This window comes from Blastococcus sp. SYSU DS0828 (assembly GCF_054050975.1).
Genome location: NZ_JBJHAK010000009.1, coordinates 55,718 through 110,875 on the forward strand (window position 1 = coordinate 55,718; position 55,158 = coordinate 110,875).

57 protein-coding genes, 2 tRNA genes and 1 pseudogene (2 of these 60 only partly in view) are annotated in these 55,158 nt (G+C 74.7%); 20 read left to right on the forward strand and 40 right to left on the reverse strand.

All coding sequences use genetic code 11. The features are described 5' to 3' along the window. Positions 1-755, forward strand: partial view of a DUF2332 domain-containing protein gene (locus ACI79Q_RS09495; protein WP_456614600.1) — the 3' portion only. 307 nt of this gene lie to the left of the window's left edge; only the last 755 of its 1,062 coding nucleotides appear in the window; its start codon lies beyond the left edge, outside the window; it ends in the stop codon at positions 753-755. On the opposite strand, the gene smc is transcribed toward ACI79Q_RS09495, so the two are convergent. The 12 genes from smc to ACI79Q_RS09555 all read right to left on the reverse strand — a co-directional run bounded on the left by smc (position 752) and on the right by ACI79Q_RS09555 (position 13,230). Next, on the reverse strand, positions 752-4,318 hold the full coding sequence (smc, locus tag ACI79Q_RS09500; protein WP_456614601.1) for a chromosome segregation protein SMC: 3,567 nt from the start codon (positions 4,316-4,318) through the stop codon (positions 752-754). The genes ACI79Q_RS09495 and smc overlap by 4 nt on opposite strands. A 97-nt stretch (positions 4,319-4,415) precedes the next feature. After that, on the reverse strand, positions 4,416-4,607 hold the full coding sequence (locus ACI79Q_RS09505) for a hypothetical protein (RefSeq protein WP_456588816.1): 192 nt from the start codon (positions 4,605-4,607) through the stop codon (positions 4,416-4,418). 148 nt (positions 4,608-4,755) lie between these two features. Further along, positions 4,756-5,025, reverse strand: a complete 270-nt coding sequence (locus ACI79Q_RS09510) for an acylphosphatase (RefSeq protein WP_456613141.1) — start codon at positions 5,023-5,025, stop codon at positions 4,756-4,758. Next, entirely contained in the window at positions 5,022-5,900 is an 879-nt protein-coding gene (gene mutM, locus ACI79Q_RS09515) for a bifunctional DNA-formamidopyrimidine glycosylase/DNA-(apurinic or apyrimidinic site) lyase (RefSeq protein ID WP_456588818.1), read from the reverse strand. The genes ACI79Q_RS09510 and mutM overlap by 4 nt, the downstream gene beginning before the upstream one ends. Before the next feature lie 4 nt (positions 5,901-5,904). After that, entirely contained in the window at positions 5,905-6,684 is a 780-nt protein-coding gene (rnc, locus tag ACI79Q_RS09520; protein WP_456596946.1) for a ribonuclease III, read from the reverse strand. Between the two features lie 20 nt (positions 6,685-6,704). After that, the gene (gene rpmF / locus ACI79Q_RS09525; RefSeq protein WP_456561099.1) at positions 6,705-6,884 is read right to left on the reverse strand and encodes a 50S ribosomal protein L32; all 180 of its coding nucleotides are present in this window, start codon (positions 6,882-6,884) and stop codon (positions 6,705-6,707) included. Between the two features lie 2 nt (positions 6,885-6,886). Next, positions 6,887-7,522, reverse strand: a complete 636-nt coding sequence (locus tag ACI79Q_RS09530; protein WP_456588820.1) for a YceD family protein — start codon at positions 7,520-7,522, stop codon at positions 6,887-6,889. Positions 7,523-7,698: 176 nt separating this feature from the next. Further along, positions 7,699-8,376: a hypothetical protein gene (locus tag ACI79Q_RS09535; RefSeq protein WP_456588821.1), complete on the reverse strand. Its 678-nt coding sequence runs from the start codon at positions 8,374-8,376 to the stop codon at positions 7,699-7,701. Next, positions 8,373-8,858 carry a pantetheine-phosphate adenylyltransferase gene (gene coaD / locus ACI79Q_RS09540; RefSeq protein WP_456614602.1) on the reverse strand — a complete coding sequence of 162 codons (486 nt, stop codon included), beginning with the start codon at positions 8,856-8,858 and terminating at the stop codon, positions 8,373-8,375. Before coaD ends, ACI79Q_RS09535 begins: the two co-directional genes overlap by 4 nt. After that, entirely contained in the window at positions 8,855-9,409 is a 555-nt protein-coding gene (rsmD, locus tag ACI79Q_RS09545; RefSeq protein WP_456614603.1) for a 16S rRNA (guanine(966)-N(2))-methyltransferase RsmD, read from the reverse strand. Before rsmD ends, coaD begins: the two co-directional genes overlap by 4 nt. A 7-nt stretch (positions 9,410-9,416) precedes the next feature. Next, on the reverse strand, positions 9,417-11,621 hold the full coding sequence (gene recG / locus ACI79Q_RS09550; RefSeq protein ID WP_456588824.1) for an ATP-dependent DNA helicase RecG: 2,205 nt from the start codon (positions 11,619-11,621) through the stop codon (positions 9,417-9,419). Position 11,622: 1 nt separating this feature from the next. Then, positions 11,623-13,230 (reverse strand): DAK2 domain-containing protein, encoded by a 1,608-nt coding sequence (locus ACI79Q_RS09555; protein ID WP_456599873.1) that lies wholly within the window; start codon positions 13,228-13,230, stop codon positions 11,623-11,625. A gap of 182 nt (positions 13,231-13,412) precedes the next feature. Between ACI79Q_RS09555 and rpmB the strand changes: the two genes are divergently transcribed. Next, positions 13,413-13,595, forward strand: a complete 183-nt coding sequence (gene rpmB / locus ACI79Q_RS09560) for a 50S ribosomal protein L28 (RefSeq protein ID WP_454970731.1) — start codon at positions 13,413-13,415, stop codon at positions 13,593-13,595. Between the two features lie 81 nt (positions 13,596-13,676). Here the strand turns inward: rpmB and ACI79Q_RS09565 are convergent, their stop codons facing one another. Genes ACI79Q_RS09565 through ACI79Q_RS09575 form a run of 3 tightly spaced genes read right to left on the reverse strand, consistent with a single transcriptional unit; the run spans position 13,677 to position 15,845 of the window. Next, the gene (locus tag ACI79Q_RS09565; RefSeq protein ID WP_456599872.1) at positions 13,677-14,303 is read right to left on the reverse strand and encodes a cytidylate kinase-like family protein; all 627 of its coding nucleotides are present in this window, start codon (positions 14,301-14,303) and stop codon (positions 13,677-13,679) included. Then, entirely contained in the window at positions 14,291-14,821 is a 531-nt protein-coding gene (locus ACI79Q_RS09570) for a GNAT family N-acetyltransferase (protein ID WP_456614604.1), read from the reverse strand. The genes ACI79Q_RS09565 and ACI79Q_RS09570 overlap by 13 nt, the downstream gene beginning before the upstream one ends. Then, entirely contained in the window at positions 14,805-15,845 is a 1,041-nt protein-coding gene (locus tag ACI79Q_RS09575) for a thiamine-phosphate kinase (protein ID WP_456614605.1), read from the reverse strand. The genes ACI79Q_RS09570 and ACI79Q_RS09575 overlap by 17 nt, the downstream gene beginning before the upstream one ends. 92 nt (positions 15,846-15,937) lie before the next feature. On the opposite strand from ACI79Q_RS09575, the gene ACI79Q_RS09580 reads away from it, so the two are divergent. Together ACI79Q_RS09580 and ACI79Q_RS09585 are read left to right on the forward strand one after the other, a co-directional pair. Further along, entirely contained in the window at positions 15,938-16,171 is a 234-nt protein-coding gene (locus tag ACI79Q_RS09580) for an Lrp/AsnC ligand binding domain-containing protein (protein WP_224500414.1), read from the forward strand. An 11-nt stretch (positions 16,172-16,182) separates the two neighbouring features. Further along, positions 16,183-16,743, forward strand: a complete 561-nt coding sequence (locus ACI79Q_RS09585; RefSeq protein WP_456588829.1) for a DUF3515 domain-containing protein — start codon at positions 16,183-16,185, stop codon at positions 16,741-16,743. Between the two features lie 14 nt (positions 16,744-16,757). Here ACI79Q_RS09585 and ACI79Q_RS09590 read toward each other — a convergent pair whose 3' ends face one another. Continuing rightward, positions 16,758-17,435 (reverse strand): hypothetical protein, encoded by a 678-nt coding sequence (locus ACI79Q_RS09590; RefSeq protein WP_456614606.1) that lies wholly within the window; start codon positions 17,433-17,435, stop codon positions 16,758-16,760. Next, positions 17,432-18,568 (reverse strand): D-alanine--D-alanine ligase family protein, encoded by a 1,137-nt coding sequence (locus ACI79Q_RS09595; RefSeq protein ID WP_456599869.1) that lies wholly within the window; start codon positions 18,566-18,568, stop codon positions 17,432-17,434. The genes ACI79Q_RS09590 and ACI79Q_RS09595 overlap by 4 nt, the downstream gene beginning before the upstream one ends. Positions 18,569-18,666: 98 nt before the next feature. On the opposite strand from ACI79Q_RS09595, the gene ACI79Q_RS09600 reads away from it, so the two are divergent. Further along, positions 18,667-19,467 carry a CDP-alcohol phosphatidyltransferase family protein gene (locus ACI79Q_RS09600; protein WP_456614607.1) on the forward strand — a complete coding sequence of 267 codons (801 nt, stop codon included), beginning with the start codon at positions 18,667-18,669 and terminating at the stop codon, positions 19,465-19,467. On the opposite strand, the gene ACI79Q_RS09605 is transcribed toward ACI79Q_RS09600, so the two are convergent. Genes ACI79Q_RS09605 through ACI79Q_RS09615 form a run of 3 tightly spaced genes read right to left on the reverse strand, consistent with a single transcriptional unit; the run spans position 19,438 to position 22,408 of the window. Next, on the reverse strand, positions 19,438-20,571 hold the full coding sequence (locus ACI79Q_RS09605) for a cystathionine gamma-lyase (protein WP_456614608.1): 1,134 nt from the start codon (positions 20,569-20,571) through the stop codon (positions 19,438-19,440). The genes ACI79Q_RS09600 and ACI79Q_RS09605 overlap by 30 nt on opposite strands. 14 nt (positions 20,572-20,585) lie before the next feature. Then, on the reverse strand, positions 20,586-21,581 hold the full coding sequence (locus ACI79Q_RS09610) for an NAD(P)H-dependent glycerol-3-phosphate dehydrogenase (RefSeq protein ID WP_456588834.1): 996 nt from the start codon (positions 21,579-21,581) through the stop codon (positions 20,586-20,588). Further along, the gene (locus tag ACI79Q_RS09615) at positions 21,578-22,408 is read right to left on the reverse strand and encodes a lysophospholipid acyltransferase family protein (protein WP_456588835.1); all 831 of its coding nucleotides are present in this window, start codon (positions 22,406-22,408) and stop codon (positions 21,578-21,580) included. Before ACI79Q_RS09615 ends, ACI79Q_RS09610 begins: the two co-directional genes overlap by 4 nt. 113 nt (positions 22,409-22,521) lie before the next feature. Between ACI79Q_RS09615 and cofC the strand changes: the two genes are divergently transcribed. Genes cofC through ACI79Q_RS09630 form a run of 3 tightly spaced genes read left to right on the forward strand, consistent with a single transcriptional unit; the run spans position 22,522 to position 26,201 of the window. Next, positions 22,522-23,169, forward strand: a complete 648-nt coding sequence (gene cofC, locus ACI79Q_RS09620; protein WP_456588836.1) for a 2-phospho-L-lactate guanylyltransferase — start codon at positions 22,522-22,524, stop codon at positions 23,167-23,169. Between the two features lie 4 nt (positions 23,170-23,173). Then, complete coding sequence (locus tag ACI79Q_RS09625; protein ID WP_456588837.1) at positions 23,174-25,246, forward strand: RNA degradosome polyphosphate kinase; 2,073 nt, start codon at positions 23,174-23,176, stop codon at positions 25,244-25,246. Then, positions 25,230-26,201 (forward strand): NUDIX hydrolase, encoded by a 972-nt coding sequence (locus tag ACI79Q_RS09630; RefSeq protein WP_456614609.1) that lies wholly within the window; start codon positions 25,230-25,232, stop codon positions 26,199-26,201. Before ACI79Q_RS09625 ends, ACI79Q_RS09630 begins: the two co-directional genes overlap by 17 nt. On the opposite strand, the gene leuD is transcribed toward ACI79Q_RS09630, so the two are convergent. Both leuD and leuC read right to left on the reverse strand, forming a co-directional pair. Beyond that, positions 26,150-26,749 carry a 3-isopropylmalate dehydratase small subunit gene (gene leuD / locus ACI79Q_RS09635; protein ID WP_456588839.1) on the reverse strand — a complete coding sequence of 200 codons (600 nt, stop codon included), beginning with the start codon at positions 26,747-26,749 and terminating at the stop codon, positions 26,150-26,152. The genes ACI79Q_RS09630 and leuD overlap by 52 nt on opposite strands. A gap of 3 nt (positions 26,750-26,752) precedes the next feature. Further along, positions 26,753-28,159 carry a 3-isopropylmalate dehydratase large subunit gene (gene leuC / locus ACI79Q_RS09640; protein WP_456588840.1) on the reverse strand — a complete coding sequence of 469 codons (1,407 nt, stop codon included), beginning with the start codon at positions 28,157-28,159 and terminating at the stop codon, positions 26,753-26,755. Between the two features lie 112 nt (positions 28,160-28,271). Here leuC and ACI79Q_RS09645 point away from each other — a divergent pair, with 112 nt between their 5' ends. From ACI79Q_RS09645 to ACI79Q_RS09660, 4 genes are all read left to right on the forward strand, one after another. After that, positions 28,272-28,934, forward strand: coding sequence for an IclR family transcriptional regulator (locus ACI79Q_RS09645; protein WP_456588841.1), 663 nt, complete (start codon positions 28,272-28,274; stop codon positions 28,932-28,934). An 88-nt stretch (positions 28,935-29,022) separates the two neighbouring features. Next, on the forward strand, positions 29,023-29,232 hold the full coding sequence (locus ACI79Q_RS09650; RefSeq protein ID WP_456614610.1) for a hypothetical protein: 210 nt from the start codon (positions 29,023-29,025) through the stop codon (positions 29,230-29,232). Beyond that, on the forward strand, positions 29,229-29,753 hold the full coding sequence (locus ACI79Q_RS09655) for an ArsR/SmtB family transcription factor (RefSeq protein ID WP_456599865.1): 525 nt from the start codon (positions 29,229-29,231) through the stop codon (positions 29,751-29,753). Before ACI79Q_RS09650 ends, ACI79Q_RS09655 begins: the two co-directional genes overlap by 4 nt. After that, the gene (locus tag ACI79Q_RS09660; RefSeq protein ID WP_456599864.1) at positions 29,750-30,541 is read left to right on the forward strand and encodes a M23 family metallopeptidase; all 792 of its coding nucleotides are present in this window, start codon (positions 29,750-29,752) and stop codon (positions 30,539-30,541) included. The genes ACI79Q_RS09655 and ACI79Q_RS09660 overlap by 4 nt, the downstream gene beginning before the upstream one ends. A gap of 67 nt (positions 30,542-30,608) precedes the next feature. Here the strand turns inward: ACI79Q_RS09660 and ACI79Q_RS09665 are convergent. The 5 genes from ACI79Q_RS09665 to ACI79Q_RS09685 form a co-directional block, all read right to left on the reverse strand. Next, a tRNA-Glu gene (locus ACI79Q_RS09665) sits at positions 30,609-30,681 on the reverse strand. 44 nt (positions 30,682-30,725) lie between these two features. Next, positions 30,726-30,797: transfer RNA gene (locus ACI79Q_RS09670), tRNA-Gln, on the reverse strand. Between the two features lie 78 nt (positions 30,798-30,875). Further along, positions 30,876-31,772 carry a CPBP family intramembrane glutamic endopeptidase gene (locus ACI79Q_RS09675; RefSeq protein ID WP_456588845.1) on the reverse strand — a complete coding sequence of 299 codons (897 nt, stop codon included), beginning with the start codon at positions 31,770-31,772 and terminating at the stop codon, positions 30,876-30,878. Between the two features lie 338 nt (positions 31,773-32,110). Then, the gene (gene gltX, locus ACI79Q_RS09680) at positions 32,111-33,586 is read right to left on the reverse strand and encodes a glutamate--tRNA ligase (RefSeq protein ID WP_456599676.1); all 1,476 of its coding nucleotides are present in this window, start codon (positions 33,584-33,586) and stop codon (positions 32,111-32,113) included. Then, positions 33,583-34,395: a fumarylacetoacetate hydrolase family protein gene (locus tag ACI79Q_RS09685; protein WP_456588847.1), complete on the reverse strand. Its 813-nt coding sequence runs from the start codon at positions 34,393-34,395 to the stop codon at positions 33,583-33,585. The genes gltX and ACI79Q_RS09685 overlap by 4 nt, the downstream gene beginning before the upstream one ends. A gap of 42 nt (positions 34,396-34,437) precedes the next feature. Here ACI79Q_RS09685 and ACI79Q_RS09690 point away from each other — a divergent pair, with 42 nt between their 5' ends. From ACI79Q_RS09690 to ACI79Q_RS09700, 3 genes are all read left to right on the forward strand, one after another. Continuing rightward, the gene (locus ACI79Q_RS09690) at positions 34,438-34,818 is read left to right on the forward strand and encodes a VOC family protein (RefSeq protein WP_456614611.1); all 381 of its coding nucleotides are present in this window, start codon (positions 34,438-34,440) and stop codon (positions 34,816-34,818) included. A 148-nt stretch (positions 34,819-34,966) separates the two neighbouring features. Further along, positions 34,967-35,293, forward strand: coding sequence for a putative quinol monooxygenase (locus ACI79Q_RS09695; protein ID WP_456588849.1), 327 nt, complete (start codon positions 34,967-34,969; stop codon positions 35,291-35,293). An 8-nt stretch (positions 35,294-35,301) separates the two neighbouring features. After that, positions 35,302-36,024, forward strand: coding sequence for a glutamine amidotransferase (locus ACI79Q_RS09700; protein ID WP_456588850.1), 723 nt, complete (start codon positions 35,302-35,304; stop codon positions 36,022-36,024). Here ACI79Q_RS09700 and cimA read toward each other — a convergent pair. Further along, positions 36,015-37,598, reverse strand: coding sequence for a citramalate synthase (cimA, locus tag ACI79Q_RS09705; protein ID WP_456588851.1), 1,584 nt, complete (start codon positions 37,596-37,598; stop codon positions 36,015-36,017). The genes ACI79Q_RS09700 and cimA overlap by 10 nt on opposite strands. Positions 37,599-37,812: 214 nt before the next feature. Here cimA and ACI79Q_RS09710 point away from each other — a divergent pair, with 214 nt between their 5' ends. After that, positions 37,813-38,217, forward strand: a complete 405-nt coding sequence (locus tag ACI79Q_RS09710) for a hypothetical protein (protein WP_456614612.1) — start codon at positions 37,813-37,815, stop codon at positions 38,215-38,217. A 4-nt stretch (positions 38,218-38,221) separates the two neighbouring features. Here ACI79Q_RS09710 and ACI79Q_RS09715 read toward each other — a convergent pair whose 3' ends face one another. Then, a complete protein-coding gene (locus ACI79Q_RS09715; protein WP_456614613.1) occupies positions 38,222-38,719 on the reverse strand; it encodes a hypothetical protein in 498 nt (165 codons plus the stop codon). 27 nt (positions 38,720-38,746) lie between these two features. After that, positions 38,747-39,769 carry a 3-isopropylmalate dehydrogenase gene (locus ACI79Q_RS09720; RefSeq protein WP_456588854.1) on the reverse strand — a complete coding sequence of 341 codons (1,023 nt, stop codon included), beginning with the start codon at positions 39,767-39,769 and terminating at the stop codon, positions 38,747-38,749. A gap of 145 nt (positions 39,770-39,914) precedes the next feature. Here ACI79Q_RS09720 and ACI79Q_RS09725 point away from each other — a divergent pair, with 145 nt between their 5' ends. After that, on the forward strand, positions 39,915-40,736 hold the full coding sequence (locus ACI79Q_RS09725; RefSeq protein ID WP_456614614.1) for a hypothetical protein: 822 nt from the start codon (positions 39,915-39,917) through the stop codon (positions 40,734-40,736). A 120-nt stretch (positions 40,737-40,856) separates the two neighbouring features. Continuing rightward, positions 40,857-41,459, forward strand: a complete 603-nt coding sequence (locus ACI79Q_RS09730) for a hypothetical protein (RefSeq protein WP_456614615.1) — start codon at positions 40,857-40,859, stop codon at positions 41,457-41,459. Positions 41,460-41,528: 69 nt separating this feature from the next. Here the strand turns inward: ACI79Q_RS09730 and ilvC are convergent. The 5 genes and pseudogenes from ilvC to ilvD all read right to left on the reverse strand — a co-directional run. After that, positions 41,529-42,575, reverse strand: a pseudogene (ilvC, locus tag ACI79Q_RS09735) (ketol-acid reductoisomerase); the annotation flags it as partial. Positions 42,576-42,657: 82 nt separating this feature from the next. Next, positions 42,658-43,185, reverse strand: coding sequence for an acetolactate synthase small subunit (ilvN, locus tag ACI79Q_RS09740; protein WP_091933248.1), 528 nt, complete (start codon positions 43,183-43,185; stop codon positions 42,658-42,660). Between the two features lie 11 nt (positions 43,186-43,196). Beyond that, complete coding sequence (locus ACI79Q_RS09745) at positions 43,197-45,080, reverse strand: acetolactate synthase large subunit (RefSeq protein ID WP_456588857.1); 1,884 nt, start codon at positions 45,078-45,080, stop codon at positions 43,197-43,199. A 234-nt stretch (positions 45,081-45,314) separates the two neighbouring features. After that, a complete protein-coding gene (locus ACI79Q_RS09750) occupies positions 45,315-48,128 on the reverse strand; it encodes a putative bifunctional diguanylate cyclase/phosphodiesterase (protein WP_456614616.1) in 2,814 nt (937 codons plus the stop codon). Positions 48,129-48,196: 68 nt separating this feature from the next. Next, a complete protein-coding gene (ilvD, locus tag ACI79Q_RS09755; RefSeq protein WP_456614617.1) occupies positions 48,197-49,921 on the reverse strand; it encodes a dihydroxy-acid dehydratase in 1,725 nt (574 codons plus the stop codon). Positions 49,922-49,984: 63 nt separating this feature from the next. On the opposite strand from ilvD, the gene ACI79Q_RS09760 reads away from it, so the two are divergent. After that, a complete protein-coding gene (locus tag ACI79Q_RS09760; protein ID WP_456588860.1) occupies positions 49,985-50,371 on the forward strand; it encodes a PH domain-containing protein in 387 nt (128 codons plus the stop codon). Here ACI79Q_RS09760 and ACI79Q_RS09765 read toward each other — a convergent pair. Further along, the gene (locus tag ACI79Q_RS09765; protein WP_456599668.1) at positions 50,365-51,309 is read right to left on the reverse strand and encodes a 2-hydroxyacid dehydrogenase; all 945 of its coding nucleotides are present in this window, start codon (positions 51,307-51,309) and stop codon (positions 50,365-50,367) included. The two genes, ACI79Q_RS09760 and ACI79Q_RS09765, sit on opposite strands and share 7 nt — an antisense overlap. Before the next feature lie 73 nt (positions 51,310-51,382). Between ACI79Q_RS09765 and ACI79Q_RS09770 the strand changes: the two genes are divergently transcribed. Next, positions 51,383-52,513: a PQQ-dependent sugar dehydrogenase gene (locus ACI79Q_RS09770; RefSeq protein ID WP_456588862.1), complete on the forward strand. Its 1,131-nt coding sequence runs from the start codon at positions 51,383-51,385 to the stop codon at positions 52,511-52,513. A gap of 3 nt (positions 52,514-52,516) precedes the next feature. Here ACI79Q_RS09770 and ACI79Q_RS09775 read toward each other — a convergent pair whose 3' ends face one another. The 4 genes in view from ACI79Q_RS09775 to gatA are tightly spaced (at most 10 nt apart) and all read right to left on the reverse strand, a layout consistent with a single transcriptional unit that may run on beyond the window. Continuing rightward, positions 52,517-53,053 (reverse strand): GNAT family N-acetyltransferase, encoded by a 537-nt coding sequence (locus tag ACI79Q_RS09775; protein ID WP_456599667.1) that lies wholly within the window; start codon positions 53,051-53,053, stop codon positions 52,517-52,519. A gap of 10 nt (positions 53,054-53,063) precedes the next feature. Continuing rightward, positions 53,064-54,563: an Asp-tRNA(Asn)/Glu-tRNA(Gln) amidotransferase subunit GatB gene (gatB, locus tag ACI79Q_RS09780; protein ID WP_456599666.1), complete on the reverse strand. Its 1,500-nt coding sequence runs from the start codon at positions 54,561-54,563 to the stop codon at positions 53,064-53,066. Next, positions 54,560-54,754, reverse strand: coding sequence for a hypothetical protein (locus tag ACI79Q_RS09785; protein ID WP_456588865.1), 195 nt, complete (start codon positions 54,752-54,754; stop codon positions 54,560-54,562). The genes gatB and ACI79Q_RS09785 overlap by 4 nt, the downstream gene beginning before the upstream one ends. Beyond that, positions 54,751-55,158, reverse strand: partial view of an Asp-tRNA(Asn)/Glu-tRNA(Gln) amidotransferase subunit GatA gene (gene gatA / locus ACI79Q_RS09790; protein WP_456597980.1) — the final stretch only. The gene runs 1,101 nt beyond the window's last position; only the last 408 of its 1,509 coding nucleotides appear in the window; its start codon lies off the right edge, out of view; it ends in the stop codon at positions 54,751-54,753. The genes ACI79Q_RS09785 and gatA overlap by 4 nt, the downstream gene beginning before the upstream one ends.

Below are 55,158 nucleotides of genomic sequence, written 5' to 3' on the forward strand. Positions count from 1 at the left end.
CCGACGGCACCGGCGCCTGCACCGTCCTCCATCCGGCCGTCGCCGAGGCGGCGCACCGGGTGGGCACCGAGGCGGTCGGGCTGGTCGACGTCGACTGCGCGGCGGGGCTCCGGCTCGCCGTCGACCGCGTCGGCATCACCTACGGCGGCGGCCCACCGCTGGGCGACCCGGCGTCCCCCGTGCAGCTGTCCTGCTCGGTCGTCGGCGACCGGCCCGTCCCGGCCCGGCCCCTGCCCGAGGTCGTCGCCCGGATCGGCATCGACCCCGATCCGCTGGACGTGACCGACGCGGACGACGCCCGGTGGCTGCGCGCGTGCCTGCGACCGGACGACGCGGAGCGGCGCGCCCGGCTCGACGCGGAGCTGGCGCTGGCGGCGACGGCCCCACCGGAGCTGCTGCGGGGCGACGCCGTCGAGCTGCTGCCCGAGGCCGTCGCCCGGGTGCCCGCCGACGCCCTCCCCGTCGTCGTCACGGCGTGGGCGCTATCGCGCCACCCGCCCGAGAGCCGCCTGCGCTTCCTGCACCGCCTCGACGAGGTGGCCGCGCGCCGGCCGGTCGCGTGGGTGTCGGCGGAGGGCGTCGGCGTCGCACCGGGGGTGCCGACGCTCGGCGACCGGCGCGCCTCCGGCCACAGCATCCTCGGTCTGGCGCTGCTCGACGGACCGTCGCTGCGGGTGGAGGCCGTCGGCCGCTGCTGGTCGAGGGGACGCCTGCTGGCCTGGCTGGCCGGGTCCCGGGCACTCGGGAGCCGCTAGGCCGTCTCGAGCTCCCGCAGCCGCTGGCTGATGACGCCGGTGATCCCGTCGCCGCGCATGCTCACGCCGTAGAGCGCGTCGGCGATCTCCATCGTCCGCTTCTGGTGCGTGATGATGATCAGCTGCGAGGTCGACCGCAGCTGCTCCACGAGCACGAGCAGCCGGCCCAGGTTGACGTCGTCCAGCGCCGCCTCGACCTCGTCGAGCACGTAGAACGGCGACGGCCGCGCGCGGAAGATCGCCACGAGCAGCGCGACCGCCGTCAGCGACCGCTCGCCACCCGACAGCAGCGACAGCCGCTTGACCTTCTTGCCCGGTGGCCGGGCCTCCACCTCGACGCCGGTGGTCAGCATGTTCTCCGGGTCGGTGAGCACCAGCCGGCCCGAGCCCCCCGGGAACAGGGTGGCGAAGACCTGCTCGAACTCCCGCGCCACGTCGGCGAAGGCGGCGGCGAAGACGTCGTGGATGCGGCCGTCGACCTCGCGGACGACGGTGAGCAGGTCCCGGCGGGTGGTCTTGAGGTCCTCCAGCTGCGTGGCGAGGAAGGTGTGCCGCTCCTCCAGCGCCGCGAACTCCTCCAGCGCCAGCGGGTTGACCTTGCCGAGCGTGGCGAGGTCGCGCTCGGCCCGGGCCACCCGCCGCTCCTGGACGGCGCGCTCGTAGGGCACCGGTTCGGGTGCCGGCTCCCCCGCCGCCTCCGCCTCGGCCACCTGCTGCGGCGACGGCGGCACCGGCGCGGCCGGCCCGTACTCGCCGAGCAGGGTGGGCAGGTCGACGCCGAACTCCTCGGCCGCCCGGGTCTCCAGCGTCTCGATGCGGTAGCGCTGCTCGGTCCGCGCCACCTCGTCGCGGTGCACCTCGTCGGTGAGCCGGTCGAGCTCCGCGGTGGCCGCGCGCACCCGGCTGCGGACCTCCAGCAGCTCCGCCTCGGCGCCGCTGCGCGAGGACGCCAGCGCGTCGCGCTCGGCCGCGGCGCGGGCCAGGGACCGCTCCAGCGCCGTGAGGGCGGCCTCGGCGTCGGTGCGCACGGCTGCGGCGACCGCCGCGCCGCGCTGCCGTGCCGCCCGTTCGGCCGCGGCCCGCTCGCGGGCGGCCCGCTCCTGCCGGGCCTGCCGGCGCAGGGACTCGGCCCGGCCCTGCAGGGCCCGCGCCCGCTCCTCGGCGGTGCGGACGGCGAGGCGCGCCTCCGTCTCGGCCTGCCGGGCACCGGCCACCTCGGCCCGCAGCCGGTCCCGGTCCTCGGTGGGCGGCTCCTCCTCGACGGGCGCCGCCTCCGCCGCGGCCAGCTGCTCCGCCAGCCGGGTCAGCGTCTCCAGCGCCTGCTCCAGCGCCTGCTCCGCGCGCACGCGGGCGGCCAGCGAGCGCTCGGCCTCCGATGCCGCCGACCGCGCCGCGGCACCCAGCTCGGCCAGCGCCGCCGCCTCCGCAGAGCGGGTGCGGTCGGCGGTCTGGCGGGCGGCGAGCGCCTCCTCGACGGCGGCGGACCGCGCCTGCGCCTCCTGCCTCGCGGCGGCCAGCTGCTCGGCGAGCTCGGCGGCCCGGGCCGACGCGGCGGTCAGCTCGTCGCCCGCCTCGTCGACGCGGGCCCGCAGCTCCAGGTTCGACGGCGCATCGGCCTGCCCGCCCAGCGCCCAGTCGGCGCCGAGGAGGTTCCCGGTCGCGGTGACCGCGCGCACCCGGGGGTGGGTGCGGACCAGCGCGACGGCGGCGTCCAGGTCGGCGACCAGCGCCACCCGCTCCAGTGCCCGGGCCAGCGCCGGGCGCAGCGACTCGGGGGCCTGCACGGCGTCCAGCGCCCACCGGGCCCCGGCCGGCAGCTCCGGCCAGCCGTCCCGCGGGACCGGTGGCAGGCCGCCGGTCACGAGCAGCCCGGCGCGGCCGCCGTCGGTGCGGGTGAGGTGGTCCAGCGCCGCGGCGGCCTCCGCCACCCCGGCGACGACGACGGCCTCGGCCATGCCGCCCAGGGCGGCCGCCACGGCCACCTCGTCGCCGGGGGCGACGGTGAGCTGCTCGGTGACCGGGCCGACGACACCGGGCAGGCCTGCGCCGAGCACCGCGGCGGCGCCGTCGGCGGGGGTGAGCCCGAGGGCGAGCGCGTCGCGGCGCGCCTGCCAGGACGCCCGGTCCCGCTCGGCGGCGCGCTCGGCCTCGGCCAGCTCGGTCACCCGGCGCGCCGCGGCGGCGTGCGCGGCGACGGCGTCCTCGTGCGCGGCGACCAGGGCGAGGTCGGTGTCCTCCTGCTCGGCGACCTGACCCCGCCGGTCGGCCAGCCGGTCGGCGGCGGCCTCGGCGCGGTCGGTGGCCTCGCGGGCGGCGACGGTGAGCCGCTCGATCTCCGCCTCACCGGCGTGCACGCGGGAGCGCGCCGCGGCGACCTGACCGGAGAGCCGGGCCAGGCCCTCGCGGCGGTCGGCGAGCGCGCGGGCGGCGGCGACCCAGGCCTTCTCCGCCGCGGCCAGCGCCGCCTCCAGCTCCGCCCGGCCGGCCACGACTGCCGCGAGGCGCTCGCGCTCGGCCGCCAGGCCGGCCGCCAGCTCCGTCTCGGTGGCCGCGACCCGGTCGGCCTCGGCGTCCAGCTGGTCGGGGTCGCGCCCGGTCGCGGCGGAGGGGGCGGGGGCCGAGAGGTGCCGGTGCCGCTCGGCGGCCAGCTGGGCGACGCTGCGGAACCGCTCCCCCAGCGCCGAGAGCCGGTACCAGGTGTCGGAGGCCGCCTGCAGGCGAGGCGCGCTCGCCGCCAGGCCGCTCTCCAGCTCGGCCTCGCGCCGGGAGACGACGGAGAGCTCGCGCTCGACGACGGCCCGCCGCTCGCGGGCCGCGGTCTCGTCGGCCACGTCGCGGTCGAGGGCGTCGCGCAGCTGCACCAGGTCGTCGGCGAGCAGCCGGAGGCGCGCGTCGCGGAGGTCGGCCTGGACGCCGGCGGCGCGCCGGGCCACCTCGGCCTGGCGGCCCAGGGGCTTGAGCTGGCGGCGCAGCTCGGCGGTCAGGTCGGCCAGCCGGTCGAGGTTGGCCTGCATGCCGTCGAGCTTGCGGAGCGCCTTCTCCTTGCGCTTGCGGTGCTTCAGGACGCCGGCGGCCTCCTCGATGAAGGCGCGGCGGTCCTCCGGTCGGCCGGAGAGGACGGCGTCGAGCTGCCCCTGGCCGACGATGACGTGCATCTCGCGCCCGATGCCGGAGTCGCTGAGCAGCTCCTGGACGTCGAGCAGCCGCACCTTGTCGCCGTTGATCTCGTACTCGCTCTCACCGGAGCGGTACATGCGGCGGGTGATCGACACCTCGGTGTACTCGATCGGGAGAGCGCCGTCGGAGTTGTCGATCGTGAGCGTCACCTCGGCGCGGCCCAGCGCCGGCCGCCCCGCGGTTCCGGCGAAGATGACGTCCTCCATCTTGCCGCCGCGCAGGCTCTTGGCCCCCTGCTCGCCGAGGACCCAGGAGATGGCGTCCACGACGTTGGACTTGCCCGACCCGTTGGGGCCGACGACAGCCGTGATGCCGGGCTCCAGCCGCAGCGTGGTGGCGGACGCGAAGGACTTGAAGCCCTTGAGCGTCAGGCTGGAGAGGTGCACGGGACGTGGACTCTAGCCCGGTCACCGCGCGGCCGGGTGCGGCGCGAGGCCGGTGGTGCGCCTGTGACGGATCAGTTCGCGAGCTGGGAGGTCCGAGCTACGCGAGCGCGGGCTCGGCGGTGTCGCCGGTCATCGACAGCAGCTCGTGCGCGATGGCGGCGTCCCGCTGGGCGCGCAGCTCGGCGAGCTCCTGCTCCAGCCGCTGCACCCGGGCCCGCAGGGCTGCGTTCTCCTCGACCACCCGGAGCTCCGCAGGGGTGACGACCGAACCGAACAGGGCCTTGGCCATGGCTGTGACGGCCTTTCGAGAGCGAGAGGGGATGACCGGCGCCCCGGTAGACGGTCGGCGCGGGCTGGATGTTCCCAGGGTGACACCACCATCGGCGCTGGTCAACGGCGACGGGGCAGGGCCCCGTGTCGGGGGGATGTCGGCTTCGTCACGCCGTGGTGAAGCCCGACAGCCCTTCCGGCGTCGCGAAGCGGACGTCGACGTCGGTGACCCGTCCCGGGGCGTCCGGGCCGTCGAGGGCAGCGACCACGTCGCGCACGGCCTGCTCCGGCCCCTCGGCGATGACCTCGACCCGGCCGTCGGCTCGGTTGCGCGCGACCCCGGCGAGGCCTGCGTCGCGCGCCAGGCCGCGCACGAAGGCGCGGTAGCCGACGCCCTGGACGTGGCCGGAGACCAGCGCCTCGACCCGGACGGTCATGCTCGCCGCGCTCTCGGTCGGGGCTGGCAGGTGGGGCAGCTGTAGCTCGAGCGGTTCATGAAGGACTCCCGGCGGATCGGGGTGCCGCAGCGGGGGCACGGCCGGTCCTCCTGCCCGTAGACGGCCAGGAACCGGGAGAAGTAGCCGCTCTGCCCGTTGACGTCGACGTACAGGGAGTCGAACGAGGTGCCGCCCTGGGCGAGGGCCTCCCCGAGCACGTCTCGCACCCCGTCGAGGAGGTCGGCGACCTGCGCCCGGGTGAGCCGGTCGGTGGGCCGGGCGCCGTGCAGGCGGGCCCGCCACAGCGCCTCGTCGGCGTAGATGTTGCCCACCCCGCCGATGAGCGTCTGGTCGAGCAGGGCGCGCTTGACCTCCGTGCGGCGCCGGCGCAGCGCGGCGGTGAACGCGTCGACGTCGAAGGAGGGGTCGAGCGGGTCGATCGCGATGTGCGCCAGCCGCGACGGCACCCCGCCCTGCTCGGGCACGTCCTCCACCGCCAGCCCCCCGAAGGTGCGCTGGTCGACGAAGCGCAGCTCGCGCCCCCGGTCGGTGAAGGTGAAACGGGCCCGCAGGTGGGTCTCGTCGGGGGCGGACGGCTTCTCGACGAGCAGCTGGCCGCTCATGCCGAGATGCCCGACGAGCGCCTGCCCGGTCGGCGTCCCGTCGGCCTCGGCCAACGGCAGCCACAGGTACTTCCCCCGGCGGTGGGCGGCGGTGAGGGTGCGCCCGGTGATCGCCGCCACGAAGTGGTCGGCGCCCTCCAGGTGCCGGCGGACGGCCCGCGGATGGTGCACCTCGACGGTGGCCACGGTACGCCCCGCCACCCACTGCTCCAGCCCCCGGCGCACGACCTCCACCTCGGGCAGCTCGGGCACGGGGCTACTCCTCCGAGAGTGAGCGCCAGGCGGCCTCGGCGGCCTCCTGCTCGGCGGCCTTCTTGGTGCGGCCCGCGCCGGTCCCCCGCACGATGCCGGCGAGCAGCACCTCGGCCCGGAACGTCTTGGCGTGGTCGGGACCGTCGTCGTCCACCTTGTAGACGGGCGCCCCGAGCCCCTGCGCCGCCCCGAGCTCCTGCAGGCTGGTCTTCCAGTCGAGGCCGGCGCCGCGAGTGGCCGCCTCGACCAGCAACGGGTCGAACAGCCGGTGCACGACGGCGGAGGCGGTGTCCAGCCCGCAGCCCAGGTGCACCGCGCCGATGAGCGCCTCCATCGCGTCGGCGAGGATCGAGTCCTTCTCGCGGCCGCCGGTGGTCTCCTCACCCCGGCCGAGCAGCAGGTGCGGGCCGAGCCCGCCGTCGCCCAGGCGCCGGGCGACCCGGGCCAGCGACGTCATGTTGACCACCGAGGCACGCAGCTTGGCCAGCTGCCCTTCGGGGAGGTCTGGCTGGCTGCGGTACAGCTCGTCGGTGACGACGAGCCCGAGCACCGAGTCGCCCAGGAACTCAAGGCGCTCGTTGGTCGGCAGGCCACCGTTCTCGTAGGCGAACGACCGGTGGGTCAGCGCGAGCGGCAGGAGGCCACCCGGCAGCGCGACGCCGAGCGCGTCGAACAGCCAAGTGGCGGCGCGCTCGGCGTGCTCCGCACCGCCCGGAGGCGCCGCGGGGACGCGACCGTCGACGGCATCCCCGTCAGGATGCCGAGCGGCGGCCGTCGTCCCCATGGCGGTGCGGGTGTGCGAGATCAGACCGACAGGACCTGGCGGCCGTCGTACTGCCCACAGGTCGGGCAGGCCTGGTGCGGGGGCTTGAGCTCGCCGCAGGCGCGGTTCGGGCACGGCGACAGGGTCGGCGCGCTGGCCTTCCACTGCGACCGGCGCATGCGGGTGTTGGCACGCGACATCTTCCGCTTCGGAACGGCCACGATCAGTTCTCCTCTGGGGTGGTGGATTCGCCGGGGGTGCCCGGCGAGGAAGCAGTGGTGCCGAACTTCGCCGCGAGGCCCGCCCAGCGGGCGTCGACGACCTCGTGGGCGTGATCGGCGGGGAGATCGTCCAGGCGCTGGCCGCAGTCGACGCACAAGCCGGAGCAGTCCTCGGTGCAGACCGGGGCCAGCGGGAGGCTCAGGACGACGACGTCGCGGGCGAGCGGCTCCAGGTCGAGGAAGTCGCCCTCGATCCGGCGCACCTCGTCCTCCTCGCTCGTCGCCTCCGTGGTGCTGCCCGCGTAGGCGTACAGCTCCTGGACGTCGAGGCGGAGGACGTCCTCGATCGGCTCCAGGCAGCGCGCGCAGGAGCCCGCGACCGGGACCGAGAACTCGCCGGTGACCAGCACGCCCTCCATGACCGACTCCAGACGCAGGTGCAGGTGGACGTCGGCGGCCTCGGGCACGCCGAGCAGCTCGACCCGCCAGTCACCGGGGGCCGGCGCGGTCCGATCCAGCTCCTGCATCGACCCCGCCCGCCGGCCCAGCTCCCGGAGGTCGACCTTCCAGGGGTTGGCGGCGGGACGCCGGTCCTCGTGAGGCACGGCGCCGGAGCGGTTCGGCGAAGCAGCAGGCATGTCGGTACTCGCGGTCGGGAGCGGGAGGGGTGGACGGCCGGGCGTGAAGCCGACGGCCGGACCAGGGATCGAGACTACCCGATCCCCGCCACCGACCGGGGCCAGGGACCGGAACGGCCGCCGTCCAGGGACCCGCCCCGAGCGTGCGAGGGGTGGGGAGGACGGTGGTCCTTCACCTACTCCCGGAGGGTGCTGCGAGCCTTGTCCACCGAGCGCAGCATCCGCTCCAGCGTCACCCCGAACTCGGCCAGCCTGCTGTCGACGTACTCGTCGACCTCCGCCCGCATCCGCGCGGCCTCGGCGTGCGACTGCTCGCCGAGCTCGTCGGCGCGGGTGACCGCGGAACGGTAGACCTCGGTCTCGGTGATGAGCCGCTCGTGCTCGGCGTGCGCCTCGGCGATGAGGGCGGCCCGGTGCTGCTGGCCCTCGGCGACCAGCGCCTCGGCCTCGGCCTCCGCCTCCAGCAGGATCTGCTCGGCGTCGGTCTGGGCCTGGGCCAGCAGCTCGTCGCGCTGCCGCCGGGCCGTGCCGACGATCTCGTCGCGCTGCCGCTTGGCCTGGGCGAGGAGCTGCTCGCTGTCCGCGCGGGTCCGGCCGGTGAGCCGCTCGGCCTCGGCCTGCGCCTGCTGCAGGATCTCGGTGCGCTGCTCGACGATCGCACCGGCGGCCTGCACGTCCTCGGGGAGCGACTCGCGCAGGTCGTCGAGCAGGTCGAGCACGTGGTCGCGCGGCACCATGCAGGAGCTCGACATGGGCACGCTTCGGGCGTTCTCGATGACCGTGGTCAGCTCGTCCACGGTCTCGTAGAGGCGGTAGACGACCTCGGTGGTGTGGCCGCGCCCGGGCCGGGTCACGAGCGCCCCTCCCGGGCCCGCTCGCGCAGCCGGTCGTCGACGGCCTTGGGCACCAGCCGGGAGACGTCGCCGCCGAAGGTCGCGATCTGCTTGACCAGGCTGGAGGAGAGGTGGCCGACCTGCGGGGCCGTCGGCACGAACAGCGTCTCGACGGCGGCGAGCTCCCGGTTCATCTGCGCCATCTGCAGCTCGTACTCGAAGTCGCTCACCGCGCGCAGACCCTTCACGATGACCGGGATGTCGTGCGCGCGGCAGTAGTCGACCAGGAGGCCCTGGAAGCTGTCCACCCGCACGTTGGGCAGGTCGGCGACGGCCTTCCGGAGCAGCTCCATGCGCTCCTCGACCGAGAACAGCCCCGCCTTGCCGGGGTTGACCAGCACGGCCACGACCAGTTCGTCGTAGAGCCCGGCGGCCCGGTTGATGACGTCGACGTGCCCGTTGGTGACCGGGTCGAAGGAACCTGGGCAGACGGCACGCCTCACGGACGCCGACCGTACCGGAGCACGGCCTCGCCGTAGCGTCGCTCGCGCAGACCTTCCAGGGGTGTCGGCCACTCCCACTCCTGTTCCCGGCTGGACCGCTCGACCACGACCACGCCTCCGGGGGCCAGCCACTCCCCCGCCACCAGGGCGCTGAGCACCTCGCGGACCTCCTCGGCCGGCGTGGCGTAGGGCGGGTCGGCGAGCACGACGTCGAAGGCCTGCGGGGCCGGGCCGGTGACGACGGCGGGGACCGAGCCCGCCACCACCCGCCCGCCGGGCAGGCCGACGGCGGCGAGGTTGGCCCGCAGCACGGGGAGCACCTTCGGGCCCGACTCGACGAACACCACGGTGGCCGCGCCGCGGGAGAGCGCCTCCAGGCCCAGCGCGCCGGAGCCGGCGTACAGGTCCAGCACCGCGGCCCCGTCGAGGTCGACCAGCGTGCCGAGGGAGTTGAACAGGGCGCCGCGGGCCTTGTCCCCGGTCGGGCGGACCCCCGCCGGCGGCACCTGCAGGCGCCGGCCCCCGGCGAGCCCGGCGATCAGCCTCGTCACTCCCGCCTCACGCCTTCTCCAGCCACTCGGCGCGCTCGTCGCTGGCGAGGGCTGCGACCTCGGCGGCGAGCCCGGGGTGGTCGGCCAGCCCCCGCTCGGTGGACAGCAGGGTGGTCGCCTCGGCCCGCGCCTCGGCGATGAGCTCCTCGTCCTCCAGGAGCGAGAGGAGCTTGATGCCCGACCGCCGGCCGGACTGGGCAGCGCCGAGGACGTCGCCCTCCCGCCGGGTCTCGAGGTCGAGCCGGGCCAGCTCGAAGCCGTCGGAGGTCGACGCGACCGCCGCCAGCCGCTGCCCGGTCGGCGACGCCGACGGCGCCTCGGTCACCAGCAGGCACAGCCCGGCGTGCTGTCCCCGGGCCACCCGGCCGCGCAGCTGGTGCAGCTGGCTGACGCCGAACCGGTCGGCGTCCATCACCACCATGACGGTGGCGTTCGGCACGTCGACGCCGACCTCGACGACGGTGGTGGCCACGAGCACGTCGATCTCCCCCGCGGCGAAGTCGCGCATGACGCCGTCCTTCTCCTCGGGGGTCATCCGCCCGTGCAGGACGGCGAGGCGCAGCCCGGCCAGCGGGCCGGCGCGCAGGGCGTCGGCGACGTCGAGGACGGCCAGCGGGGGCCGGCGGTCGCTGCGGCCGTCCTCGTCGGGCGGTGCGCCGTCGGCGTCCTCGGGCTCCTCGTCGGCGCCGGCCTTGTCCTCCTCGACGTCCCCGATGCGGGGGCACACCACGTAGGCCTGCCGGCCCGCGGCGACCTCCTCGCGGAGCCGCTCCCACGCCCGGTCGAGCCAGCCGGGCTTCTCCACGACCGGGACGACGGAGCTGGCGACACCCCCGCGACCGCTGGGCAGCTGCCGGAGGGTGGAGGTCTCCAGGTCCCCGTAGACGGTCATCGCCACGGTTCGCGGGATCGGCGTGGCGGTCATGACGAGCACGTGCGGGGGCCGGCTCCCCTTGGCCCGGAGGGCGTCCCGCTGCTCCACGCCGAAGCGGTGCTGCTCGTCGACGACGACCAGCCCGAGGTCGGCGAACTCGACGCCCTCCTGCAGCAGGGCGTGGGTGCCGACGACGATGCCGGCCCGCCCTTCGGCGACCTCGGCGCGGGCCTCGCGGCGGGCGGCGGCCTTGAGCGAGCCGGTGAGCAGGGTGACGCGGGTGCCGGCGGGGTCGCCGTCGAGCTCGCCGGCGCGGCCCAGCGGCCCGAGCAGGGCGCGGATGCCGCGGGCGTGCTGGGCGGCGAGCACCTCCGTCGGTGCGAGCAGCGCGGCCTGGCCGCCGGCGTCGACGACCTGGGCCATCGCCCGCAGGGCGACCACGGTCTTGCCCGACCCGACCTCCCCCTGCAGCAGCCGGTGCATGGGCTGGTCGCGGTCCAGCTCGGCGGCCAGCTCCTCGCCCACCTCCCGCTGCCCCTCGGTCAGCGCGAACGGGAGCGCCGCGTCGACGGCGTCGAGCAGGCCGCCGGGCCGGCGGGGCCGCGCGGTGCCCGGCTCCAGGGCGGCGGCCCGGCGGCGGGCGGCCAGCGTGAGCTGGAGGGTGAGCGCCTCGTCCCACTTCAGCCGGCGCTCGGCGCGCTCGACGTCCCGGCTGGTGGTGGGGCGGTGGATGTCGAGCAGGGCCGCGGGCAGGGACAGCAACCCGTGCCGGGTGCGGATCTCCTCGGGGAGCGGGTCGGTGACCAGGTCGGCGAGGTTGCCCGCGCCGCCGAGCAGCAACTTCACCGACTTCTGGATGACCCAGCTGGAGACGTCCTTGCTCGCCGGGTAGATCGGCACGAGCTCGCGCGCCCAGTCGTCGTCGTCATCGTCGCCGCTGAGCAGGTGCATGTCGGGGTGCGTGAACTGCAGCTTGCCCTGGTAGCTGCCGACCGTGCCGGCGAACATGCCCCAGACGCCGGGCGCCAGGCGGGCGTGCTTGTGGCTGAAGAAGACCAGCTTCATGGTGCTGGCGCCGTCGCCGACGGTGACCTCGGTGATCGTGCCGCGGCGCTGCCGCATGGGCCGGGTGCTCACGGTCTTCACCTGGGCGAGCACCGTCACCCGGTCGCCCGGCTGCAGGTCGTCCAGCCGGGCCATCTCCCCGCGCCGCGCGTAGCGGCGGGGGTAGTGCCGCAGCAGGTGGCGGACCGTGTGCAGGCCCAGCTGCTCGGCCATGCCGGTGGCGGTCTTGGGTCCCAGCACCCGCGCCAGCGGGGTCTCCAGGGTCACCGCCACGTCACTCGACCCCGATCTGCAGCGGGATCGAGCTGGGGCCCCCGCCGTAGCGGACCACCTCGACGGTGGGGTGCACCGTCGCGAGGTGATGGCAGACCGAGTCGCCGAGCGCCTCGTCGGGGCCGACGACCAGGGTGGCCATCTCGCCGCCCGCCGAGAGCAGCCGGTCGAGCAGGTCGCAGGCGACGGCGGCGAGCTCCGCGCCGATCACGACGACGTCCCCCTCGGCGGAGCCGAGCACGTCGCCCGGCCGGCAGCGGCCGGCGGAGGTGAGCGCCTCCTGGTCGGCGACGGTGAGCTCGGCCCAGCGGGTGGCCGCCGCGGCCTCGGCCATGGTGATGACGTCGTCACCGAACCGCTGCTGCGGATCGGCGACCGCCACCGCGGCCAGGCCCTGCACCGGGGAGCGCGTGGGCACGACGCCGACCTCCCGCCCGGCCTCCCGCGCCCGGGTGGCCGCCCGGGCGGCGAGCGCGTGCAGGCCGGCGTCGTTCGGGAGCACCACCACCTCCTGGGCGGCGGCGGCGACGATCTCCTCGTACAGGTCGTCCTCGGTGACCCCACCGGCGTCGCAGACGACGACGCGGACGCCCTCGGCGCGGAAGAGCTCGGCCAGGCCGTCGCTGTGCACCGCCGCGACGGCCGCGCGCAGGCCGGGCACCGGCGCGGCCGGGGGCACCGGCGCCAGCGGGGTGACCGTGATGCGGTGCGGCCGGCCGGCCTCGATGCCCGCCTCGATGGCGGCACCGACGTCGGAGACGTGCACGTGGACGTTCCACTCGCGGCCGGTCGGCGTGTCCACGCCGACGACGACGAGGCTGTCGCCGAGCTCGGCGAGGCGCTCGTGCAGCCGGGCGACCGCCGTCTCGTCGGCGTCGGCGAGGAGGTACTGCACCTCGCTGCCCGGGCCGGGCGGCGGCTGGTGCGGGGCGTGCTCGACGCCGTGCCGGTGGGGCCGGCGCCCGTCGCGGCGGGCCAGCGCCGGGCGGACCGGCTGCACGCCGGTGACGGTGCGCACGAGGGCGTCCAGGACGATCGACAGACCAGCTCCCCCGGCGTCGACGACGCCCGCCTCGCGCAGCGCGGCGAGCTGGCCGGGGGTCCCCTCCAGGGCGCGCCGCGCACCGTCGGCCGCGGCCAGGACGACGTCCGCCAGCGCCGCGCGCCCCTCGTCGACGGCCGCCACGGCCGCCTCCCCGGCGGCCCGGGCCACGGTGAGGAAGGTGCCCTCCTCGGGGTCGGCGACGGCCGTGTAGGCGCTCTCGGCGGCCTTGTGCAGCGCGGCGGCGAAGGCCGGGCCGTCGGCCGGTGGCTCGCCGGCGAGCTGGTCGGCCAGCCCACGCAGCAGCTGGGCGAGGATGGTGCCGGAGTTGCCGCGGGCGGACAGGACCGCGCCACGGGCCACGACCGCCCAGCCGGACTCCCCCGGGGTCGCCGCGTCCAGCGCCGCGCGGGCACCCTCGGCGGTGTGCAGGAGGTTCGTGCCGGTGTCCCCGTCGGGCACGGGGAAGACGTTGAGGTCGTCGAGCCGCCCCCGGGAGTCGGACAGCGCCTCGACCGCGGCCCGGCACCACTGACCGACCGCGGCGTCGTCCAGCGCCGTCAGCACGGGAGCAGGCTACCCACCGGTGCCGACACGGCCCGGCCTCGTGCGCGGCGGGCCCCCGTCCGGAGGGTGCCGCGACATCACCTCCGCGGAGCGGTTAGACTGCTGGACGGTCTTGATGCGGGTGCTGCCTTGCCCCGCCGTCTGTGAACGATTCTTTCTGGGAGTGATCCACCGTGGCTGCCGTGTGCGATGTGTGTGGCAAGGGCCCCGGTTTCGGTATGTCGGTGTCGCACTCGCACCGCCGCACGCCGCGCCGTTGGAACCCGAACATCCAGTCCGTGCGGGCGCTGATCGCCCCCGGCAACCGTCGCCGGATCAACGCGTGCACCTCGTGCATCCGCGCCGGCAAGGTCGCCCGCGCCTGACGCCGGGCCCCCGCGGGGGCTCGTGAACCACCACCGAGGAGCCCCGGAGGTCGTCGACCTCCGGGGCTCCTCGCGTGCGCCTCAGCGCCCGATGCCGCGTCCCCGCGCCGCGGTCACCACCAGATCCACGACGGTGCCAAGCGGGAGCTCGGTGCTGTCCACGACCAGGTGGTAGTGGCCGGCCGCGGCCGGGTCGCAGCGGTAGAAGTGCCGCACGTACGCCTCCCGCGCCCGGTCGTTCCCGGCCATCTCGCGCGCCACCTCCTCGCGGGGCCGCCCCGACCGCGCGACCGCCGCGGCCAGCCGCCGGTCCCGCGGCCCGTCGAGCCGGACGTGCAGCGCGTCGGTCCGGTCCCGCAGCACCATCGCCGCGGCGCGGCCGAGCACCACCCCGCCGCCACCCGCCGCGATCTCGGCGAGCACCCGCTCGGTCTGCTCCCGGTAGGCCCGCGCGTCGGGCAGCGGCGCCCCGGGCACGACCCCGCCCACCGGGTCGGGCATCGTCCCCAGCGAGGCGACCAACCGCCAGAGCCCGCGCACGACCGTCTCGTCGTTGGCCTCGGCCTCCTCCACCGGCACCCCCAGCCGTCCGGCCACCTGGGCGGGGATCGCCCGGTCGTGGAACGGCAGGCCCAGCTGCGCGGCCACGGCAGGCCCGACCTCCGCTCCCGCGGCGCCGTAGGGCGCCGAGATGGTCACGATGCCCACGTCGCCTCCTCCCCGCTCCCGGGGAGCGGCAGGTCCTTGCCGAGGAACACGGCCTCCGGCGAGCAGGCGTAGACCCCGTACCCCTGGACGGGGTCGTAGCCCAGCTCCCGGTACAGCGCGACCGCCTCCGGCTGCCGCTGGCCCGTGTTGAGCACCACCGACCGGTGGCCGGCTCGGGCGGCGGTGGCCTCCAGCTCCGCCATGAGCACCTGCGCGAGCCCGCGGCGGCGGAACGCGGGCGCCACGTAGACCCGCTTGATCTCCACACCGCCCGGCGGGTAGACGCGCCACGCTCCGCACCCCGCCGCCGCGCCGCCCACCTCGGCCACGAGGAAGAGCCCGGCCGGCGGCAGGAACTCGGCGGGGTCGACGACGGCCTCGTCCCGGCCGCCGTACCGGCGCACGTACTCCTGCTGGACGGCCTCGACCAGCTCCTGCGCCACGGGGTCGTCGTAGGGCACCGGCCGCATCCGGGCCACCGATCCGTCCCGCAGCACCCGCTCAGCCGAAGTGCACATGCCCCGCCCGCTCCGCTCCCAGGGCCGCCAGCAGGTCCGCGGCGGCCACCCCGTCCACCCGCACCCCCGGCCGTGGCTTGCCCGGGCGCACGACGCCGATCGCCGTCCACCCCGGCGGGAGCGCCACCTTCCGCGGGAACGTGGCCACCAGCGCGTGGTCCTCCCCACCGGTGAGCACCCACACCAGCGGGTCCACGCCCAGCGCCGACCCCACCTGCTGCAGCGGCCCCACGGGCTCCAGGCACGCCTCCGCGAGGGCGCCGCGGTCCAGGTCCATGACGACGCCGCTCGCCTCGGCCAGGTGCCCGGCGTCGGCCAGCAGCCCGTCGCTCACGTCGCACATCGCGGTGGCGCCGGCGTCGGCCGCCACCGGACCCGACACGTACGGCGGGGTCGGGCGGCGGTGCGCGTGCACGACGGCCAGCGGGCTGGTGAACCCCCGGCGCAGCACCGCGAGGCCGGCCGCCGACCACCCCAGCCGCCCGGCCAGCGCCACCACGTCGCCGGGACGGGCGCCAGAGCGCAGCACCGGCGCCCGTCCCCCGAGGTCGCCCAGCGCGGTCACCGACACGACGATGCCGGCGCTGTCGGGGGCGGACGCCACCGTGTCCCCGCCCACGACGGCGGCCCCCGAGCCCGCGCACTCCTCCGCCAGGCCGGTGGCGAGCCCCTCCAGCCAGCTGGTGGGGGTGTCCGGCGGGCAGGCCAGCCCGACCACCAGCGCCGTCGTCCGGGCGCCCATCGCGGCGACGTCGGCCAGGTTGGCCGCGGCCGCTTTGTGCCCGACGTCCTCAGCCGAGGACCAGTCCCGCCGGAAGTGCCGGCCCTCCACGAGGACGTCGGTTGTCACCACGACGCGCTGGTCGGGCGTGCGCAGCACCGCGGCGTCGTCGCCGGGGCCGACGTCGGCCGCCGGGGCGGTGCCGGACCGGGCCAGCACGCGGGAGATCACGCCGAACTCCCCGACGACCCGCACGGTGTCGGCCGGATCACCGCGCGGGACCAGGGGACGGGGTCGGCTCATCGATGCTCTCCAGTCACTGCGGTAGGTTGCCGACGAGTCCGCCAGCCGGCGGGGACGACGTCTCGGCACTGTTGCCGGAGGAAGGATCTCCCGTGGTCCACGCCTACATCCTCATCCAGACCGAAGTCGGCAAGGCCGCCCAGGTCGCCTCGACGATCAGCGAGATCAGCGGCGTCACGAAGGCCGAGGACGTCACCGGCCCGTACGACGTCATCGTGCGCGCCGAGGCGGACACCGTCGACGAGCTCGGTCGGCTGGTGGTCGCCCGGGTGCAGTCGGTCGACGGGATCACCCGGACGCTGACCTGCCCGGTCGTCAACATCTGAGCGCTCGCCCCGTGGACCCGCTGCGCCGGGCCGCGATCCTGATCACGGCGATCACGCTGCCGGTGGTGATCGCGCTCGTCGTGCTGGTCAACGTGCGCGGCGAGGAGCCGGCCTCCGCACCGGAGGGCCCGGCCGAGATCGAGGGCGCCGCCCCGGTCCGTCCCGAGGACCTCCCGGTGCTCGAGGTGGACACACCGGAGATCACCCCCGAGGCCGAGGCGCACTGCCCCGCGCTGATGGAGAACCTGCCGCTGGAGCTGGCCGGGGAGCCGTCGCGCCGGGTGCGGTCCGAGAGCCCCTTCGTCTACGCCTGGGGCGAACCGGCTGCAGTGCTCACCTGCGGCGTCCAGCGGCCGGAGGGGTGGACCGTCGGCGCGTCGGCCATCCAGATCAACGGTGTCCAGTGGCACGTCGACACCAGCGACCCCGACGCCACGGTCTGGACGGCGGTGGACCGCCCGGTCTACGTCGAGATGCGGCTGCCCGCCGGCGTCGACAGCGCACCGGTCACGGCGCTGACCGTGCCGCTGGCCGAGGCGCTCCCCTACCAGGAGCCGACACCCGGCCCCTGAGCCCGCAGGAGCGCTCACCCGGGCGGCAGCAGGTCCAGCTGCGTCTCCAGCACGGCGCCGACCTCCCGCACCGCATCGGGGACCGATCCGGCCACGGCGGTCACCGACACGCTGAAGACGCCGTGCCAGCACCACGCGAAGGCCGCCGGGTCGACCAACCCCGCCGCCGGCACGGGCGCGTCCACGGTGAGCAGCCGGCAGTTGGCGGGCAGCTCGGGTGGGTCGACGCTGAGGACGCCCCCGTACAGCTCGGCGTCGTTGCGCGCCAGATTCTCGGCGTAGGCCCGGGCACCGGCCCGCTGCTCGAACTGGTCGACGAACACGCCGGTCATCGGGCCGGACTCCCGGCCCCAGAAGCGCTCCCACCCGTACCGGTAGCCGTAGCTCTCCAGCACCGCGAGTTCGCGCTCCGGGTCGGGCGCGTAACCGGCGACGTCTTCCAGCCGCTTGGGTCCGGCCGGTGGCTCCAGCTCCTCGTCGCGCAGGCGCGGCAGCCCCGAGGGCACCTCCCGGACGATGAGCTCCTCGAGCTCCGCCGGGGAGGACGGCCGGTCCGACGGCGGCCCGGCGGTGGCGACGCCGTCGACCGTGCGCCCGCACCCGCTCAGCAGCGCGGCGGCGACCACGACCGCGGGGACGACCCCGGACCGGGTGGCGGCCGCGTTCCGCGGAGCCGGCCGCCCCGCGGTCACCGGCCCGGCCGCGCACCGCCGGCGAGCGCCCCGCTCACCAGGCGGTCCACCAGGTCGGCGAAGTCCACGCCGGTGGCCGCCCACATGCGGGCGAACATCGAGATCGGGGTGAACCCCGGCATCGTGTTGACCTCGTTGATCACCAGGCGGTCCGCGCCGTCGGGGCCGGTGCCGAGGAAGAAGTCGACCCGGGCCAGCCCGCGGCAGTCCAGGGCGAGGTAGGCGCGGCGCGCGGCGGCCTGCACCGCGGCGAGCTGCTCCGGGGTGAGGTCGGCCGGGATGTCGAACTCCGCGGCGTCGTCGAGGTACTTGGCCGCGAAGTCGTACCAGTCGACGCCCGGCCGCAGCCGGATCTCGGCGGGCAGGCTCGCCTCGGGCAGCCCCGAGCCGCGGGCGGCGAGGACGCCGCACTCGATCTCCCGACCGGGGACGGCCGCCTCCACGATCACCTTCGGGTCCACCGCGGCGGCCGCCGCGACGGCCGCCGGGAACTGCGCCCAGTCGGTGACCTTGCTGATGCCGATGCTGGACCCGGCACGGGCCGGCTTCACGAAGACCGGCAGGCCGAGGCGCTCCCGCCCGGCCTCGTCGAGCACCGCCGGGTCGGCGCAGACCGCGCCGTGCTCGTCGCGCAGGACGACGTGTTCGCCCTGCGGCAGGCCGGCCGCGGCCAGGAGCTTCTTGGTGAACTCCTTGTCCATGGAGGCGGCGCTGGCGAACACCCCCGAGCCCACGTAGGGCAGCCCGGTCATCTCCAGCAGCCCCTGGACCGTGCCGTCCTCGCCGAAGGCGCCGTGCAGGACCGGGAAGACGACGTCGACCTCGGTGAGCGCCCTGCCGACCGCCGCACCGGGCTCCAGGACGGCCAGCCCGCGCGCCTCCGGGTCACCGACCAGCGAGACCGCCGTGCCGCCGGTGACCTCGGGCAGCGCGCCGTCGGTGAGGGCGAGCTGCTGGCCGGCGTCGGGGAGCACCCAGCGCCCGTCCTTGGCGATGCCGACGGGGACGACCTCGTAGCGGTCCGGGTCGAGCGCGGCCATCACGCTGCCGGCGGAGATGCAGGAGATGGCGTGCTCCTCGCTGCGCCCCCCGAAGACGACGGCCACACGCACCTTGCCCTGCTGTCCGCTCATTGCCGCGACCCTAACCGAGGCCGCGTTCCGGGCCCCGCCGCGTCGTCGGTGCACGGCTCGGCCCGCCGGGTCGAGCGTGGTGTGGCAGCCTCGTCGCCGTGCACGACGACCCAGCCCACCAGACCGCACCCGGGGCGGTGCGCACCAGCGACGGGACCGGGCACTCCCGGCGCCTGCGCCTGGCCGGCGCGGCGGTGCACCTGTACACCGCCAGCGGCTCGGTGCTCGGGCTGCTCATCGTCCTGGCCGCCTTCGACGGCGCCGTGGAGACCGCCCTGTGGCTGATCCTCGCGACGCTGTTCATCGACGGCACGGACGGGATGCTGGCCCGGCGCACCCGGGTCAAGCAGACGATCCCCTGGTTCGACGGCGCCCGGATGGACGACATCGTCGACTACCTGACGTACGTCTTCGCACCCGTCGTGCTGCTCTGGACGACCGACCGGCTGCCCGGCGGCGCCCTCGGCTGGGTCCTGGCCGCGCTACCGCTGCTCGCCTCCTGCTACCAGTTCTGCCGGACCGACGCGAAGACCGAGGACCACTACTTCCTCGGCTTCCCCAGCTACTGGAACGTGGTCGCGTTCTACGCGATCATCCTGAACGTCGGCACCACCGGTGTCGGCATCGCGCTCGCGGTCCTGACGGTGCTGGTCTTCGTGCCGGTCAAGTACGTCTACCCGTCCCGCACCAAGCTGCTCCGGGGGCTGAACCTGGGGCTGGCGACGGTCTGGCTGGTCGCCTCCGCGGTGCTGGTCGTCCAGTACCCCGACCCGCACCCGCTGGTGGTCGCGCTGAGCATGGCCTACCTCGCCTACTACTTCGGGGTCAGCATCTGGCTCACCGTCGCGGGCAACCGCCGCCGGTCGTCGTCAGCCGAGGGCGTCGAGCGCGTGGGATAGGTCGGCGACCAGGTCGGCGGGGTCCTCGATCCCGCAGGACAGCCGCACGAAGCCCGCGGGGACCGCGTCCCCGCCCCACTGCGCGCGCCGGTCGATCGTGCTGTGGACGCCGCCGAAGCTCGTCGCCGCGGCCCACAGCCGGCTCTCCGCCAGCAGCCGGGCGACCGCGGTCTCGTCGGCCAGCTCCGCGGACACCACGCCGTTCGGGCGCAGCATCTGGCGCGCGGCCAGCGCGAACGACGGGTCGCCCTCGCGCCACGGCCAGCGCAGGTTCGTGACGGCCGGGTGCCCCGCCAGCAGCTCGGCGACCGCCGCCGCGTTCGCCGCCTGACGGGCCAGCCGGAGGTCCAGGGTGCTCATCGACCGGTGCCCGAGCCAGGCCTCGAACGGCCCCGGCGTGCTGCCGGTGCGGTCGCGGAAGCCCTTCACGGCCGCGTACAGCTCCTCGTCGGTCACGGTCACGTGCCCGAGCAGCACGTCGCTGTGGCCGGTGAGCGCCTTGGTGTCGCTGCCCACGGTGAGGTCGGCCCCCAGCGCCAGGGGACGCTGACCCAGCGGGGTGGCGGTGGTGTTGTCGACCGCGACCAGCGCGCCCGCGGCGTGGGCGGCCGCGGCCACGGCGGCGATGTCGCAGACGTCCAGCTGCGGGTTGCTCGGCGTCTCCAGCAGCACCATCCGGGCGCCCGCGAGCCCCCCGTCGGCGGCGACGCGCCCGATCTCCGGCGTGGGCACGTACTGCACCTCGATGCCGAAGCGGGCGAGCTCCTCGGCGGCCAGCAGGCGGGTCGTGTAGTACCCGTCCGACGGCAGCACGACTCGGTCACCGCTGCGGGTGGGGGCCAGCACGGCGGCGGTCAGCGCCGCCATCCCGGTGGCGAAGGACAGGCAGCGCCCGCCGTCGAGCTCCCCGACGGCGGACTCGAAGTGCCGGAGCGTCGGGTGCTCGGTCCGCGCGTAGGCGTCGTTCCCGCCCGCACGCGGGGGCTGGTCACCGAGGTGGAAGGGGGCGGCGAACACCGGCGAGGGCCGCATCGGCTCGCCCGGCGCCGCGGGCCCCTCCCCCCCGCGTACCGACCTGGTCCCGTCGCCCCATCCGCTGTCCACGTCCGCAGACTCCATCACTCCGGCTTCGCCTCGCGCGACATGATCTCGCGCACCATCCGGCCGGGCGCCTCGCCCTCGTGGCACACGCGGACGACCGCCTCGGTGATCGGCACGTCGATGCCGTGCGCCCGCGCGAGGTCGAGCACCGACCGGCAGCTCTTCACGCCCTCCGCCGTCTGCCGGGTGCTCTGCTGGACCTCCTCCACGGTCATGCCGCGGCCGAGCTTCTCGCCGAAGGTGCGGTTGCGCGACAGCGGCGAGCTGCAGGTGGCCACCAGGTCCCCCAGCCCCGCCAGCCCCGCGAAGGTGGTCAGCTCGGCGCCCAGCGCGATGCCCAGCCGGGCGGTCTCGGCCAGCCCGCGGGTGATGAGCGAGGCGCGGGTGTTGTCCCCGAAGCCGAGCCCCTCGGCGATACCGCAGGCCAGGGCGATGACGTTCTTCACCGCTCCGCCCAGCTCGCAGCCGACGACGTCGGGGTTGGTGTAGGGGCGGAAGTACCGGGTGTGGCACGCCGCCTGGAGCACCGCGGCGCGGTCGGGGTCCGAGCACGCGATCACCGTGGCGGCCGGCTGCTCCTCGGCGATCTCCCGGGCCAGGTTCGGGCCCGACAACGCCGCGACGTGCGCAGCCGGGGAGCCGGTGATCTCGCAGATCACCTCGCTCATCCGCATGGTCGTGCCCAGCTCGATGCCCTTCATGAGCGAGAGCAGCGTGGCGTCCGGCGGCAGCAGCCCCCGCCAGGCCGTGAGGTTGCCGCGCAGCGACTGCGAGGGGACCGCGAGCACGACGACGTCGGCGTCGTCCAGTGCCTCGGCCGGGTCGACGGTCGCCCGCAGCCGGTCGGGCAGGCGCACACCCGGCAGGTAGTCGGGGTTCTCCCGCGTGTCGGTGATGGCATCGACGAGCTCCGGCCGCCGCGCGTGGAGCCGGACGTCGCAGCCGGCGTCGGCGAGCACCTTGGCGAACGTCGTGCCCCAGGAACCGGCGCCCAGGACCGCCGCCCGGGTCACGCGGCGCTCCCGGGCAGGTCGCCGTGCCGCTCCCGGCGGGGAGCGGGGTGGACCACGCGCGGCGCGGGCTCCCCGCGCAGCTCGGCCAGCTGGTCGCGGACCCGGGACATCATCTGCTCCGTCGTCTCCCGCAGCAGCGCGGGCTCCAGGGGGCGGCCGGCGCGCACCTCGGCCCGCGCCGCGGAGAGGTCGATCGGCTCGCCCACGAGGTAGTGGGTGGGCGTGCGGAGCCGCAGGTGCAGCTTCTTGGTGTGGTAGTCGTGCACCCGCTGCGGCCCCCACTGGGCGACCGGGACGACCACGGCGTCGGTGGTGAGCGCCAGATGGGCCGCCCCCGTGCGCGCCTGCATGGGCCACCAGTCGGGGTCCCGGGTCACCGAGCCCTCCGGGTACACCACCACGATGTTGCCCGCATGCAGATCGGCCTCCGCCGCCGCGAGCGCGCCGCGGGCGGCGCTGGAGAACCGGGCGACGGGGATCTGCCCGGCCGCCCGCAGGATCGTGCCGGCCAGCCCCCTGAAGACCGCCTCCTTGGCCAGGAAGTGCGGGATCCGACCGCGGTCGAACACCAGGCGGGCGCAGGCCAGCGGGTCCAGCACCGACACGTGGTTGACCACCAGGAGCACCGGCCCGGTGACCGGGATGCGCTCGGCGTGGTGGTAGCGCAGCCGGAAGATCAGGGCGGACACCGGGTAGATCACCACGATGCACAGCCACAGCGGGAAGGAGATGCGCCCCCGGGTGCGCCACTTGGCAGCGCGGCGGGCACCGGGTGCGCGCACCGGTCCGCCCGCGCTCGTCCCGCGCGGGGACGTCTCGTCCGACACCGGCTCCCCTCCCTGTCCTGTGAGCCAGCCCATGATCGACCCGTGCGGCCGCCGGGGGAGCACCGGGTCCCGGCCGACGGGGTCCCGGGTCACCGTGTGCTGACATTGTCGTCGTGTCCAGGTGGTCGGTCGTGGTCCCGGCGAAGCGCCTCGCCGCCGCCAAGACCCGGCTGCGGCCGCTCACCGGCGTCCCCGGCGGCGACCACGGCGCCCTGGTCCTCGCCCTGCTGGCCGACACCGTGGCCGCGGCGCTGGCCTGCGAGCGGGTCGGGTCGGTGGTGGTCGTCACCGACGAGCCGGTGGCCGCCGACCTGGTGCGCGGGCTGGGCGCCCGCGCGGTGCCCGACGAACCGGACGGCGGCCTGAACCCCGCGCTCGAGCACGGCGCCGGGAGCGCTCCCGGGGACGCCGTCGCCGCGCTCTCCTCCGACCTGCCCGCCCTCCGCCCGGTGGAGCTGGCGGCGGCGCTGGCGGAGGCGGAGGCGGCGCCCCGCTGCTTCGTGGCCGATGCCCAGGGAACGGGCACCACCCTGCTGACCGCCGTCGGCACGCCGTTGCGCCCGCGGTTCGGCCGCGGCTCCGCCGCAGCCCACCAGGCCGGCGGCGCGGTTCGGCTCACCGGCGCCTGGCCCGGCCTGCGCCGCGACGTCGACGTCCCCGCGGACCTCCGGGCAGCGCTGGCGCTGGGGGCCGGACCACGCACGTCCGCGCTGGTGCGGGGGTCGTCCTCGCTCGCCATCCGGGTCCGTACGGCACGATGAGGGAGTGGCAACAGAGAGCGCTCCCCGGACCGATGCCCTCCCCGTCGACCGCTACCTGAACCGAGAACTGTCCTGGCTGGACTTCAACGCCCGCGTGCTGGAGCTCGCCGAGGACGACTCGCTGCCGCTGCTGGAGCGGGTGAAGTTCCTCGCGATCTTCGCCAGCAACCTGGACGAGTTCTACATGGTGCGCATCGCCGGTCTGAAGCGCCGGCAGAGCACCGGTCTCACCGTCCGCTCGCCCGACGGGCTGACCATCCGCGAGCAGCTGGAGCGGGTGACCGCCCGCACGCAGGAGCTGGTGCAGCGGCACTCCGACGTCTTCAACAAGGACGTGCTGCCCCGCCTCGAGGAGGCCGGCATCCGGATCGTCCACTGGGACGACCTGGACGAGGACGCGATGCGCCGGCTCCGGGACTACTTCCGCGACCAGGTGTTCCCGGTGCTGACCCCGCTGGCCGTCGACCCCGCGCACCCGTTCCCGTACATCAGCGGCCTGTCGCTGAACCTCGCGGTGTCGGTGCACGACCCGGACACCAACGCCCCCCGCTTCGCGCGGCTCAAGGTGCCCAACAACGTGCCGCGCTTCGTGTCGGTCACCTCGCAGGACGACACCGTCATCTTCCTGCCCCTCGAGGACCTGATCGCCGCCCACCTGCCCCAGCTCTTCCCGGGGCTCGACGTGCTCGACCACCACTTCTTCCGTGTCACCCGCAACGCCGACGTGGAGGTCGAGGAGGACCGCGACGAGGACCTGCTGCAGGCGCTGGAGCGGGAGCTCGCCCGGCGCCGGTTCGGCCCCGCGGTCCGCCTCGAGGTCGCCGAGCCGATGGACCCCCGGATCCTCGAGGTGCTCGTCTCCGAGCTCGAGGTCTCCCCGGACGACGTCGTGCACGTGCCGGGGCTGCTCGACCTGGCCTCGCTCACGGCTCTCTACGACCTGGACCGGCCGGAGCTCAAGGACGAGCCGTTCGTCCCGACCACCCACCCGCGGCTGAGCGAGGGCGAGACGCCGAAGAGCGTCTTCGCGACCCTGCGCGAGGGCGACGTCCTAGTGCACCACCCCTACCACTCGTTCGCCACCAGCGTGCAGCGGTTCATCGAGCAGGCGGCCGCCGACCCGAACGTGCTGGCGATCAAGCAGACGCTCTACCGGACCTCGGGCGACTCCCCCATCGTCAACGCGCTGATCGAGGCGGCGGAGGCCGGCAAGCAGGTCGTGGTCCTGGTGGAGATCAAGGCCCGGTTCGACGAGGAGGCCAACATCAGCTGGGCGCGCTCGCTGGAGCGGGCCGGCTGCCACGTCGTGTACGGACTGGTCGGGCTGAAGACGCACTGCAAGACGGCGCTGGTCGTGCGCCGCGAGCAGGGCGTGATCCGCCGCTACTGCCACATCGGCACCGGCAACTACAACCCGAAGACGGCGCGGATCTACGAGGACCTGGGCATCCTCACCGCCGACCCGCGGGTGGGCGCGGACCTCACCGACCTGTTCAACGTCCTCACCGGCTACTCGCGGCAGACCAACTACCGCACGCTCATGGTGGCGCCGCACAGCATCCGCAACGGGCTCATCGAGAAGATCCGCCGCGAGGCGCGGAACGCGCGCGAGGGACGCCCCTCGGGCATCCGCATCAAGGCGAACTCCATCGTCGACGAGCGCCTCATCGACGCCCTCTACGAGGCCTCGCAGGCCGGTGTGCCGGTGGAGCTGTTCGTCCGCGGGATCTGCGCGCTGCGACCGGGCGTGGCCGGGATGTCGGAGACGATCCGGGTGCGCTCGATCGTCGGCCGGTTCCTCGAGCACTCCCGGGTGATCTCCTTCCTCAACGGCGGGGACCCGGAGTGGTGGATCGGCAGCGCAGACCTCATGCACCGCAACCTCGACCGCAGGGTCGAGGTGCTGCTGCGGGTTTGCGACGAGGCGGCCCGCAGGCAGCTGGAGGAGACCCTGCGCCCGGCCATGGAGCCGGGGGTGCGGTGCTGGGAGCTGCGCAGCGACGGGCAGTGGGACCGGCTGGACGGGCGGGACTACCAGGCAGAGCTGATGCACCGGATCCATGAGCTCGCCGGCTGAGCCGCGACCGATCGCGGCCGCCGGCGGCGTCGTGTGGCGCCCGGCCGGGGACGACGGCATCGAGATCGCCGTGGTCCACCGGCCCCGCTACGACGACTGGTCGCTGCCGAAGGGGAAGCTCGACGCCGGTGAGCACGCCCTGGCCGCCGCGTGCCGCGAGGTGGTCGAGGAGACCGGGCTGCGCATCGTCGCCGGACGCCGGGGCCCGACGACCCAGTACGCGGTCGACGGCGTGCCCAAGCACGTCGACTACTGGCTGATGCGGTGCGTGGGGGGCTCCTTCGGCGCCAACGATGAGGTGGACGAGCTGCGCTGGCTCGCCCCCGACGACGCCGCCGCGCTCGTCACCCACGAGCACGACCGGCTGGTGATCGCCGACGCCGCCCGCACCGACGTGCCGCGCGAGGTGGGCCTGCTGCTGGTGCGGCACGGCCGCGCCGGCAGCAAGCAGGAGTTCGGCGGCCCGGACGAGCTGCGGCCGCTGGATGACAAGGGCCGGCGGCAGGCCGAGCAGCTGGCCGACGCCCTGACGTGGTTCGCCCCGGACGAGGTGTTCAGCACCCCGAAGGTGCGCTGCACGCAGACGGTGGAGCCGCTGGCCGAGCGGCTGGCCGTGGACGTGCGGCCGTCACCCCGGATGGGCGAGGAGTCCTTCGCCGACGACCCGCGGGCGGGGATGGCGCTCGTGGCGGAGCTGCTGGAGCGCCCCGGGGCGACGGTGCTGTGCAGCCAGGGCGGGGTGATCCCCTCGGTGCTGCAGACGCTCGGGGTGCACGGCCACGGCGTCCGCGGTCTGCTCCCGCCGGCCGCCAAGGGCAGCGTCTGGGCCCTCGGCGGCCGGCCGGGCGCGCTGGTCGCGGACTACTACCGCGACTTCGAGCCCGACCCGGACGCCCCGCTGCCTCAGCGCGCGGGGAGCGCCGCCGGGAGCCAGGCCGGGCGCGCCGCCTCGTAGGCCTCGATGTCGTCGAGGTGCCGCTCGGTGAGGCCGACGTCGTCGAGCCCCTCCAGCAGCCGCCACCGGGTGTAGTCGTCGATCTCGAACGGCACCGCCACGTCGCCGTAGGTCACCTGCTTCGCGCGCAGGTCGACCGTCACCGGTGTCGCCGGGTCGGCCTCGACCGCGGTCCACAGCGCCTCGACCTCGGCCTGCGGCAGCACGACGGTGAGCAGCCCCGACTTGGTCGAGTTGTTGCGGAAGATGTCGGCGAACCGGGAGCTGATGACGACGCGGAACCCACCGTCGAGCAGCGCCCAGTTGGCGTGCTCGCGGGAGGAGCCGGTGCCGAAGTCGGGGCCGGCCACCAGGATCGAGGCGTCGGCGTACTCGGGCTTGTTGAGCACGAAGTCCGGCTCGTTGGTCCGCCAGGCGATGAACAGCCCGTCCTCGAAGCCGGTGCGGGTGATCCGCTTGAGGTACTCGGCCGGGATGATCTGGTCGGTGTCGACGGCGCTGCGGCGCAGCGGCGCGGCGGTGCCGGTGTGCGTGGTGAAGGCGTCCATGGCTCAGGCTCCGATCAGGTCGGCGGGGGCGGTGAGGCGGCCGGTGAGCGCCGTGGCGGCAGCGACCGACGGCGAGACCAGGTGGGTGCGCCCGCCCTTGCCCTGGCGGCCCTGGAAGTTGCGGTTGCTGGTCGAGGCCGACCGCTCGCCGGGCTTGAGCTGGTCGGGGTTCATGCCCAGGCACATCGAGCAGCCCGCCCCCCGCCACTCGGCGCCGGCCTCGACGAAGACCTTGTCCAGGCCCTCGGCCTCGGCCTGCAGCTTCACGCCGACCGAGCCGGGAACGACGAGCATGCGGGTCTCCGGATCGATCTTCTTGCCCTGCAGGAAGGCCGCGGCGGTGCGCAGGTCCTCGATCCGGCCGTTGGTGCAGGACCCGAGGAACACGGTGTCGACCTTGATCTCGCGCAGCGGGGTGCCGGGGGTCAGCCCCATGTAGGCCAGCGCCTGCTCGGCGGCCCGCCGTTCGCCGTCGTCGTCGAACTGGGCCGGGTCGGGCACCACGCCGTCGATCGGCAGACCCTGGCCGGGGTTGGTGCCCCAGGTGACGAACGGCGTGAGCGTCGAGGCGTCCAGCGTCACCTCGCGGTCGAACACCGCCCCGTCGTCGGTGCGCAGCGTGCGCCAGTGCTCGACGGCGGCGTCCCAGTCGTCGCCCTGCGGGGCGTGCGGGCGGCCGCGCAGGAAGTCGAAGGTGGTCTGGTCCGGCGCGATGAGCCCCGCCTTCGCGCCGGCCTCGATCGACATGTTGCAGATGGTCATCCGGGCCTCCATCGAGAGCGCCTCGATGGCGCCGCCGCGGTACTCGATGACGTGTCCCGCCGCACCGTTGGTGCCGATCTGGGCGATGACGGCCAGGATGATGTCCTTCGCCGACACCCCCGGAGCGAGCTCGCCGTCGACGGTGACCGACATCTGCTTCGGCCGGTACTGCGGCAGGGTCTGCGTGGCCAGCACGTGCTCGACCTCGCTGGTGCCGATGCCGAAGGCCAGGGCGCCGAACGCTCCGTGCGTGGAGGTGTGGCTGTCGCCGCAGACGATGGTCATGCCGGGCTGGGTGAGCCCCAGCTGCGGGCCGATGACGTGCACGATGCCCTGGTCGCGGTCACCCATCGGGGCCAGCCGGATACCGAACTCGGCGGCGTTCCGGCGCAGCGCGTCGACCTGCGCACGGCTGATCGGGTCGGCGATCGGCTTGAGGATGTCCAGGGTCGGGACGTTGTGGTCCTCCGTGGCCATCGTCAGGTCGGGGCGACGCACGGTGCGCCCGGCGGCGCGCAGGCCGTCGAAGGCCTGCGGGCTGGTGACCTCGTGCACCAGGTGCAGGTCGATGTAGAGCAGGTCGGGCTCCCCCGACGTGCTGCGCACGACGTGGGCGTCGTAGACCTTCTCGGCCAGGGTCTTCGGCACGGGCGCGTCCCCTTCGGGTGACTGGTCGATCCCGAGTTGACTGTCTCACTGCTCGGGATGCGAGTATTGCTGTGTGGGACAGCCTAACCCGGTCGCGGTTCTGGACAAAGCGGTGTCGATCCTGCATGCCGTCGCACAGGAACCGGCCACCCTCGCCGAGCTCGTCACGCGCACCGGCCTGCCCCGGGCCACCGCCCACCGGCTCGCCGTCGCCCTGGAGGGGCACCGCCTCGTCCGGCGCACCGACAGCGGCAGCTGGGCACCGGGTCCGGCGCTGGCGGAGCTCGGGCGGACGACCGCCGACATCGGCGAGATCGCCTCGCGTCACCTGGTCACGCTGCGGGACGCCACCGGCGAGAGCGCCCAGTTCTACGTCCGCGACGGCGCGACGCGCGTGTGCGTCGCCGCCGCCGAGCGGACCAGTGGCCTGCGCGACACCGTCCCGGTCGGCGCCCGACTGCCCATGACCGCGGGCTCGGCGGCGCACGCCCTGCTGGCGTTCATGCCCGCCGACGAGGTGACCCGCCTGCTGCCGTCGGCCAGCTTCACCGCCCGCACCCTGCTCGACGTGCGCCGCCGCGGCTGGGCGCACAGCGTGGCCGAGCGGGAGGCCGGCGTGGCGTCGCTGTCGGCCCCCGTCCGGGACGGCAACGGGTCCGTGCTGGGCGCCGTCTCGATCTCAGGGCCGGTGGAGCGCCTGGGCCGGCGCCCCAGCCCGGAGGTCATCGGCGCCGTGCTGGACGCCTCGGCGGCCATCGCCCGCGCCGCGCGCTGAGCTCGCCGGGAATCGCCGCCCGATCAGCGCCGACGGCCGGGCGCTCGACCCCCTGGCCTACTAGTACGTAGGTACGTATATTCGTCGTATGCAGCGCACCGGGTCCGCTCTCGTACGCACGCTCCGAGGTGCCCTCGCCGGCTTCGTCGTCGGCTTCGTCGTGGGCCTGCTGGTCCACGTCGTGGACGACGCCGCGGTCAACCCGTTCTTCTTCGGGTCGATCGGCATCGCGGTGGGCGCCGGGCTCGCCGGCGACCGGCCGCGGCAGGAGAACGACCGGCCGGTCGACGCACCATGACCGACGAGGACCGCTTCACCCGGATCGAGCAGCGCCTCGCCGCACTCGAGTCAGCCGCGGAGCGGGCCGGCCGGCCACCCGCGGCACCGGCGGAGACCGGGTCGCAGGAACGGTTCTGGGCGCTGGACGGCCTCGCCGAGGACGCGGCCGCCCTCCCCGGTGGCGCCGTCGTCTACGCGGGCTCGGTGCGCCTGCCCAGCGGGGAGCAGTACGCCTGGCAGCGCACGCACGGCGCGGAGGATGCGCTCGGCGACGGCTCGGCCGACGCGGAACTCGCCGCCGAGCTGTCCGCGCTGGCCCACGCGGTCCGGCTCCGGCTGCTGCGGGAGGTGCTGGGCGGGACCCGCACGACCGCCGGGCTCGCCGCGCTCCCGGGACTGGGCACGACCGGGCAGCTGCACCACCACCTCCGCCAGCTCACCGCAGCGGGGTGGCTCCGCGCCACCGCCCGCGGGAGCTGGGCCGTGCCCGCCGAGCGGGTGGTCCCGCTGCACGTCGTCCTCGCGGCGGTGTCGTCGTGAACCCGCGCGTCCTCGCGGCCCGGTGCCGCGCCCCGCTGGCACCGGCCGGCGTCCTGCTCATCGCCGTCGGCGGGAGCGGCGTGCCCGCGGCCGCCCTCGCCGGGTTTTTGCTCGTCGTCGGCTTCCTGGTGCTCGACCGAGTGCGGCCGCCCGAGCACCCGGTGACGGTGGTCGAGCCGCCGGTCGCGGGCCGGTGGCGGGCCGTCAACTCCCCCGCCTCCGGCGTGCCCTCGCACGGCACCAACGGGCTGGGCCAGACATGGGCCATCGACCTGGCGGCCGAGCCCGGCGACGGAGCGCGTCCCGCGTTCGGCTCCGGCGGTCAGTGGCGGCGGCCGACCGACTACCCGGCGTTCGGCCGGCCGGTGCGCTCCCCCGTCGACGGCCTGGTCGTGCGGGTCCACGACCGCCGTCGCGACCACCGGGCGCGCAGCGGGTGGGTGTCCCTGATCGTCCTGCTGGTCGTCGAGGGCTTCGTACGCCAGGTGGCCGGCACGCGGTGGATGCTGGGCAACCACGTCGTCGTCCGCCGGGACGACGGCACCCATGCCGTCCTGGCCCACCTGCGCCGCGGCTCGGTGCGGGTGGCCGTCGGCGACCGCGTCGCAGCCGGGCAGCAGGTCGCGGAGTGCGGCAACTCCGGCAACAGCAGCGAACCGCACCTGCACGTCCAACTCACCGACTCCGCCCGGGTGGCCGCGTCCTGCGGACGCCCGATGGCCTTCCGCGCGGCGGCGCCGGACGGCTCCGACGGGCTCCCGGGCAACGACGAGCTGCTCCAGGTCTGAGCCCGCCGCTCAGTGGCCTGGGAACGGCGAGAGCCCCCGACCGGGTGGTCGGGGGCTCTCGATCGCGTAGCCCCGAAGGGATTCGAACCCTCGCTACCGCCGTGAGAGGGCGGCGTCCTGGGCCGCTAGACGACGGGGCCGTGCTGTGTCACTGCTGTACTGCAAGAGGAACCAGGCTTCCTCGCTGGGGTACCAGGACTCGAACCTAGACTAACGGAACCAGAAACCGTCGGGCTGCCAATTACCCCATACCCCATGGGTAGCACCTCGCGGCGCCGGAGAGAACTGTACCCGACGCTGCGCGGGCGGGTGGCACCACCCCCCGGTCGGCGGGTCAGCCGGCCGGGGCGGGCGCCGCGGCCCGCGGGAGGCGCAGGTCCAGCGCGGGCGTGTGCAGCTCCGGCCGCGCCCGCCGCCGCCACCGGGCGACGAGCAGGACGTAGCCGCCGAAGCCGACCGCGGTGAGCGTGAGCGACACCGGAACCAGCCCCGCCGGCACCACGTCCGTGGCCACGGCATCACCCAGCAGCGCCACCAGCAGGAACAGCACCACGTTGTTGACCGCGTGCAGGACGACCGCGGCCTCGAGGCCGCCGGTCAGCCAGACGACGGCGGAGGCGGCCAGGGCGAAGGCGAAGCGGTCGAGGAACGTGGCGAGGTCCGGCGGGAGGTGCGCGAGGGAGAAGAGCGCGCCGGTGACCACCGCGGCCACCACGGCACCGACGCGCGGGCTGCGGATCCAGCCGGCGATCGCCTGGCTCAGGTAGCCGCGGAACAGGTACTCCTCGGCCGCGGACTGCAGCGGTGTGGTGAGCAGGACGACAGCCAGCAACCAGCCCCACGAGGGGACCGGTCCCGTCACCTCGACCTCCTCCGCGGTGATCCCCAGGAGCACGGAGAGGCCGATCACGACCCCGATCGAGGCCAGCGCCAGCAGCGTCAGCCGGGGCAGCAGCCGCCACCGGAACCGGGCGAGCACCGACGACGACCAGCCGGGGCGCATGCCGTGCGCCACCGCCCAGGCCAGCCACACCACCGGGATGCCCACGGCCAGGGTCGCGTTGGTGACCAGCAGCGTGCCCGGGTCGGTGAGCTCGATCAGGGCCAGGTCGGGGCTGAGGCCGGTGAGGATGCCGATCACGCCGAGCAGCGCGCCGGCCACCAGGAAGACCACCCCCAGCAGGAGCAGCCCCAGCAGCGGCCGCCACCAGGCCCAGTCGCGGGTCCGCATGATGCGCAGGTACGGCTGCGGGACGTCGTGCGGCGGTGTGCCCGGCGGGAGGGCCCAGCCGGCCGGGGGAAAGGGCGCCGGGGGGAAAGGAGGCTGCGGGAACGGGCCCGGGGCATACCCACCCGGCGGGAACGGACCCGGGGCGTACCCACCCGGGGGGAACGGACCCGGGGCGTACGCACCCGGGGGGAACGGACCCGGGGCGTACGCACCCGGCGGGAACGGCGCGGGCGGCTGCGGCCAGGGCGGGACCGGGAACCGCCCGGGGTCCGGCCGCAGGGTCGGTGGCGGTCCGGCGTACGGCTCGTCGGCCGGACCGCCACCGGTCCCCGGGAAGGTCATCCCGCCGTCGCCACCGTGCGGGCCGCCGCGAGCCGGGCCATCGTCCGCTCGCGCCCGAGCAGTTCCATCGACTCGTACAGCGGCGGGGACACCGTGCGCCCGCTGACGGCGACCCGCACCGGCCCGAAGGCCTGCCGCGGCTTGCGCCCCAGGCCCTCGACCAGCGCGTCCTTGAGCGCCTGCTCGATGGCCGGGGTGGTCCACTCCGGCAGCTCGCGCAGCGCCGCCTCCGCCGCGTCCAGCACCTCGACCGCGCTGTCCCCCGCGAGCTGCTTCTCCGCCGCCTGTGGGTCGATGGTGACCTCGTCGACGAACAGGAAGCCCAGCAGCCCGACGGCCTCGGAGAGCACCACCATGCGCTCCTGGGCCAGCGGCGCGATCGCCCGCAGCACCGACTCCTGCTCGGCGGTGGGCGGCTCGGCGACCAGCCCGGCGCCCGCCAGGTACGGCACCACCCGGGCGGTGAACTCCTCGACCGGCAGGGAACGCAGGTGGGTGGCGTTGATCGCCTCGGCCTTCTTCAGGTCGAACCGCGCCGCGTTCGCGTTCACCTTCGTGACGTCGAACGCCTCCACCATCTCAACGACCGAGAAGATGTCGCGGTCGTCGGCGATCGACCAGCCCAGCAGCGCGAGGTAGTTGACCAGCCCCTCGGGGAGGAAGCCGCGCTCCCGGTAGACGTCGAGATTGGACGTGGGGTCGCGCTTGGACAGCTTCTTGGTGCCCTCGCCGGTGACCAGCGGGAGGTGGCCGAACCGGGGGGTGCCCTGCGCAACGCCGATGTCGGTGAGCGCCGCGTACAGGGCCAGCTGGCGCGGGGTCGAGGGCAGCAGGTCCTCGCCGCGGAGGACGTCGGTGATGCCCATCAGGGCGTCGTCGACCGGGTTCACGAAGGGGTAGAGCGGGGCGCCGTTGCCGCGCACGAGCACGAAGTCGGGCACCGCACCCGCGGCGAAGCGCACCTCCCCGCGGACCAGGTCGGTCCAGCTGAGGTCCTCGTCGGGCATCTTCAGCCGCAGTACCGGGGACCGGCCCTCGTCGCGGAAGGCCTGCTTCTGGGCGTCGGTGAGGAACCGGTCGTGGTTGTCGTAGCCGAGCTTGGGGTCCTCGCCGGCGGCGCGGCGCCGGGCGTCGACCTCCTCGTTGGTCGAGAACGACTCGTAGGCGTGGCCGGCCTCGAGCAGCTTCGCGGCCACCTCCCGGTAGACGTCGTGCCGCTCGGACTGCCGGTACGGGCCGTTCGGGCCCCCGACCTCCGGCCCCTCGTCCCAGTCCAGCCCGAGCCAGCGCAGGCTGTCGAGCAGGTGCCGGTAGGACTCCTCGGAGTCGCGGGCGGCGTCGGTGTCCTCGATGCGGAAGACGAACGTGCCGCCGTGGTGGCGGGCGTGCGCCCAGTTGAAGAGGGCCGTGCGGATCAGCCCGACGTGGACCAGCCCGGTTGGCGACGGGCAGAAGCGGGTGCGCACGGTCATCGGGCGCCACCGGCCGTCGAGACGGCGTCGGCCGCCGTCACGGTGTTGGTCAGCGTGCCGAGGCCCTGGATGCTGCACGCCACGGTCTGGCCGGGGCGGATCGGGCCCACGCCCGAGGGGGTGCCGGTGAGCACCACGTCGCCGGGCAGCAGCGTCATCACCTGCGAGATGTAGGAGATGAGCGTGGGGACGGCGAAGAGCAGCTGGCTGGTGCGCCCGGACTGGCGGCGCTCGCCGTCGACGTCGCAGGTCACCTCCAGGTCGCCGGCGTCGAGGCCGATGCCGGCCAGATCGGTCTCGATCCACGGCCCGAGCGGGCAGAAGGAGTCGAAGCCCTTGGCGCGGGTCCACTGCCCGTCGCTCCGCTGCATGTCCCGCTCGGTGACGTCGTTGCCGATCGTGTAGCCGAACACGCTGCCCAGCGCCTGCTCCGGCGTGACGTTGCGGGCCCCGCGGGCGCCGATCACCACAGCGAGCTCCACCTCGTGGTGCACGTTCGTGCTGCCGGGCGGGATGCGGATGGCGTCGCCGGGGCCGATGACCGACGTCGAGGGCTTGAGGAACAGCAGCGGTTCCTTCGGGGCCTCCCCGGTGTTCATCTCCTTGACGTGCTCGGCATAGTTCTTCCCGACGCACACGACCTTGCTCGGCAGGATCGGCGAGAGCAGCCGGATGTCGGCCTGCGCGTAGCGGGTACCGGTGAAGGAGATCTGGCCGAAGGGGTGGCCCTCGATCTGGGCGACCTGGCCGTCCCCGTCGAGGACGCCGAAGGACATGCCCTGAGGAGAGGCGAAACGGACGATGCGCACGAGCCGAGGTTAGTCGCGCGCCGTTCTGCCTATCGTCCGCCCATGGCCTGCCGGTTCAGCGAACTCGTCGTCGACAGCCGGGACCCCGAGTCCCTCGCCGCCTTTTGGGCGGCGGTGCTGGGCTACCGGGTGCTGGGACGGGAGGAGAACGGCGAGGTCGAGATCGGGCCCGAGGCGGGGTTCGGCGGGCCGGCGCCCACGCTCATCTTCCAGCCGGTGGCCGAGCCCACCCCGGGCAAGGTGCAGCTGCACATCGACGTCAACCCGACCGACCGCGACCAGGCCGCCGAGCTGCAACGGCTGCTCGACCTGGGCGCGACACCGGCCGACGTCGGGCAGTCCGGCGACGAGAGCTTCCACGTGCTGGCCGACCCGGAGGGCAACGAGTTCTGCCTGCTGAGGACGCGGCTGGAGCCGCTGTAGGCAGCGCGGCTCCGCCCGTCAGGGGGACGGCAACTGGCCGCGGTGTCGGCCGGAGCCGGAGGGTCCCGGGCAGCCGCGACGGAGCCGCTCCGCCCGTCAGGGGGACGGCAACTGGCCGCGGTGTCGGCCGGAGGCCGACAATGTGACCGTGATCCTGATCGTCGTGAAGTTCCCCGTCCGTCCCGAGCGCGCCGACGAGTGGACCGGGCTGGCCGCCGACTACGCCCGCGCGGTGAATGCCGAGGAGGGCTCGCTGTTCTTCGAGTGGTCGCGGAGCCTGGAGGAGCCCGACACCTACGTCTGCGTCGAGGGCTTCCGCGACGCAGACGCGGGCGCTGCCCACGTGGCCACCGACGCCTTCAAGCGCTTCGTCGAGCAGGCACCGGACCTGGTGTCGGCGCAGCCGCAGATCATCTACGTGGACGCGCCCGAGGTCGCCGGGTGGGGCCCGATGGGTGAGATCCAGCCGCGCTGACACCTCAGGTGCGGCCCTTCCTGCTGCTGTCCTCCCGCCCGGAGGACGAGGCAGCCGACGAGGAGTACGCCTCGTTCCTGCGGTGCACCGCGCTGCCTGCTCGGCGCCTGCACCGGATCCGCTTGGAGACGGGGCCGCTGCCTGCGATCGATCTCGACGACTACGCGGGCGTCTTCCTCGGCGGCGGACCGTTCAACTCCTCCGACGAGGAGAAGTCGGCCGTCCAGGTGCGGGTGGAGCGCGAGGTCGGCGGCCTGCTCGACGAGATCGTCGACCGGGACCTGCCGTTCTTCGGCGCCTGCTACGGGATCGGCACCCTCGGCACCCACCAGGGCGGGGTCGTGGACCGCGCGTTCGGCGAGCCGGTGTCGGCGGTGGAGGTGACGGTGACCCCGGAGGGGCGGGAGGACCCGCTGCTGGCCGGGGTGCCCGACCGGTTCGCGGCCTTCGTCGGCCACAAGGAGGCATGCCGCGTCCTCCCACCGACCGCGGTGCTGCTGGCCTCGTCCGAGACCTGCCCGGTGCAGATGTTCAAGGTGAAGGAGAACGTCTACGCCACGCAGTTCCACCCGGAGCTCGACGTGGCGGGGATCGTCCAGCGGGTGCGCATCTACCAGCACGCCGGCTACTTCGCGCCGAGCGAGGTGGAGGCGGTCGTCGAACGGCTGACCCCCGCGGTGGTGACCGCGCCCGGCCGGCTGCTGGCGAACTTCGTCGCCCGCTACGGCTGAGGCCGGCGGATCACCGCGTAGGTGAGCGCGTCGACGAGCGCGTGCCACGACGCCTCCACGATGTTGGCGTGGACGCCGACGGTGGTCCACTCCCCCACCCCGTCGGTGGTGTCGATGAGCACGCGGGTGGTGGCGCTCGTGCCGCCCTTCCACCCCAGGATGCGGACCTTGTAGTCGGCCAGGGAGACGTCGGCCAGCTGCGGGTAGCGGTGCACCAGCGCCTGGCGGAGCGCGTTGTCCAGGGCGTTCACCGGGCCGTTGCCCTCGCCGGTGCTGATGATCCGCTCGCCGTCGACGTGCACCTTCACCGTCGCCTCGCTGACGACGACGCCGTTGCCCCAGTGCTCGACGGAGGTGCGGTAGCTCTCCAGCTCGAACAGGGGCGGCGGCGCCTCCGGCAGCTGGGCGCGCAGCAGCAGCTCGAAGGAGGCGTCGGCGGCCTCGAAGGACCAGCCGTCGGCCTCCAGCACCTTGACCTGGTCCACGACCCGGCCGATGGCGTCGGACTGGCCGGAGAGGTCCACGCCCAGCTCGCGCCCTTTCAGCTCGACCGACGCCCGGCCGGCCATCTCCGTGACCAGGATGCGCATGTCGTTGCCGACCACCGCGGGGTCGAGGTGGTTGTACAGCTCCGGGCTGACCTTGATCGCGCTGGCGTGCAGCCCCGCCTTGTGCGCGAACGCCGAGGCGCCCACGTAGGGCTGGTGGTCGTCGGGGGCGATGTTGGCCAGTTCGGCGATCGCGTGGCTGACCCGCTGCAGCTCCGGGAGGCACTCGGCGGGCACCGCGGGGATGCCCATCTTGGTGACCAGGTTGGCGATCAGCGCGAACGTGTCGGCGTTGCCGGCCCGCTCCCCGTAGCCGTTCGCCGTCCCCTGCACGTGGGTGACGCCGGCCTCGACCGCGGCCAGGGTGTTGGCCACGGCGCACCCGGTGTCGTCCTGGCAGTGGATGCCCAGCTTGCCGTCCACGCGGGATGCCACGTCGGCGACCACACGCCCCACCCCCATGGGCAGCATGCCGCCGTTCGTGTCGCACAGGACGCCCACCTCCGCCCCGGCGTCGAACGCCGCCTGCAGCACGCGCACCCCGTAGTCCGGGTCGGCGGCGTAGCCGTCGAAGAAGTGCTCGCAGTCGAGGAACACCCGCCGGCCGGCGGCGACGAAGAAGGCGACGGTGTCGGCCACCATCGCCAGGTTCTCCTCCAGGGTGGTGCGCAGCGCCTCCCGCACGTGCCGCACGTCGGACTTCGCCACCAGGCAGACCACCGGCGTCTCCGCGTCGAGCAGGGCGCGGACCTGCGGGTCGTCGGCCACCGCGACGCCGGCCTTGCGGGTGGACCCGAACGCCACCAGCTGGGCGTGCTCGAGCTTCAGCTCGGTCCGCGCCCGGGCGAAGAACTCGGTGTCCTTGGGGAGGGCACCCGGCCAGCCACCCTCGATGTACCCGACCCCGATCTCGTCGAGCAGCCGGGCCACCGCCAGCTTGTCGGCGACCGAGTAGCTGACCCCCTCCCGCTGGGCGCCGTCGCGCAGCGTGGTGTCGAAGACGTGGAAGTCGGTCTCGGTGGTCACGGTGTCTCCCGGGGATGGCAAGGGCCGAACACGAAAAAGACCCCCCGGGTACGGGAGGTCTGCGCGCAGTCGGGGAGGTGACTGCGCGCTAGGCGATGATGATCGTGCCGCTGGTGTGCATCGCCGACCATGAAAGCACGGGAGGCGCGGTGCGCGGCACCCCCGTCCCGGAAACCGGGCGACGGGCCACCGCCTGCGCTGGTACCCACTCCTGGTGATCCCGACCGAGTGGACCCCCGTGCACCGCCCCGTCGACGGCGAGCTGGTGGGCTGGCTGGCACCCGACGGCGCCGCCGGCCAGGTGCGCCCGGTGCTGCTCACCGGCGCTCCCCTGGCCGGCCCCCGGTCCCCCGGCGACGCCGCGGCGCTGCTGCGCACCGAGGGGCTGCGCGCACTGGACCGGCGGTGGTGGGCCCGGCTGCCCGAGCCGTTCCCCGCCGGCACCGTCGCGGCCGGGGAGCCGGGCGAGGACTGGACCTGGCAGCCGGTCGTGCTGGTGGAGTCCTCCCCCACCGGCTGCACGGTGCGCCCGGAGTGGCCCGCCCCGGGCGAGACCGGGCGCGCCCACCTCCCGGTGCCGGTCGGCGACCTGCTGCGCGAGCAGCCTCCGGAGGGCTGAGACGTCACCCCCGCTCGGGGACCCGGGCGCGCAGCCGGTCGCTGAACTCGACGACGTAGGGCAGACCCCGGAGGTCCTCCGCGACGACGTCGACACCCGCGGCGCGCAGCAGCTCGGCCAGCCATTCCCAGGGATGGTCGTCGCCGGTGTCCTCCGCGTCGTCCGGGAGCACGGTCGTGCGCACGTCGTCGGCCAGGTGCGCGAGGGTCAGGCCCTGCCACGGGTCCGCACCGCCGCCGAGCGTGAACCCCCGCTCGTCGTGCAGCCGGATGCGGCGCCCGTCCGCCAGGACGGCGAACTCCTCGACGCGGAACGAGATGCCGCCCGGATCGAGGACCGGCTCGTCGAGGGCCGGCACGTACGGCGCGTACCCCCACCCCGAGGTGGCGCGCTCGCCCGCCCGCGCGTCGTCGCCCTCGGCGCCGGCGAGCAGCCGTCGGCGGGCTTCCTCCTCGGTCACCAGGTCGCACCATGCGCCCAGCCCGACCACCGGCGCCCCCACGACCCGACCGTAGCGCCGGCCGGAAGGTCAGCCGCCGGCGAGGGCGGCCAGCCTGTCGCCGACGTCGGACGTGCGGATCGTCGCCCGCGGGTCGCGGGTGGACAGGTCGAAGGCGACGGCGGCGTCCACCTTGCGCGCCTGCTCGGTACGGCCCAGGTGCTCCAGCAGCAGCCCGACCGAGAGCACGGTCGCGGTCGGGTCCGCGATGCCCTGACCGGCGATGTCGGGGGCGGAGCCGTGCACCGGCTCGAACATGCTCGGGTTGGCCCCCGAGGCGTCGAGGTTGCCGCTGGCCGCCAGGCCGATGCCCCCGGTCACGGCGGCTGCGACGTCGGTGACGATGTCGCCGAAGAGGTTGTCGGTGACGATGACGTCGTAGCGGCCCGGGTCGGTGATGAAGAACATCGACGCGGCGTCGACGTGCTGGTAGGCGACGGTGACCTCAGGGAACTCGACCGACACCTCCTCCACGATCCGCGACCAGAGCCCGCCGGCGTGGGTCAGCACGTTGGTCTTGTGGATCAGCGTCAGGTGCTTGCGCGGGCGCGCCACGGCCCGCTCGAACGCGTAGCGGACGACCCGCTCCACCCCGAAGGCGGTGTTGAGGCTGACCTCGGTGGCGATCTCCTGCGCGGTGTCCTTGCGCAGCACACCGCCGTTGCCGACGTAGGGACCCTCGGTCCCCTCGCGGACGCACAGCATGTCGATCGGGCCGGGCTCGACCAGCGGGCTGCGCACACCGTCGAACAGCTTCGCCGGGCGCAGGTTGACGTGGTGGTCCAGCTCGAAGCGCAGCCGCAGCAGGAGCCCGCGCTCGAGGATGCCCGGGGGCACGCTCGGGTCACCGATGGCACCGAGCAGGATCGCGTCGTGCCGGCGCAGCTCGTCGAGCACCGTGTCGGGCAGCAGCTCCCCCGTCCGCTGCCACCGCGCGGCACCCAGGTCGTAGGGGGTCGTCTCCAGGTCGGGGGCGACCGCGCGGAGGACCTTGAGTCCCTCCGCCACGACCTCGGGTCCGATGCCGTCTCCGGGGATCACTGCCAGGCGCATGGGAAGGGACCCTAGGTCAGGGGGTGGGGTGTTCGGCGGGCCGGGCCGCGCGTGGCCCCACCCCGCCGGGTCCTTGCCCCCGTGTGGGCGCACCGACATCCTGGGCACCGAAGCCGGCGCGGGCCGGCCCCGACGGAGGAGAACAGTGAGCCAGTCCGACGACCAGGGTCGAAACGATCCCCAGTCCTCCGCTCCTGGGAACGGGCAGGACCACGGCCAGCCCCCGTACGGGCAGCAGCAGCACGGGCAGCCCCAGCACGGTCAGCAGCAACACGGGCAGGGCCAGTACGGGCAGCAGCAGTACGGGCAACCCCAGTACGGGCAGCACCAGTACGGGCAGAGCCCCTACGGCCAGCCCCAGTACGGGCAGCCCCAGTACGGGCAGCAGCAGTACGGGGAGCAGCAGTTCGGGCAGAGCCCCTACGGCCAGCCGGGGTACGGCACGCCGGCCCCCTACGGTCAGCAGTACCCGCAGCCGTACGGCCCGTACGGCGCTCCCGGCGTCCCCGCCAAGCCGGCCGGCGTGATCACCGCGGCCGTGCTCGGTTTCGTCTACGGCGCCATCGGGCTGCTGGTCACCTTCTTCCTCTTCGTCGTGGGCGCGGCCGCCAGCGGCGCCGGCGGCGGGCTGGACGAGGAGATCCCCGGCTTCGGGGCGGTGACCGGTGCCGTCGGGGGCGTGCTGATCGGCTTCGGTGTGCTGGCCCTGGCCTGGACCGTCGTCATGATCTGGGGGGCGGTCTGGGCCCTCACCGGTCGCAGCCGGGTGCCGCTGCTGGTCGGCGGTTCGATCGCCCTGGCCTTCACCACCATCGGCCTGCTCGGCACCCTGGCCGACGGCACCGCCGGCGATGTCGTGGTGAACCTGATCTTCTTCCTGGCTGCCCTGGCGATCGTCGTCCTGCTGGCCATGAAGCCGGCCACGCAGTTCTTCGCCGCGCACCGCTACCGGCGTACCGGTCACTGAACCGGGTGCTTCCGGCCGGAACGGCCCGTTCCGGTCTGCCAGGCCCCCCTGCAGGTGTGAGGATTGCTACAACCCGCGTCCGTCGGCCCCGACGGATCCCTCGAGCAGGAGGTAGCTGCGATGTCCGGCCCCACGCCCGGTTCCGAGCCCGACCACCCGCAGGGAGGGTCGCCGCAGGGGCAGCCCGGCTGGGGCCCGCCGCCCGGCCAGCAGCCCGGCCAGGGCTACGGTCAGGGCCAGGGCTACGGCCAGGGGTACGGCCAGGGGTACGGCCAGCAGCCCGGTGGCTACCCCGCCGCCCCGGCCGGCTACGGGCAGGCGCCCGCCGGCCAGCGCCCGGGTCAGGTGACGGCGGCCGCCGTCATCGGGGTGGTCATCGGCGGGCTCGGGACCCTCGGCGGACTGCTGACCCTCTTCGCGATCGGTGCGGTCTTCGAGGTCGACGCCCTGCTGGGCATCCTGGCGCTGCTGTCGTTCGCGGCCGCCGTCGTCCTGCTGATCGGCGGCATCCAGGTGCTGCGTGGCCAGGACCCGAAGCTGCTCCTCCTCGGCAGCTACGCGTCGATCGGCCTGCAGCTGCTGTACCTGCTCTGGAGCCTGGTGCAGGAGGAGGGCTTCATCTTCACCGGGCTGCTCGGCTTCGTGCTGCCGGTCCTCATCGTCGTGCTGCTGCGCAGCGGCCAGTCCCAGCAGTACTTCGCGGCCCGGGGCCAGTCCGTCTGAGTCCCCACCCCACGCGAGACGGCCCCCGCTGCGTGCGCAGCGGGGGCCGTGGTCGTCGTGCGGCCCGGATCAGTTGCGGGCGGCCGTACCGGTGTAGTCGTCGGACGCCGAGACCCAGCTCATCAGCCCACGCAGCTTGCGCCCGGTCTCCTCGATCGGGTGCGCCTCGGCGGCGGCCCGCTTGGCCTTGAAGTCGGGCGCGCCGGCGTCCTGGTCGGCGATGAAGGCCGCGGCCCAGGAGCCGTCCTTGATCGCGCCGAGGACCTCCTTCATCGACTCCTTGACCCGGGCGTCGATGACCTTGGGCCCGGAGGTGTAGTCGCCGTACTCGGCGGTGTCGGACACCGACCAGCGCTGCTTGGCGATGCCGCCCTCGTACATGAGGTCGACGATCAGCTTCAGCTCGTGCAGGCACTCGAAGTAGGCGACCTCCGGCTGGTAGCCGGCCTCGGTCAGCGTCTCGAACCCGGCGGTGATCAGCGCGCTGGCGCCACCGCACAGGACGGCCTGCTCACCGAACAGGTCGGTCTCGGTCTCCTCGGCGAAGGTGGTCTTGATGACGCCGGCGCGGGTGCCCCCGATCCCCTTCGCGTACGAGAGCGCGAGCGCCTGCGCGCTGCCGCTGGCGTCCTGTTCCACGGCGATCAGGCAGGGCACGCCCTTGCCGTTCTCGAACTCGCGGCGCACCAGGTGGCCGGGGCCCTTCGGGGCGACCATCGCGACGTCGACACCGGCCGGGGGCTTGATGTACCCGAACCGGATGTTGAAGCCGTGGCCGAAGAACAGCGCGTCGCCGTCCTGCAGGTTGGGCTCCACCGACTCGGCGTAGAGGTGCCGCTGCACGTGGTCCGGCGCCAGGATCATGATCAGGTCGGCCTCGGCGGCCGCCTCGGCGGGCGTGACCACCCGCAGCCCCTCGGCCTCGGCCTTCGCCCGGCTCTTGGACCCCTCGGGCAGGCCGACGCGGACGTCGACGCCGGAGTCGCGCAGCGACAGCGCGTGGGCGTGCCCCTGGCTGCCGTAGCCCAGGACGGCGACGGTCCGCCCCTGGATGATCGAGAGGTCGGCGTCGTCGTCGTAGAAGATCTCGGCGGCCATGCTGGTGGTTGTTCCCTTCGGTAGGTGACGTGCTGGAACGGCCCCGTCGCAGGGGCCCGCGGCGTGCGGAGCGCGTCGTGGGGGGCGACGGGGTCCTTGCTCAGGCGGTGCGCTCGACCGGGCGCAAGGTACCGGCGCCGGACATCGCCCGCGGCCCCCGGCCCAGGGCGACGGTCCCCGACTGGGCCATCTCCTTGATCCCGAGGGGGGCGAGCACGGCCAGCAGGGCCTGGAGCTTGTCGGGCGTCCCGGTGGCCTCGAGGGTCACCGTGTCGGGGTTGACGTCGACGACGCGGGCGCGGAACAGCTCGGCGGTCTGCAGCACCTGGGTGCGCTCGGCCATCGGCGCGCGCACCTTCACGAGCAGCAGCTCGCGCTGCACGGCGGCCTCGCCGTCCAGCTCGACGATCTTGATGATCTCGATCAGCTTGTTCAGCTGCTTGGTGATCTGCTCGAGCGGCTGGCTCTCCGCGTCCACGACGATCGTCATGCGGGACAGGTCGGGGTTCTCGGTCGGCCCGACGGCGAGGGACTCGATGTTGAAGCCGCGACGGCTGAACAGCGCCGAGACGCGGGCCAGCACACCCGACTTGTTCTCGACGAGGACCGACAGTGTGTGACGGGACATGGGTGCGCTCCTCAGACCTGGCCGTCGCCGAAGACCGGGCGCAGGTCGCGCGCGGCCAGGATCGCGTCGTTGCTGGCGCCGGCGGCGACCATCGGCCACACCTGGGCGTCGGCCCCGACGACGAAGTCGATGACCACCGGCGCGTCGTTGATGGCCATGGCCTTCTCGATGACGGCGTCGACGTCGTCCTTGCTCTCGCACCGCAGCCCGACGCAGCCCAGCGCCTCCGCCAGGGCGACGAAGTCGGGGATGCGCACCGGCTTGGGGGTGCCGTCGGGGTTGCGCGCGTGCAGCCTCGTGTTGGAGTAGCGACCCTCGTAGAACAGGGTCTGCCACTGCCGGACCATGCCGAGGTTGCCGTTGTTGATGACGGCGACCTTCACCGGGATGCCCTCGATGGCGCAGGTGGCGAGCTCCTGGTTGGTCATCTGGAAGCAGCCGTCGCCGTCGATGGCCCACACGGTCGTGTCGGGGCAGCCGTACTTGGCGCCCATCGCCGCCGGGACGGCGTAGCCCATGGTCCCGAGGCCGCCGCTGTTGAGCCACGTGCCCGGCTTCTCGTAGCTGATGAACTGGGCCGCCCACATCTGGTGCTGGCCGACGCCGGAGGTGTAGATCGCGTCCGGACCGGCGATCGCACCCAGCCGCTCGATGACGTACTGCGGCGACAGCGCGCCGTCCTCGGGCCAGTCGTAGCCGAGCGGGTAGCGCTCGCGCCAGTCGTCGAGCTGCGCCCACCACGCCGCCAGGTCCGGCGTGCGGCCGGCCGCGTGCTCGGCGCGCAAGGCCTCGACCAGCTGCGCGATGGTCTCCTTGGCGTCGCCCACGATCGGCACGTCGGCCTTGCGGTTCTTGCCGATCTCGGCGGGGTCGATGTCTGCGTGGACGACCAGGGCGCCGGGCGCGAAGCTGGAGAGCTCGCCGGTCACCCGGTCGTCGAACCGCGCCCCGAGCGCCACGATCACGTCGGACTTCTGCAGGGCGGTCACCGCCGCGACCGTGCCGTGCATGCCCGGCATGCCCAGGTGCTGGGGGCTGCTGTCGGGGAACGCCCCCCGGGCCATCAGGGTGGTGACGACGGGGGCGCCGGTCAGCTCGGCCAGCTCGGCCAGCTCCGCGGTCGCCTGCGCCTTGAGCACCCCGCCGCCGACGTAGAGGACCGGGCGACGGGCGCCGGCGATCAGGCCGGCCGCCTCGCGGACCTGCTTGCCGTGCGGGCGCGTCGTCGGCTTGTAGCCCGGGAGGTCGAGCCGGGGCGGCCAGGTGAAGTCGGTGGTCGCCTGCAGGACGTCCTTGGGGATGTCGACCAGGACGGGGCCGGGGCGGCCGGTGGAGGCGAGGTGGAACGCCTCGGCGATGCGCTGCGGGATCTCCTCCGCCGTCGTCACCAGGAAGTTGTGCTTGGTCACCGGCATCGTGATGCCGCGGATGTCCGCCTCCTGGAAGGCGTCGGTGCCGATGGCCGCGCTCGGGACCTGGCCGGTGATCGCCACGATCGGGACCGAGTCCATGTAGGCGTCGGCGAGCGGGGTCACCAGGTTGGTGGCGCCGGGGCCGGAGGTGGCCATGCAGACGCCGACCCGGCCGGTGGCCTGGGCGTACCCGGTGGCCGCGTGCCCGGCGCCCTGCTCGTGCCGGACGAGGACGTGGTGGACGTGCGAGTCGAACAGCGGGTCGTACGCCGGGAGGATCGCCCCGCCGGGGATGCCGAAGACGACGTCGACGCCGACCGCCTCGAGGGACCGGACGAGGCTCTGCGCGCCGGTGATGCCGGTGGCCGGCTGGGCGGCGGCCTCGGCCACGGAGCGGGCCGTGGTCTCGACGCCGGTCAGCGCGGCGGCGGCCTCGCGGGTGGCGGCCTCGGAGTGGGGGGCCTCGTTCGGGGTGCTGGTCATCGCGCGGATCTCCTGTGCCTTGCGGCGTGGTGCGGGCTGGTGCGACGGGCGGCGTGCTCGCTGTGCGGCGGATCACGGCCAACAAAAAACCCCTCGTGCCCCGGGCACGAAGGGTCAGCGCGTCGGTCGGTGACCGGACGCGCTAGGCGAGTACGAGGACGCCGAGGGTGCGGGCGTCGGCGAGCATGAGGGTGCGAGGCACGGGGACACTGTGCGCCTGCCGACGCCCCTGCGTCAACCGCCGCGTCCCACCAGGTGGACACCGGCGTCCAGATTCGGCGGTCCCGGCTCGGCCGCGTCGAGGATGGAGTCGTCGAACGAGGCGAGCAGCGCCCGCAGTTCCGCGAACGGCATCGGCCGCCCGAAGAGGTAGCCCTGCAGGTAGCGGCAGTCCATGGCCTGCAGGTGGGCCATCTGCGCCTCGGTCTCCACGCCCTCCGCGACGACGTCCATGCCGAGCGTGCGGCCGAGCTCCACGACGGCGGCGACGAGCGCGCGCCCCCGGGGACCGGTCTCGATGCCGGCCACGAACTCGCGGTCCATCTTCAGGATCTGCACCGGCAACCGCGCCAGGTAGGCCAGCGAGGACCACCCCCGCCCGAAGTCGTCCAGCGAGAGGACGACGCCCATGCCGCGGAGCGTCTCGAGGTCGCCGAGCACCCCTTCGTGCACGTCCAGCAGCACGGACTCGGTGATCTCCAGGACCAGCTTGCCCGCGGGCAGCTGAGCGGCGGTCAGCGCCGCGGCCACGTCCGGCGCCAGGCAGCCGGCCTGCAGGTGGCGCACCGAGACGTTCACGCCCATCTGCACGTCCCAGCCGTCGGCCAGGAGCACGGCCGCGTGCTCCGTCGCCACCCCGAGCACCCAGCGCTGGAGCGGCACGATCAGCCCGTCCTCCTCGGCCAGCGGGATGAACTCGTCCGGCGGCACGGTGCCCAGGAGCGGGTGCTCCCAGCGCACGAGTGCCTCCAGCCCGAGCACCCGGCGGTCGTGCACTCCGACGACGGGCTGGTACAGCACGCGCAGCTGGCCCTCGGCGAGCGCCGTGGGCAGGTCCCGGGCCAGCCGGGTGCGGCGGACCAGCGCCGCGTCGATCGCCTCGCCCGAGGAGCGCACGCAGCGCTTGCCCGCGGCCTTGGCCGCCCGCAGGGCGAGATCGGCCTGCCGGACGGTGTCCGACGCGTCGGCGACGGGATCGAGCTCGGCCAGGCCGATGCTCCCCGAGACGGCGAACCGCGGGCCGCTGCCCTGCCCGTCGGCCGACGGCGCACGGAACGGTCGGTCCAGCGCCACGACCAGCCGCTCGGCGAGCCCGGTCGCCTCTCCGAGCCCCCCGGGCACCAGCAGCGCGAACTCGTCCCCGCCGAGGCGGGCGACGAGGTCCTGCGCGCGGGCGCCGTCGCGCAGCTGGTCGGCCACCTGGACGAGCAGCTGGTCGCCGGCCTCGTGCCCGGCGACGTCGTTGACGGCCTTGAAGCCGTCGAGGTCGACCAGCAGCACGCAGCCCGCGTGCCCCTCCGCGGCGCGTAGCCGCGCGTCCTCCAGGGCGGCGAGGAACCGGGCGCGGTTGGGCAGCCCGGTCAGGTAGTCGGTGTAGGCCATGCGCTCCAGCTCCCGCTGGGTGGTCCGGCGAGCGGTGACGTCGCGCAGGTGGAGGACCAGGCCCTCCCGCAGCCCGGTCCCCGGCACCCCGGCCCGCGCGGCGCCGGCGAGCTCGACGTCGCGCCGGTCCCCGCCGCGGGTGCGCAGCCGCACGGTCGGCGGCAGTGCGGCGGGGTCCGCCGGCACCCGTCCGGCGAGCACCTCCTCGAGCACCACGTGGTCGTCGGGGTGGACCAGGTCGGCCAGCAGGCGACCGGTGAGCTCCCGCTCGGGCCACCCGAGCTGACCGTCGGCCGCGCCGGAGACCCAGCGGACCCGGCCGCCGCCGTCCAGCACCACGGTGACGTCCTCGGCGCTGGCGGCCAGCGCGCGGAAGTAGGCCTCGGTCTGCAGCAGCCGGCGGGTGAGCCGGCCACCGTCGAGGACCCACAGCAGGCTGCGGATCGAGGTGCAGACGACGAGCACCCCGATCGCCACCTGCTCGAGCCGGGTGAACACGTGCCCGGCGGTCAGCACCACGATGACCACGCCGGCGACCCCGTAGGCCGTCGCGTGGCTGACGGCCAGGCCGAACAGCGGCAGGCCGTCGGCATCCCTGCCCTGCGCGGGGAGCTGCCCGGGGTCGGTGTCCACGGCGCGGACGCCGGCGGCGAGCATCCCCGACCAGGCGATGCTGACGAGCAGGTCCGCGGGCCGCTCCCCCAGCACATGGGCCAAGGCGGGCGCGACCCCGAGGACCGCCGTCCCCACCGCCGCGACCAGCAGCCACACCGCCGGGCGCCGGCGGGACGCGGGCGCGCGGGTGACGACCACGAGCGCCACCGCGCACAGCAGCGCACCCGCGGCGGGGTACCCCATGTTCTGCAGCACGCCGGTGACGCCGCCGCCGCGGACGCCCGACCGGGAGAGCACGAGCCCGGTGAGGAGCACGACCGCGACCAGCACGATGGCGCCGTCGAGCAGCTCCCGCACGCCGGCGCGCCCGCTCCGGCGCGGCAGCAGCAGGAAGCAGGCCGCGAGGCCGAGCGGCAGCGCGAGCACCTGCGGGAGGTGGACCAGCGCGCCGTCCACGGTGCCGAGGAGGCGGCCGGCGGCCAGCAGCACGCCGGCCGCCGCCACCGCCTGCCACGGCCGGCGGGCGGCGGGGTCCAGCCGGGCCGCGTGCCTCTGGACGACGAGGGCGGTGGCGAGTGCTGCGCCCGCGAGGAGGACGGTCAGCAGGCGTTCGGCGCCCGCACCCAGGCCGGGCCGGGCGATACCGCCGCACAGCGCCAGCACGGCGAGCGCGACGTAGAGGAGCACCGACTCCCGCCGCTCTCGCGCGGACGCGGCCGACGGCAGCAGGCCGATCGGGCAGGTGCGCAGCGGCGCGGCGAACGGGAGCGCCGCGAACGGCTCGGGCACCGACGGCGCACCGCCGTCCCGTCGCCGCGCGTCGGAGTCCACGACCCTGTGGTCGGCAAGGACCCCGGGGCGGTGGAGCCGCCACCGTCCCGGGGTCACCCCAAGGGGGGTCAGCCGCAGATGGCGCCCTGGGCGGCCGAACCGACGAGCTTGGCGTACTTGCCGAGCACGCCGGTGGTGTAGCGCGGCGGCAGCGGCTCCCAGCCCTCGGCCCGGCGGGCCAGCTCGTCGGCGTCGACCAGCAGGTCCAGCGTGCGGGTCGTCAGATCCAGCCGGATGCGGTCGCCGTCGCGCACGAAGGCGATCGGGCCCCCGTCGGTCGCCTCCGGGGCGACGTGGCCGATGCACAGGCCGGTGGTGCCGCCGGAGAACCGGCCGTCGGTGAGCAGCAGGACGTCCTTGCCGAGTCCCGCGCCCTTGATCGCGCCGGTGACCGCGAGCATCTCGCGCATGCCCGGGCCGCCCCGCGGCCCCTCGTAGCGGATGACGACGACGTCGCCGGCCTGCAGCGTGCCCTCGGTGACGGCGTCCATGGCCCCCTGCTCGCCGTCGAACACGCGGGCGGTGCCCTCGAACACGTCGGCGTCGAAGCCGGCCGACTTCACGACCCCGCCCTCGGGGGCCAGCGAACCGCGGAGCACCGAGAGCCCACCGGTCGCGTGGATCGGGTCGTTCATCGCGTGGATGATCGCGCCGTCGGGGTCCGGCGGGGCGATGTCGGCCAGGTTCTCGGCCATCGTCTTCCCGGTGACGGTGAGCACGTCGCCGTGCAGCAGACCGGCGTCCAGGAGGGCGCGCAGGACCACCGGGACCCCGCCGACGCGGTCGACGTCGGTCATGACGAACCGGCCGAAGGGCTTGACGTCGGCCAGGAGCGGGGTGCGGTCGCCGATCCGGTTGAAGTCCTCGAGCTCGAGGTCCACCTGCGCCTCGTGCGCGATCGCCATGAGGTGCAGGACGGCGTTGGTCGAGCCGCCGAGCGCCATGACCACGGTGATCGCGTTCTCGAACGCCTTCTTCGTCATGATCTGGCGCGCGGTGATGCCCTTGCGCAGCAGGTTGACCACCGCCTCACCGGAGGCGACCGCGTACGCGTCGCGCCGGTTGTCGGGGGCCGGCGGGGCGGCGCTGCCGGGCAGCGCCATGCCCAGGGCCTCGGCGACGCTGGCCATCGTGTTGGCGGTGTACATGCCCCCGCACGAGCCCTGGCCGGGGCAGGCGGCGCGCTCGATCGCGTCGAGCTCGTCCTGGGTGATCAGCCCGCGGGCGCAGGCCCCGACGCCCTCGAAGACGTCGATGATCGTCAGGTCCCGGTCACCGAGCTTGCCCGGCATCGTGGAGCCCGAGTAGAGGAAGACGCTGGCCAGGTCCAGGCGCGCGGCGGCCATGAGCATGCCCGGCAGGGACTTGTCGCAGCCGGCCAGCAGCACCGAGCCGTCCAGCCGCTCGGCGAACATGACGGTCTCGACCGAGTCGGCGATGACCTCGCGGGACACCAGCGAGGCGCGCATGCCCTCGTGGCCCATGGAGATGCCGTCGGAGACCGAGATGGTGCCGAACTCCAGCGGGAAGCCGCCGGCGGCGTGCACCCCCTCCTTGGCCCGCTTGGCCAGCCGGTCCAGCGACAGGTTGCACGGGGTGATCTCGTTCCAGGAGGACGCGACGCCGATCTGCGGCTTGGCGAAGTCGTCGTCCCCCATCCCGACCGCACGCAGCATCGCCCGCGCCGGGGCCTTCGCCAGCCCGTCGGTCACCTCGTAGCTGCGGGGCTTGAGCGGGCTGTGCGTCGCGCTCGCTGGCTCGTTTCCGGGGATGAGGTCCTCGCCGATCGTCACGAGCGGCGATGGTAGGCCCGTCGCCGGACCGACCGGGGGGCGCGGGTGGGAGGATCGCCCTCCGTGACCCCTCCTGCCCGCTTCCGGATGAACCGGAGCGCGCTGCTGCCCGTGATCCTGCTGGCCCTCGGCATCCTCCCCACCGCCCTCGTGAGCCCGTGGACCCTCCTGCTGCTGCTGGTCCCGGTGGCCGTGGCCGCCTGGGTCCTGCGGACCGGCGTCGACGTCGACGACCGCGGCATCACCGCACGCTCGCTCGTGGGATCCCGGACCGTGCCCTGGCCCGAGCTGGCGGGCATCCGTCTCGGCCGGCGGGGGGAGCTGTGGCTGGTGACGACGAGGTCGACCGAGGTGCGGCTGCCGGTGCTGCGGGTGCGTGACCTGCCCCGCCTGGCCGCTGCCTCGGGCGGGCGCCTCGACGATCCTTCCGCCCGCCCCGTGGGTCAGTAGTCGCCGACGACGTTGGCCAGCGGCCGACCCGCGAGGATCCGGCCGATCTGCTCGGTGACCGCCGCCGTGGCCCGCTCACGGGTCGCCGGCACCTCCCCGCCGACGTGCGGGGTGAGCAGCAGGTTCGCCGCATCCCACAGCGGGTGGCCCTCCGGGAGCGGCTCGGGATCGGTGACGTCGAGGGCCGCGCGCAGTCGCCCGGACGAGAGCTCGGCCAGCAGGGCCCCCGTGTCCACGACCGGCCCGCGCGCCGCGTTCACCAGCAGGGCACCGTCGGGCATGGCGGCCAGGAAGCGCGCGTCGACCAGCCCGGTGGTCTCCGGGGTCAGGGGGACGAGCAGCACGACGACGTCGGCTGCGGGCAGCAGCTCCGGCAGCTCGGCCACCGTGCGCACGCCCTCGCGCGGGCGGCGGGCCACGTAGGTCAGCCGCACGTCGAAGCCGGCGAGCATCCGGCCCACCGTGATCGCGATGTCGCCGGCGCCGACGACCAGCACCCGCGCGCCGACCAGTGACCGGTGCGTGGCGAACGACCACCGTCCGGCCTCCTGCTCACGGACGAAGAACGGCAGCCCGCGCTGGGCAGCGAGAGTCGCCGCCACGACCCATTCGGCGGTCGCCGGGGTGTGCGCGCCCCGGGCGTTGCAGAGCACGACGCCCTCGGGCATGCGCCCGGCGAACCCCTCCGCCCCGGCGCTGGTCAGCTGCACCAGCCGCAGCCGCGGCAACGCGTCGAGGAAGCCGTCCGGCGGCGGCGCGGAGCCACCGCCGGCCACCCAGACCTGGGCCTGCGCGGGCTCGCCGCGGGGCGGGCCGTCCGCCGGCGCCACCCGGTGCGCCCGCACCCGCGGCGACAGCGCCTCCACCACCTCCGCCAGGCGCCGGGAGGGCACCAGCACGTGCAGCGTCTCGTCGGCCGTCAGCTCGAGCGTCGTCACCGCCTCACGCTAGCCAGCCCCGGTCGCACGCGCGCACGCCGACAGCGCATCCGCCGCACGTACCCTGGGCCCGGTGAGACCGAGGAGGGCGCGGAGCGCGCCGCGGGTGGTCACCGCACTCCTCGCCGGAGTGCTGCTGGCCGGCTGCGGCGGGGGCGGCTACGAGCCCGCCGGCCCGTTCCGGCCGCTGCCGGAAGCCCCCCCGCCCCAGGTGGGTCCGCCCCCGGCAACCCTGCCGCCGCCGGCGGACCCCGCCCAGCCGGGCTCGGGCGAGGAGGTCGGCGACCCCAACGTCGTCGCCACCGGGCTCAGCGTGCCCACGGGACTGGTCGTGCTGCCCGACGGGTCGGCGATCGTGGGCGAGCGGGACACCGGCCGCCTGCTGCAGGTCTTCCCCGACCGGTCGCCGGCGCGGGAGCTCATGACCGTTCCGGAGCTGGACACCAGTGGTGACGGCGGGCTCCTGGGCCTCGCCCTCTCCCCCACCTTCGCGGAGGACGGGCTGCTGTTCGCCTACGTCACCACCGCGACCGACAACCGCGTCGTGCGGTTCCCCGTCGGCGGGACGCCGAACCCGGTGCTGACCGGCATCCCGCGCGGTGAGACGGGCAACGGCGGCGGCCTGCTCACCGGAGCCGACGGCCACCTCTACGTCGGCACCGGGGACGCCGGGGACCCGGCGCTCGCCGCCGACCCGGACTCGCTGGCCGGCAAGGTGCTGCGCATCGACGTCTTCGGGCGCGCGGTCGGTGGGAGCAGCCCGGTGCACAGCCGGGGGTACCGCGACGTGACGGCACTCTGCCAGGACGGCGAGCGGCTCTACGCCACCGACGAGTCACGGCAGGGCCCCGACGAGGTCGACGTCGTCCAGGAGGGGGGCGTCGGCACGCTCCTGCTGCCGATCCCGGCCGAGGAGGGCGGTCTCGGCGGCTGCGCGGCGGCGAACGGCACGGTGTTCCTGGGCGCGCTCGACGGGCAGCGGGTGCACGTGATCACGCTCGACGAGAACGGCGTCCCGGTCGAGGGGGCCGCCGACGAGGTGCTCGTCGGCAGCTACGGCCGGCTGCGCACCGTCGTCCTCGACCCCGAGGGCGCGCTCTGGGTGACGACGTCCAACCGCGACGGCCTCGGCACCCCCGCCGACGACGACGACAAGGTGCTGCGGATCCGTCCCCCCGGCGGCCAGCCGAATTCGCCGCTGTAGGGATCAGCGCACGAACCGGTGGACGACGTGCAGCCGGGAGTCGATCGGGTTGTCCGGGGTCAGCTCCCCCTCCGCGTACCAGGTCGCGCCCGCCCGCCGCAGCGCCCGCCAGGAGGCCTCGTTGGCCGCCACCACCGGCACCAGGACGTCGTGTGCGTCGGGGTGGTCGGCGAAGCCGCGCGCCACGGCCGCCGCGATCAGCGCGGCACCGAGCCCCCGGCCGCGGGCCGACGGCTCCCCCACCAGGTAGTCGATGCTCAGCGCCCCCGGCGGCACGGGGCACACCGCGCTGAGCTCGGCGAGGGACTCCGGCTCGTCGTCGAAGCGGTAGACCTGCACCAGACCGAACGGTTCGCCGTCGTGCACGCCGAGGTACACCGAGGTGGCGTCGATGCCGTCGATGCTGGGCCCGTACTGCGCCTCCACCGCTGCGGGGTCGTCGTCCCACCACCGCGCCACGAGAGGCTCGGCGAGCCATCGGGCCAGCAGTGGGAGGTCCGACCGCCGCAGCGGCCGCAGCACCACCTCGGGCAGCTCCACGCCGCAGAGGCTAGGACGAGACGAGCCGCTCCTCGAGCATCCGCTTGACGGTGGCGGCGTCGGCCTTGCCGCGGGTGGTCTTCATGACCGCACCCACCAGAGCCCCGATCGCCTGCACCTTGCCGCCGCGCACCTTCTCGGCGACGTCGGGGTTGCCCTCGATGGCGGCCTCCACCGCGGCGACCAGCTCGTCGGACTCACCCAGCACCGCGAGGCCGCGGGACTCCACGACCGCCGCCGGGTCGCCCTCACCGGCCAGCACGCCGTCGAGCGCCTGGCGGGCGAGCTGGTCGTTGACCGTCCCGGCCTGCACCAGGCCCGCCAGCTCCGCGACCTGTCGCGGCGTGACCGGCAGCTCGGTGAGCTCGACGCCGGCGTCGTTGGCCCGGCGGGCCAGCTCGCCCAGCCACCACTTGCGGGCGTCGGCGGGCGAGGCACCGGCCGCGACGGTCTCGGCGACCAGGTCGACGGCCCCCGCGTTGGCGATCCACGCCATCTCGGTGGCCGACAGGCCCCACTCCTGCTGCAGCCGGGTCCGGCGGGCGGCGGGGAGCTCGGGCAGCGCGGCGCGCAGGCCCTCGATCCACTCCTCGTCCGGGGCGAGCGGGACGAGGTCGGGCTCGGGGAAGTACCGGTAGTCGGTGGCCTCCTCCTTGCTGCGGCCCTCCGAGGTGCTCCCGGTGTCCTCGTGGAAGTGCCGGGTCTCCTGCACGATGCGCCCGCCGGCGTCGAGGACGGCGGCCTGGCGGCGCATCTCGTAGCGGACGGCCCGCTCGACCGAGCGCAGCGAGTTCACGTTCTTGGTCTCGGTGCGCGTGCCCCACTCGAGGCCGCCGATCGGCGCCAGCGAGGTGTTGACGTCGCAGCGCAGGTTGCCCTGCTCCATGCGCACCTCGGAGACGCCGAGGGTCAGCAGGATCTCGCGCAGTTCGGTGACGTAGGCCCGGGCCACCTCGGGCGCCTTGGCGCCGGTCCCCGGGATCGGTCGGGTGACGATCTCGACCAGCGGGATGCCGGCGCGGTTGTAGTCGACCAGCGAGTGGTCGGCGCCGTGGATGCGCCCGGTGGCGCCACCGACGTGCAGGTTCTTGCCGGTGTCCTCCTCGATGTGCACCCGCTCGATCTCGACGCGGTAGGTCTCGCCGTCGACCTCGACGTCCAGGTGCCCGGCGGTGCACAGCGGCTCGTCGTACTGGCTGGTCTGGAAGCCCTTGGGGATGTCCGGGTAGAAGTAGTTCTTCCGGGCGAAGCGCGACCAGCCCGCGATCCGGCAGCCCAGCGCCAGGCCGATGCGGATCGTCGACTCGATGGCGGCAGCGTTCACCACCGGCAGGGAGCCGGGCAGCCCCAGGCAGACCGGGCAGGTCTGCGTGTTGGGCTCGGCGCCGAACGTGGTGGAGCAGCCGCAGAACATCTTCGACGCGGTGCCCAGCTCGACGTGCGTCTCCAGACCGATGACCGGCTCGTAGCGGGTCAGGACCTCGTCGAAGCCGACCAGGGTGTCGCTCATGAGGGGTCGTTCTCCTTCGGGGCGGCAGGGCCCTGCTGCTGGCGGCCGGTCACCACGGCGCCGACGGCGGTCAGCACGCCGAGGACCAGGAAGACGGCGAAGACGGCCCGGCCGGTGACGGCCCAGCCGACGATCCCGGCGAGGACGACGAAGGCGGTGAGGGCCCAGGCGGCCTTGAGCGGGCCGTTCACGCCGCGCCGCCGATCGCGTCCAGCAGCGCGTGGCCGCGGGCCGCGTCCTGCGCCGCCTCCAGCGCGGCCGCCACGCGGTAGCAGCGGTCGTCGGCCAGGGCAGGCGCCATGACCTGGAAGCCGACCGGCAGGCCCTCGGAGAGCCCGCACGGCACCGAGATGGCCGGGATGCCCGCGAGGCTGGCCGGCAGCGTGCACAGGTCGGCGGCGTACATGGCGATCGGGTCGTCGACGCGGTCACCCAGCGACCACGCGACGGTGGGGCTGGTCGGGCTGACCAGCACGTCGACGTCGTCCCACGCGGTGGTGAAGTCCCGCGTGATCAGGGTGCGCACCTTCTGCGCCTGCCCGTAGTAGGCGTCGTAGTAGCCGGCCGACAGCGCGTAGGTGCCGAGGATGATCCG

What these genes read in the sequence shown, in the direction of transcription:
- ACI79Q_RS09675 (WP_456588845.1), bottom strand. Translation starts at nt 31,772, where the DNA reads ATGCGGACCCGCGACTGGGCCTGGTGGCGGCCGCTGCTGGGGCTGCTC.
- ACI79Q_RS09655 (WP_456599865.1), top strand. Translation starts at nt 29,229, where the DNA reads ATGACCGACGAGGACCGCTTCACCCGGATCGAGCAGCGCCTCGCCGCA.
- gatB (WP_456599666.1), bottom strand. Translation starts at nt 54,563, where the DNA reads ATGAGCGACACCCTGGTCGGCTTCGACGAGGTCCTGACCCGCTACGAG.
- ACI79Q_RS09630 (WP_456614609.1), top strand. Translation starts at nt 25,230, where the DNA reads ATGAGCTCGCCGGCTGAGCCGCGACCGATCGCGGCCGCCGGCGGCGTC.
- rnc (WP_456596946.1), bottom strand. Translation starts at nt 6,684, where the DNA reads ATGGGGACGACGGCCGCCGCTCGGCATCCTGACGGGGATGCCGTCGAC.
- ACI79Q_RS09730 (WP_456614615.1), top strand. Translation starts at nt 40,857, where the DNA reads ATGTCCGGCCCCACGCCCGGTTCCGAGCCCGACCACCCGCAGGGAGGG.
- ACI79Q_RS09720 (WP_456588854.1), bottom strand. Translation starts at nt 39,769, where the DNA reads ATGCGCCTGGCAGTGATCCCCGGAGACGGCATCGGACCCGAGGTCGTG.
- ACI79Q_RS09650 (WP_456614610.1), top strand. Translation starts at nt 29,023, where the DNA reads ATGCAGCGCACCGGGTCCGCTCTCGTACGCACGCTCCGAGGTGCCCTC.
- gltX (WP_456599676.1), bottom strand. Translation starts at nt 33,586, where the DNA reads ATGACCGTGCGCACCCGCTTCTGCCCGTCGCCAACCGGGCTGGTCCAC.
- ACI79Q_RS09575 (WP_456614605.1), bottom strand. Translation starts at nt 15,845, where the DNA reads ATGAGCCGACCCCGTCCCCTGGTCCCGCGCGGTGATCCGGCCGACACC.
- ACI79Q_RS09745 (WP_456588857.1), bottom strand. Translation starts at nt 45,080, where the DNA reads ATGACCAGCACCCCGAACGAGGCCCCCCACTCCGAGGCCGCCACCCGC.
- ACI79Q_RS09690 (WP_456614611.1), top strand. Translation starts at nt 34,438, where the DNA reads ATGGCCTGCCGGTTCAGCGAACTCGTCGTCGACAGCCGGGACCCCGAG.
- ACI79Q_RS09530 (WP_456588820.1), bottom strand. Translation starts at nt 7,522, where the DNA reads ATGCCTGCTGCTTCGCCGAACCGCTCCGGCGCCGTGCCTCACGAGGAC.
- ilvN (WP_091933248.1), bottom strand. Translation starts at nt 43,185, where the DNA reads ATGTCCCGTCACACACTGTCGGTCCTCGTCGAGAACAAGTCGGGTGTG.
- ACI79Q_RS09595 (WP_456599869.1), bottom strand. Translation starts at nt 18,568, where the DNA reads ATGAGCGGACAGCAGGGCAAGGTGCGTGTGGCCGTCGTCTTCGGGGGG.
- leuD (WP_456588839.1), bottom strand. Translation starts at nt 26,749, where the DNA reads ATGGACGCCTTCACCACGCACACCGGCACCGCCGCGCCGCTGCGCCGC.
- ACI79Q_RS09510 (WP_456613141.1), bottom strand. Translation starts at nt 5,025, where the DNA reads ATGACCGTCCGGGTCGAGGCGCTGGTCTCCGGCCACGTCCAGGGCGTC.
- ACI79Q_RS09505 (WP_456588816.1), bottom strand. Translation starts at nt 4,607, where the DNA reads ATGGCCAAGGCCCTGTTCGGTTCGGTCGTCACCCCTGCGGAGCTCCGG.
- ACI79Q_RS09570 (WP_456614604.1), bottom strand. Translation starts at nt 14,821, where the DNA reads ATGTGCACTTCGGCTGAGCGGGTGCTGCGGGACGGATCGGTGGCCCGG.